Here is a 56714-nt window from a genome sequence, read left to right on the forward strand (position 1 = left end):
CGCTCTGAGCCAGGATCAAACTCTCAGGTTGGTTTGACACTTAAACTCAGTCATTTCTTCAAATCACTGCGTAAGTTTACGTTCATTAACGAGTTCCCACACGACATTCTAACCGAAGTCAAAATGTCGAATGGTTGTCTATTAAAGAGACCGCAAACATCAAGTGTCATAAGTAGGCTATCTCAAGCCTACGCCAGAACACCGCCGCCTGCGTTTCTCTTTCCAATATATACAATGTCAAAGACCGAAATTCGATTTCCGTGAAACCGAACCGTAGAATTTAGTCACCGGAAGCGGCTAGCGCCACCAGTGGAAAACCTTAACCCGTTTTCGTGGGGAGCGGCGCTTATACCGCTTATTTTTTTCGTGTCAAGCAATTCTTTTTAAAAAGTTTTTCGATTTTCTTTTCAAAAGTCTTGCCGTCAGCGAACCGTCTTAACAGGCCCTTGTATTCACTGCTTTTTGCTTCGGTTGGAAGCGGAAGCGGCGAGGCCGTCTCGTCGGGAGACGCGCTTTTAGGCGGGGGCTAAGGGCAAGTCAACAACCCTTTTGCGCTTTTTTCAGATAATTTGGTTATGCCTCGGATTCGGTCTTTTGCGGGGCTCCAAAGCTGTCACCAGGCTTCATTGCGCCTTTACGAACCAGCCAGGCAATACCGCCCCCCAGGATAAGCGTCGTAACAACGCTGCCCTCCGGCCCCCACGGTCCGCCCGTCAGCCACCAGGCCGCACCGGGCTTGTCCATCAGGTCGACCAGCAAGGGTTTGACGCTGAGATGCAGGCCACTGACCTCGAGGCCGAATCCCAGCCCCAGTAGCCAGTTCCACGCCGCATGCCAGCCACAGACTCCCCATAGCGAGCGTTCATTCAGCGCATAGAGGCTGATAAAGACGCCAAACAGGGCGACATTCGCTACGCCGGTGAGATTTCCCCAGGACGGCGGAATCAGAAATAGATTGAACAGGTGCAGTGCCCCGAAGACCACCGAGTTGATTCCCACGGCCCACGCTATGCCGTGGCGCGACGCCACGATCTGCATTAGCCAGCCGCGCATCCATACCTCTTCGCTCGAACCCTGGACGACGAACATCACCATATAGCTGAGAATCGGCAACAGACCGGCGGCGGTTGGCAAGGCCAGGAAGCCCGCCCCTTCGACCTTGTATCCCCCCAAGGCCCAGATGGCGCCAACGACGGCGACCAGAAAGCCACCACCGATCAGATAGCCCCGGGCGAATCGCATCAGCGGCTTGGCGTTAAAGCCAATGGCGTCGGGCCTGCGCCGTTCGAAATACCGTACCCAGACCAGGATGAGGCCTATGGCGAGAACGTAGTTCAGTATATCAGCCACCATGGACGGCGGCGGTGGACCGACCTTGGGTTTAGGCAGATGGTGGGCCGCCGCCTCGGCGAAGGCCTGAAAGACCGTGATCAGATAGGGAATCTGGACGACGATCTGAGCCACCAGGACAAAGACAAAGCCCAGCACGATCACCATGGCCGTCCAGGTCCGCCGGTGCGTCGCTGCGCGCGGCGCGTAGAGTTCAAAGCCCGCCATGATCCTGCCCTCTTCCAATAGGTATCAGGAGGTTTTCACACGTGCGGGGTTTGCGCAAGCAACAGTTACGCAGGCGATTCCCACTGCAGAGTGACGCAGAAGACGGTGTTGGCTGTCGGGCGTCGGTCGCCGTCCTGATCCGCCGCCACCAGCTTGCCATCGAACAGGGCGGAGATCAGCCAGCCGAAACCGAAACCCAGTGGATATTCACGCTGGCGCAGGCAGACATCGACTTCATGGGCGGCATTGATATAGCAGTGGATGGTCGCGGTGCCGTTGACGCCGGGTGCAGGATAATAGTTGGCGAGGGTTTCGCTCGAGAACCAAAGATTGAAGGGTACAGTCCGCGTGCCCTTCTTGTCCGTTATGACTTCCGAAATCAGGCTCCTGCCATTGGCTAATGGGCTGACCCGCTCCAGAGGTTTCTGCGACGGTGGGGCAGCCGCCACCCAGGCCGCGGCATGGGCATTGCCGCGCCTTGCCGCATTGACATAGAGCCAATAGGCCTCATGTGGATCGGCAGGACCACCCTGCCCGGTTTCCGCCATGACGGCCAGATGATCCATGGCATCGACCGAGCCCAGGAAGACAGCGTGACGGAACCATTTGCGCGCCGCCTCCGGCAGGTTGAGGCGCAGGGCATGGCGTCCGAGGGCATCCATGGACTCGCCACTGCCAAGCTTGCCGGCCTCGTAATAGATGGTCGCCGCCATATCCATATCTACCGGGCCGCTAATGCCGTGTTCGAAGTCATAGCCGCCACCGAATAGACCGGCCAGATCCCTGGCACCCAGGGCGTTGCAATAGCCCATGCCCTTGGACACATTGACCGGGCGGTTCTGGCCCAGAAGATACGCGACGCACATCTTCTGGCGGCCGGTACGGTTGGCGCGGTCGGCCAGTTTTTCATATATATCGTAGGCGGCGGGCATATCGATGCCACCATCCATATCGCCCTGCTCAAGGAGTGCAGCGAGATCAAGTTGCGCATCGAGCCTGCCGCGCTCTGCTAACTTGGTCAGTTTTTGCCGATAGGCGGCCTTCTTTGCAAGCTGAGTGTCATACTCCCCCTGATCGAAAGCCTCACCTCCTGGCGCAGGAACATCCTGGCTGCCGGTGCCGTCAAATGGCGGCAGCGCCCCTGTCTGGGCGGTCGCCGGCGATACGGACATACATGTGAGAACGACGTAAGCCGCCGTACACCATAACCACTTCATCCTGATAGCCTCCCCCGCGATCGAAGTGCCATAGAAGCACGCTCACCGCTGTCGAGCAAGTCAATCGGGAGCAGCGCGCTTGGCGAGTTTGGCCAGGACCTTGCCGCGGCCGCGGGTCAGGGCCGTGACCACGCCGCGCCACGTACGGATTTCCTGCTCGGTCATGCGCGCCCGGTTGAGCGTTACGCGCAGATTACGGACCATCGAGTCCTTCTTTTCCGGCGGAAAGAAGAAGCCGGCGTTTTCCAGCTCATCCTCAAGATGGCCATACAGGCCGTGCAGGTGCTTCAGGTCGGCGGGTTCGTCCATATTCTGCGTGAAGGCGGCCTTGGGCGCGTCCATGACCTGTAGGCGCCACTCATACAGTATAATATTGACCGCCTGGGCGAGGTTGAGGCTCTGGAAATAGGAATCGACTGGAATGGTGACGATGGCGTGGCACAGCGCTATGTCCTGGGTTTCCAGCCCGGCGCGTTCGGCGCCGAATAACAGCCCAGTCTTTTCGTGTGTCTGCGCCGCGCCGTAAACCTGGGCCGCTGTCTGGCGCGGGGTGATGACAGGCAGGTGGACTTCGCGGTTGCGCGCGGTCGTGGCATAGACCGTTTTCAGGTCAGCGACCGCGTCAGCCACGGTCTCGAAAACCTTCGCCTGGTCGAGTGGCCAGTTGGCGCCCGACGACATGGCCCAGGCACGTTCCTGCGGCCACCCGTCGCGCGGCGCCACCAGACGGAGTTCCTGCAGGCCGAAATTGGCCATCACCCGCGCCACGGCGCCGACATTTTCAGCCAGTTGCGGCCGGTCGAGAATGACACAGGGCGCGGTCAGACCGGGATCGAGCGGCGGTGCGGGGCGGGCATCTTTCATGGCGGCGCTTATAGACATTGCCGCGCATTCGGCCAAGGCCGTTTCGGTTGGGGCTGCAACTCCAAAGCTTATTTAATTGTTTTGTGACGGTGATGGATTTAAAACGAAAGAAAAACGAAGCTTCAGCTTCAATAAGACAGGGAGTTGGCAATGGCGGAACCCATTGTGCACGAAACGTTCGTCGTGGAGCGCCACTACGACCATCCGATGAATCGCGTCTTCGCGGCCTTTGCGGACCCCAGCCAAAAACGCGCCTGGTATGCCGACAGCCGCGGCCATGATGTCGACGCCTTCGAAAGCGACTTCCGTATTGGCGGCGTCGACCGCTTTGTCTGCCGCCTCAGGGCCACGAGCCCGTTCCCAGGCCTGCAGATCGATACCAATGGACGCTATCTCGATATCGCGACAAACCAGCGCATTGTCATTGCTTCACGCACCAAGTTTGCCGGAGAGACCCGCTCGGCGTCACTTATGACCTTCGAATTCATTCCGGTCCGCGGCGGGGTCGACATGATCTATGGCCACCAGGGCGCCTTTTATGAGGGTTCCGATGGCGCGCAGGCGCGTGAAAAAAGCTGGCGAAAGCTGTTCGACCAATTGAGCGTATCCCTGAACCGCCACGCCGCCTGATAAGGTCTTCACGTCTGACCTGCCGTGCATTTTTCTGGCGGCACGATACTGAAGTTTTTACTTGACTATTTTTCGTCCCGAGCGGATACTGAAGTCATAACTTCACTATCGTAAGGAGGCTGATATGGCCGAGATACCCATTCACAACACCTTTGTCGTTGAACGTCATTATACCAAGCCGGTGGCCCGTGTTTTCGCTGCCTTTGCCGATCCGGCGCTCAAGCGGCGCTGGTACGCCGATGGCCGCGGCCATGAGGTCGACATTTATAATAGTGACTTCCGCATCGGCGGGTCGGAAAAGTTCGTCTGCCGCCTGGGTGAAGCAACGCCGATGCCCGGCCTGGTCATCGAGAATGATGGCCTCTATATCGCGATCGTGCCGGATGCACGCATCGTCATGACCTCAGCCATGAGCTTTGCCGGCAAGCTCGGCTCGGCATCTCTACTGACTTTTGAATTCATCGCGTCAGGCGACGGCACCGACCTGATCTGCACCCATCAGGGCGTGTTTTTCGAAGGTTCCGACGGCCCGCAGATGCGCGAACATGGCTGGCGAACCTTGCTCGAGCGCGTCGAGACCGCACTTTGAACAGTCAGGCGCCCGACATCGCCAGAATCTTCCACGCCCTGGGCGATCCGACGCGACGGACCATGGTCGAGCGTCTTGGCGAAGGCCCCCCGAATGGTGGCCCCATGTCGGTATCGCGCCTGGCTGAACCCTTCGGCATGACCCTGACAGCCGTCTCCCAGCATCTGGCGATTCTGGAGGCGGCCGGCCTGGTGACGACGGAGAAGATCGGGCGGACGCGAACGGTTCAGATCGGCCGGGCGGGATTTGCGGCTATGGAGCTGTGGCTGAAGGAGCGACGTACGCCGTGGGAGCGCAATCTCGATGCTTTGGGCGATCTGCTGGATGAGGATCAGTAACCCGCTGCCCGTCCCTCCAGCAACTGTTCAGGGGTAAAGCCGGTCAAGACGCCAGTGGCAGGATCGCGGACAATCATGACCAGCATGCCGGTGTCGATGTAGCCAGCCTGGGTCAGGGCCAGGCCGCGTGCCTTCATCTCCGCTACCGTCGCCGCGCTGAACCGCTTGTCGATCTGCGTGACGGACAGATCGGCTGTCATCTTGATCAGATCGAGCCCGTAACCGCCGAAGCGCGGCGTCAAGGCGATCTGTTCCGGGCTCCAGCCGAAATCCAACCGGCTGACCGTCAATTCGAAATCGGCCGGCCACAGCGACGCCGAGAATGTACTGGCCGCCAGTTCGAACTGGCCATCGCGGAAAGCCATCGACGCCGACAGTGGCTCGATAATGTAGCTGCCCGGTGGCGTGGTGTAGGCCTGGCCGTCGATGGCGGGATGCAAGGTCGCCGTATTGTTCAGAGGCACTCCGCCGACAAAGATGCCGGTACCGAACGGCAGGGATTCAATTGTGTGGGTTCCGCTGACCACATTGCCATCACTGTCGGCAACCACGACGCTGTAGCTGTGTGACCCTTCGGGCGGCAAAGGTGTCCGATCGATCCGCGCCGTTACGTCCTGCCACAGACCGTCCGACTGAGGGCCGTCGAGCAAGGCCTGTCCAGCGGCCGGGTCATCATAGAAGGTCTGGGCGGCCAGCGGTGTGACTGTATTCACCGCCCGACTGATACGAATCATGGTCTCCAGACCGTCGGCGGACTGGGCGTAGTGGCCGAGTTTTTGAACGTCGGCGTGGCCCAGGGTTTCCAGCGCCAGCAACAGCCGCTCACCACCGCTGTTATGACCATTCAGCGCGTAGATATCGTGGCCGCGGTAGATTGTACGTAAAGGCGTGGTCCATTCGGGACGGTAGACCGACAGGTCGTCCAGGCTGGCGCCGCCGCCCTCCTCTTTTACTGCCGCCACAAAATCGTGCGCCCAGGCGCCCTTATACATATAGTCCGCCCCCTGATCTGCGACATCTTGCAGCGTATCGGCCAAGGCCGGCAGTTTCAGCGTGTCACCATGGGTCAGGGGCGTGCCATCGCTATGGAAGTAGGTGGCGCGGCCATAGCCGGAATGTTTCACGGTCGCCTGAAATCCGGACAGAATGGCGGCATACATGTAGTCGACCGTGAATCCATCACGTGCCAGTCCGACGGCCGGCATGACCAGATCGCGCCACGGCAGCCGGCCATATTTTCCGTGCAGGGCTTCCAGGCCGGCAACAGCGCCGGGGACCAAAACCTGACGGCCAACGGCCGTGTCACCGACGTGATATTGCGCCGCCGCATCCTGCACCGTCTTCAAAGGCGCGGTCAGGCTGTCAAGCTTGTGCGTCCCGGCATCATAGATCAGGACACCCAGCGGTCCCGCCGGGCTGCTGGCGCCCGGAGTCTGGACGTAATCGGCAAAGGTGATGGCGATGAAGGCGTCGGCCGCGCTGCCGCCTTTCCGGAGAATGTCCAATCCGATCGCGACCGAGCGATCATGGCACGCCGCCACCATCGCTTGGGCGGCCTGCCCTTGGGTCCCCACCTTGCCGGCATATTGTTGCGACAGTTGCTGGGCCTCTGCCGTCTCAGTGCCCCAGAAGGTTCCCGAGGTGTTTTGCGCTATGGCCGACCCCGCCAAAAAGCCTGCTGCAAGGCAGGTGAAAAAAGTGTGTGACCTACGCATTGATGGGCTCCGCCTCAAAGTAACCTATGAGTTACATGTAACCTATAGGTATCACGAAGTCGAGTCGAATTTACCGATTTGCGCAGCGCGGCAATTCGTCTATACGGGGCGCGTTCGCGGCGGCTGTGACCCTGTGCGTCCTGCCGGCCAGCGCCCATTTGAAAGGACAATTCCGCAATGGCTAAAATCAAGGTGGCAAATCCCGTCGTCGACATCGACGGCGACGAAATGACCCGCATCATCTGGCAGATGATCAAGGACAAGCTGATCCATCCGTATCTCGACATCGACCTGCAATATTTCGATCTCGGCATGGAACATCGCGACGCCACCGACGACAAGGTCACGATCGATGCCGCCAACGCCATCAAGGCGTGCGGCGTCGGCGTCAAATGCGCCACCATCACGCCGGACGAAGCCCGGGTGAAGGAATTCGGCCTGAAGAAGATGTGGAAATCGCCCAACGGCACGATCCGCAACATCCTGGGCGGCGTCGTGTTCCGCGAACCCATCATCTGCAAGAACGTCCCGCGCCTGGTGCCCGGCTGGACCCAGCCGATCGTCGTCGGCCGTCACGCCTTTGGCGACCAGTACAAGGCGACCGACTTCCTGGTGCCGGGCAAGGGCCGCCTGACGATCAAGTTCGAAGGCGACGACGGCCAGGTCATTGAGCACGAAGTGTTCCAGTTCCCGGGTTCGGGCGTCGCCATGGGCATGTACAACCTGGATGAATCGATCCGCGAATTCGCCCGTGCCTCGCTGGCCTATGGCCTGGCGCGCAACTATCCGGTCTACCTGTCGACCAAGAACACCATCCTGAAGGCCTATGACGGTCGCTTCAAGGACATCTTCGCCGAAATCTATGCCGCCGAGTTCGAAACCGCCTTCAAGGCCGCCGGCCTGGTCTACGAACACCGCCTGATCGACGACCTGGTCGCTTCCGCCCTGAAGTGGAGCGGTGGTTTCGTCTGGGCTTGCAAAAACTACGACGGCGACGTCCAGTCCGACATGGTCGCCCAGGGCTACGGGAGCCTAGGCCTGATGACCTCGGCCCTGGTCACGCCCGACGGCAAGATCATGGAAGCCGAAGCGGCGCACGGCACGGTCACGCGCCATTTCCGCCAGCACCAGAAGGGCGAAGCGACCTCGACCAATTCGATGGCTTCGATCTTTGCCTGGACGCAAGGCCTGAAGCACCGCGCCAAGCTGGATGGCAATGACGAGCTGAAGCGCTTTGCCGAGACCCTGGAAAAGGTCTGTATCGACACGGTCGAAGCCGGCGCCATGACCAAGGACCTGGCCCTTCTGGTCGGCGACAAGCAAGGCTGGTTGACGACGGAAGGTTTCCTCGACAAGATCAGCGAGAACCTCACCAAGGCGTTGGCGGCGTAAGTCAGCTTCGTTTTGAACATAACAAGCCGTTTTCAGGCGTTGAGGGGATGGGAGCAGACCCGATGCGATTGAAAGCGGCTTTTTTATTGGGCGCCCTGTTGGCAGGCCCGGCCACGGCGCAGACCGTGACCGTCAAGCCCCTGTCAGACTCAGCCCCGCCCGCAGCAGCACTTTCCGTCCATGTCGAGGGACGTGGGGCCCTGTCTGAAGACGGCCACAGTGCCGACTACAGCTGGCCATTGAGCGGAGCGGGAGCCTTGTTTTCCGGCGACGAGGTGACGTTTCGTATCGATGATACGCCTGGCCGGCTAAGCATCATCATCGACGACAAACCGGTCGGCGACCTGGCCCATCCCGGTAAGGCCGAGGTGACAGTTCGCGACATTCCACCGGCGCCAGATTGGACTTGGACACCCGGCGGCCACTATATAAAAATTATCAAATACAATGAGAGCCTTGGTGCGACAGGCCACATCATTGGTATCTATGGCAAAACCTATTTCGCGCCGCCCATGGCTTCCAACCTTGACCTGGAAGTCATCGGCGATTCCTGGACGGCCGGCTATGGCAACATCTCTGATTCACATTTCTGCTCGGCCCAAAAGCTCAGCGATACCACCGACGCGCGCCAGACCTGGGGCGCGTTCGTCGCCCGCGACCTGCGCCTCGACCTGTTCATGACGGCCTATTCCGGTATCGGCATCGTTCGCAACTACGATGGCACCGCCCCAGGCCATACCATGCCGGCCATCTACAACGATGCCACCTTTAGCGACAAACGGCCCAATGATGTAAATCGCTGGTTCAGCCCAGCCTTGATCATCATCTCGCTGGGTGGCAACGATTTCGAGACCGCGCTGAGTGAAAACGAAAAGTGGCAAACCAAGGACGCCCTGCGCGCTGATTTCGTCGCCACGTATGAAGCTTTTCTACGTGATCTGCGCCGACAATATCCCAAAGTCGGTCTGGTCTTGATGAACTATGGCGAGGACGAGGTCGTCGCCGCCACGGCGAAGATCATCGCCCAATTGAACAGCGAGGGCGAAAACCATATCGCCACCTATACCGCCGCCGGCCCGTTCGAACAGACGGGCTGCGACTGGCATCTTAATGTCAACGACTACAACAAGATTGCCGCCGGATTGACGGACTGGCTCCGCCAGCATCCCGACCTGTGGCATAGGAGATAATATGCGTAATTGCCTGATAATCAGTACCGCCCTGACCCTGCTGGCCGGCCCTGTTGCTGCCCAGGATCTGGTGCCCCTGCCCATGCATGTCGGCGGCCGCGTCTTTCCGCAGTCACCTCCGTCGCAAGGCTATATCCATCAGTGGCCGGGCACCTATTTCGAGGCGCGTTTCAAGGGCACATCAGTGACCTTGCGCCTAAAGGACACGATCAATATCCTCGATATCTGGATCGACGGTCAGAAGGTCGATACCGAGAATCGGCCCGGCGAAGGCGATATCGAGCTAGGACCACTAAAGGCCGGCGAACATACCGTCCGTGTCGAAAAGCTGACCGAAGTGGCCTGGACCTCGGCAGAGTTCAACGGCTTTTTCGTCCCGTCGGCCGCCAATGTTCTTCCGGCGCCGGCGGACCGGCCGCGGGCCATCGAATTCATCGGTGACTCCTATACCGCCGGCTACGGCAATACCTCACCAAAACACGAATGCCCGGGCGAGGAAATCTGGGCCACGACCAATACCCAGCTGGCCTTCGGGCCGCTGACGGCCAAGCATTACAATGCCGATTACCGCATCAACGCCATTTCCGGCCGCGGCATTATCCGCAACTATAATGGTAGCGACGGCCTGCACCTGCCCCAGGCCTATGCGTTCGATGTCAATCAGGACGGCAAGACCCTGACGCGGAACAATGACAGCTGGGCGCCGCAGATCATTGTCATCGGCCTGGGCACCAATGACTTTTCAACGCCGCTCAATCCCGGCGAAACCTGGAAGACGCGCGACGAAGAGCACGCCGATTACGAGGCGACCTATATCAAATTCGTCCAGAACCTGCGGGCCAAGAATCCTGGCGCCTATTTTATCCTCATGGCGACGGACCAGGTGGATGGGGAGATCCAGTCCGAGGTCAAAAAGGTGATGGCAGGCTTGCAGGCCAAGGGCGAGAGCCGTGTCGCCTTCTTACCCATGAATTCCTTAAGTTTCGGCGGCTGTGACTGGCATCCGACAACGACGGACGACAAGACGGTCAGTAACATACTGGTCACCTTCATCGACTCTCATCCGGAGCTGTGGCAGGGGAAATAGCCCTAACGGCCGTGATGGGGGCTATTGCTCCGTCAACAGATCTTCGGCGGCTCGTAGCGCGACACTATGCATGGATACGCCCTCTCGATCGGCTTCGTCGAACAGGCGTCCGGTCCGCTCGCCGATGGCCCTGAGCCTCTGGTCGATCGGCTCCGGGGGCGGAGGCGCCCGCCCAGGCATGCGGGATATCTCTTCGGCGGCGCCGACAATGCCGCCGGCGCTAACGAGGAAATCAGGCGCCCAGATCACGCCATTCCGCATTAGGCGGTCTGCGAGGCTGGCATCGGTCAATTGATTGTTTGCCGCGCCGATGACCGCCCGCGCCCTGATCTCGTTGACATTGCCGTCGTGGATGACGCCGCCCAGGGCGCATGGCGCCCAGATGTCGAGGTCCTCGGCATGAATCGTTCCGGTCGCCACCGCCTTGGCATCCAATTCGCTGACGGCACGGCCTACCTTTTTATCATCAATGTCGGCGACAACCAGGTCAGCGCCTGCCTCCGCCAGCATGCGCGCCAGACGGCTGCCAACGCCGCCAAGACCCTGGACCGCGACACGTCGACCGGCCAGGCCCATCCCGTCATTCCATAGGCGTGCCGAGATAGCGGAGATCGCGTGAAAGACGCCCTGCGCCGTATGCTCCCCGGGGTCGCCGGCGCCCTCGCTCGACGTACCGGCAACAAAAGGCGTCGTCTCCCTCAGGCGCTCGCAATCCTCGAGGGAGAAACCGACGTCTTCTCCCGTGGCGAAGATGTCGCCGATACGATTCAAGAAGGCGCCATAAGCGGCAAGCAATTCGGGTGATTTCGGCCCGGATCCTGTCGCCCGGATCACCGCCTTGCCGCCGCCCGACGGCAGACCGGCGAGCGCGCATTTATAGGACATGGCCCTTGATAGCCTCATGGCATCGGCCAAGGCGGCGGCGCCGTCGTCGTAGCGCAAGAAGCGCGTACCACCGATCGCCGGCCCCCGCACCGTGCTGTGAATGGCGACATATGCCTCCAGCCCCGTGGCTGGGTGGCGATGGGTGAAGATCGCTTCGTGATCTCCGTTGATGTTGTTTTCAAAAGCCATGTCAACTCCTCCGTGGAGGCGAATATGGCATAGAACCCATGTGCAGAAATTGCGAATTGAACTACAATGTGCTAGGTTTTTAGCATAGTATGCCACTTTGAGGTAAAGTCCCATGGACGCAATTGATCGCCGCATCCTGGCCACGCTGCAGGTCGAAGGCCGGCTTTCGAACCTCGAACTCGCCGATCGCGTCGGTCTGTCGCCGTCGCCGTGCCTCAGACGTGTCCGCCTGCTTGAGGAACGGGGTGTTATCGCCGGTTACGGTGCGCGGATCGATCGCCAGAAGGCAGGACTCGACCTGACCGCGTTCGTTTCGGTCCATCTCGATCGTCATGGAGAAGACAATGCCGAGCGATTTCGCAAACGGATGATGGAGATGCCCGAGGTTATTTCCTGCTACATCGTTTCGGGCGAGAGGGACTTCCTGCTCCAGGTCGTCACCTCCAGTTTCGAAACCTATCGGCGCTTCGTCCTGGACCGTCTGCTGAAGATCGAAGGCGTCAAGGACATCCACAGCAGCTTCGCGCTTGACGTCATCAAGGAAGGCGCCCCGCTCCCTGCGGCCTGATCCGGGTCGATGGCGAGATCAAGGGGTGATGGCCGGTTTGCAGGCGCAGGGGGAGAGCCACATCGCCTTCTTACCCATGAACGCCCTAAGTTTTACGGGCTGCGACTGGCATCCGACGACGACGGACGACAAGATGGTCAGTGAAATTCTCATGACCTTCATCGACTCTCATCCGGAGCTGTGGCAGGGGAAGTAGTTGAGGCCCTGTATGAAACTGTTCCGCTGCGACAATTGCGGCAATCCCATCCATTTCGAGAATCGCGTCTGCGTCAATTGCGGCTTCCGCCTGGGCTTTGTCCCGGAGGCCATGGGCATGTTCACGATCATGCCCCAGCCGGATAGCGGGTTGTGGCGGCGGGTCGATTCGCCGGCACTGGCCTATCGCTATTGCGATAACGCCGCGAAGGACATCTGCAACTGGCTTATTCCGGCCGGCAGCGACGAGCCGTTTTGCCAGGCCTGCCGCTATAACGGCCTGGTGCCGGACGCCGGCACGGATGACGGCCTGCGGCGGTGGCGGGCCATCGCCGAGGCGCAAAGACACCTGTTCTATTCCTTCCTGCGCTGGGACCTGCCGCGGCCTTCGCGCAAGGAGGACCCGCAAGGCGGATTGGTGTTCGACCTGAAGGACGACGAGATTCTGCCCGACGGTTCGTGCAAGCCGGTGCTGATCGGCCATGACGAGGGCCGCATCGTCATCCGTACGGCCGAGGCCGACGATCTGACGCGGGAACAGCAACGCGATGCGATGAAGGAGCCCTATCGCACCCTGCTCGGCCACTTCCGTCATGAGACGGGGCACTTTATCTGGAACCGCATGGTGCGTGACGCCGGCAAATGCGAAGATTTCCGCGTTGTTTTCGGCGACGAGCGCCAGGACTATTGCCAGGCATTGGAACGGCATTATCGCGACGGCGCGCCGCCGGGTTGGGGGGCGAGCTATATCAGCGAGTACGCCACGACCCATCCGTGGGAGGACTTTGCGGAGTGTTTCGCACATGTGCTGCACGTCGTCGATTCGCTGGAGACGGCGCATATCTACGGGATCGCCTTGGCGCCTATGTCGCATGGCGAGTTGTCGGCCTATGCCAATTTCGACCCCTATGCGGTGACCGATTTCGAGCGCATTGCCGAGGTGTGGATTCCGTTGAGCGTGGCCTTGAACGCGATCCACCATTCGATGGGCGAGCGCGATCTGTATCCGTTTATTCTGTCGCCGGCGATCAAGGCGAAGCTGGGTTACGTCCACAAACTGATCACCCGCCAAATCTGACAGCTTTCGGGTCAAGGGAGCTTGCTCCCTTGTCGCCGAAGGCTCTTGGATTGGTTGGATTGACCGTTGGCAGCCCAAGATTAGGTTTTGGGTCCACCGATTACACCGATTACACCGATTACACCGATTTTCGGCGTGTAGCCCGCCGCTGACTGCGCTGCTGGAAAGTCTCCGAGGATCGCTTCGCGATCGATGCCCAGTCCTCGTTAACACTATGAAAAATCTGCGTAATCTGTGTAATCGGTGGATCCCTCCACTTACCTACCGTCCGTCTTGACGAAGACGGCTTGTGTTTTAACGTCGTCGGACGTTAGATCGCGCCAACGATATATAGGGAGCCACCACCGTGAAGACAGCTTTCGCCGTGACCGCTACACTGTTGGCGCTGGCCACATCCGCCTGTGCTGCCGAGACCAAGCTGTATCCCCTGCCCGTCCATGTCGGCGGCAAGGTAGCGATGGATGGTCACGACTACGTCTACCAATGGCCGGGCGTCTATTTCGAGAGCCGCTTTCACGGCACCCAGGCCGCCGTCATGTTCGAAGACGACAAGGCCAATTACAACCTGATCCTCGACGGCAAGCTGATGGCCATCGTGCTGCGGCCCGGCAATAACCCGTGGAACATCACCACGACCGATGGCGACCACACCATCCGCGTCGAAAAGCGCTCCGAGACCCAATATGACACCGGACGCTTCGGTGGATTTTACGTGCCTGACAAGGCCGAAGCGCTGCCCGCCCCAACCTACAAACGCGAGGTCGAATTCATCGGCGATTCCCTGACCGTCGGTTATGGCAATACCTCGCAATATACCCAGTGCAGCAAGGAAGAGATCTTCCAGACCACCGATGCCCAGCAGGGTTTCGGCCCGATCATCGCCAAACACTATAATGCCGATTACCAGATCAACGCCTTTTCCGGCCTCGGCATGGTCCGCAACTACGGCGGCTTCGAACATCCGAAATACCACATGCCGATGCTGTACCCGCGCGCCGTCTTCGACGACGCCGCGCCGGCGCCGCGCACCGACTGGCAGCCCCAGGTTATAGTCATCGGCATCGGCGGCAACGATTTCTCGACGCCCGTAGGTGCGACCGAGCCGTGGAAGGACGAGGCCGCTTTGCAGGCTGACTACGAAAAGACCTACCTCGCCTTCGTCAAAAACATCCGCCAGGCCAACCCCAACGCTTTTATCGTCCTGACCTCACCCGATCGTGGCAATGGCTATACCAACGGCACGACGGCAGTCTATGAGGCGATGAAGGCGTCCGGCGAAAGTCGGATAGCCCGCCTGACCATTCCACCGACGCAAAGCGACGGCTGCAACGGGCATCCCAATACGCGCGACGATGCCAATATCGCCAATATGTTCATCGCCTGGTTCGATGCCCACCCCGAGGTCTGGTCGGGTAAGTAAGACACACCGGCAACCAAATACGCGAGACAGGGCGACAAGCTCACATTCCCGTGTTAAGTCTGGCCCGTGTTAGGCTTGGTTAACGCAAAACGCGGGGATGGTTCCGGTGGCGAGATTTCTAACGATAGTATTTCTGGTAGCCGTGGTCCTGGGCGGAGGCCTGTTCTACGCCGCGCCGATGATTACCTTCTACGATATCCGCAGTTCGGCCGAGTCCGAGGACGTCCAGTCCCTGGCCAAGCTGGTTGATTTCGACGCTGTGCGCACCAGCCTGAAGACGCAGTTGCTGGCCGGCAAGGAAGGCGTCGCCGCCCCTGCCCCTTCGGCCGTCAAGGATCCGATCGCGGCCACCGGCAATGTTCTGAAGGACGTCGCCAAGTCGGTCGGCAAGGCCTGGGACCAGGCGACCAATCCCAACGCGCCGAAAACACCGATCATCCCGTTGGTCGATGTCGACTCCTATCTCAAGCCGAAATCCCTGCTGGCCCTGACCTATGGCGCCGGTATTGACGCGCCGAAATATGATCCCGCGGACCATCCGGGTAAGCCGCCCATGCCGAAGATCGCTTTCTTCAGCCTGGAGCACGCCCGTTTGACGGTCGATGATGGCGAACACGGTGCGACGACCTTTACCTTCGAACGTCACGGCCTGGTCCACTGGCAACTGACCCATATCGGCCTGCCCAAGGCCGGCGACGAAAACGCCGAGTCGTCTCCAGCGGGTTAAGCGATCAACCGCGATGCCGTCGCTTTATCGACGGCGATCCACGCCACGCCATTGCCAAAAATCATCAATCCGTTCGCGGTCTTCGTGCCAGCGACCATTTGCACGGCTTCGCGCCACGTCATACCGGCGAACGGCCTCGCCAGTCTGGGATTGTCTTTCGCCGTAAAAAGGGCAACGGCCTTCCAACCCGGCTTGAGTTCGTATAGGGCGGTCGACATGCCCGCCGCCGGTCCGCCCTCCGGCGTAATGACCGACTTAGTCGTTATGTTGAAAAACACCTCAGTCCCGTCCAGGGCCGCAAAGACACGGGCATAGTCGGCCTCAGCCTTGCTGGCCGCGGCCTGCCCGATCAGTTGGTCCAGTTCCGTCATCTGTTTTCCTCGTCAGGTCTCGTTGAGGCTGCAACCTAGCGGGCAAATGCGCGACAGGAAAGCGCGAACCTTCGACAACGTCCGCACATCGCTGCACGCAACCAGCCACCACTGACCGAATTTTTCGCAACACCGACGCACGGGCTGTTGTATAACGACGGCGTAACCACAAGGGGGGAGAACGCGCGCAATGAAACCCGTGGGGCAGAACACTATCCTGGCCCGCCTGACGCGCATTCACACGTCAGAACTCGATAACCTGCCGTACAGTTAGGCGGATCATGCTCGATACTCTCGCCCGGGTCGTCATTTTCTTTGGCTTCATTGCGGTCGGCGCTTTGCTGGCCCGGCTGGGTCGGCTGTCGCGCGAAGGGCTGGACGGTTTGTCGGCCTATTTTTACTGGCTGGGTTTTCCATGCTGGCTGGCCGTCAGCTTCTCGCAGCTCAGGGGGTTGGATTCCCATCACGCCGTGCTGTTTGCCGGCTATCTCGGCGCGATGATCACCGCCGGTGCCGTGGTTGTTGTGGCAACGCTGCTGATGAAGGCGCCGCGTGATTCGTCGGCTGCCGCCGGCATGGCCGGTTTCATCAATAATTCGGCCTTTCTGGGCGTGCCGATCAGTCTCAGCCTGTTCGGCCATGAAGCCGCACAACTCGGCCCGTTAGTTGTGGCAGCCGATTTCCTGGTCCTGTTCAGCCTGGGTTGCGCCGCCATCGCCAAGGCGTCAGGCCATACTTTCAAGGAAGCCCTGATTCGTACGGCGAAAAACCCGACCGTTATCGGCGCCCTGATCGGCGTCCTGCTGCTCATCACCGGCAATCGCTTTGCGCCACCGATCGAAACTGCGCTCGATTTGATGGGGCGATCCGGGCCGCCGGTCGCCCTCGTGGCACTGGGCGGAATGCTGGGTTTGATGCCATGGCGCAATCTGGCCGGTTTTGATCCGATCAGCCTGACTGCCATCGTGGGCAAGACGCTATTGGCCCCGGCCCTCGTCGCCCTGGTGCTGTGGTTGCTCCAGGCCGATTCCCTGACCTTCAAGGTCTGCGTCTTACTGGCCGCCACACCGACTGCCGTCAGCGTCTTTATCCAGGCCAAGATCTACGATGTCTGGTTCGAAGGCGCCGCCAAGACGGTGGCGCAATCGACCGTGTTCGGCTTGATCACCCTGTCGGTCCTGGCGGTCGTCTTGACGCACCTGCGATAAGGACCTATAGCCAAGCCATCCTTCAGGGGAGTAGCCGCGCTGGTTCACCAGCGGCTGTCGTCAACATACTTGCCGGGCATCGGCATGGCGTCAGCATATTAAGGCAAGACCTGCGGTGTGTTTCGTGCCTTACGATCAGGCGGCGCGATGACATGCCGTATGTTGTCCTTGCCTGATCAGATTGCAGTTTTCCGTTGTTACATCTGTCCTGGGACGCTTTCCTCCATTCGACCCTGCTCGTCGCCATTAGTGAAATTGGCGACAAGACGCAGATTCTGGCCCTGATTCTGGCGGCGCGTTATCGTAAGCCCCTGTCGATCATCGCCGGCATCCTCGTTGCCACACTGGTCAATCATGCCCTGGCGGCGTTCGGCGGGACATTATTGATGCAAACCGGGCTCAAGGCCTGGATGCCGCTGATTCTCTCCATCTCGTTCATTGCCCTGGGCCTGTGGATTCTGATTCCCGATAAGGCCGATGACGATGACGCGCTGAAAAAGGACTATGGCGCCTTTGTCACCACCCTGGTCGCCTTCTTTTTGGCCGAGATGGGCGACAAGACACAGTTCGCCACCATCGCCCTGGCAGCCGAATATAACAGCCTGGTCGCCGTAGTGGCCGGTTCGACGCTCGGTATGATGATCGCCAATGTCCCGGCCGTGCTGTTCGGCGACAAGATCATGGCCTGGATTCCGCTGAAGTGGGTGCGAATCGTGGCCAGCGTGCTGTTTGTCGGCTTCGGCCTGTGGGGACTATATCAGTATCTGACGTAAATGTTCTTGATTTGTTCGCTTACTGTGATAGCTTCTGCCCGACATAAAAGGAGGAAATTGTCATGATCGGTTATGCCACTTTCGGCGCGAAGGATCGCGATGTATCGGTAAAGTTTTTCGAAGCCGTTCTGGCGCCGCTGGGCTACCAGAAGTTCTACGATGACGTCTGGGCGGGTTTCGCGCCGGGCGGTAATCCGGAAGGTCCAGGCTCGATCTGGGTCGGGGCGCCCTATGACGGCAATGAGGCCAAACCGTCGAATGGCGCGATGATAGGTTTTGCCGCCCCTAATCGTGCCGCGGTCCGCGCATTCCACGAAGCGGCCCTGGCCAATGGCGGCACCTGCGAAGGTCCTCCAGGCATCCGCGAAGCCTATGGTCCGAACGCCTATCTGGCCTATGTCCGTGATCCGGTCGGCAACAAGATGTCAGCCACCTGCAACGCACCTGAAGCCTGAAGAATTAGAAACCTGAGAAAAAGGCCTGACTTTCACCAAGTCAGGCCTTTTGTATCTCAGATCAGGGCCTTGACGGCTGCCAGGCCTTCGTCGGCCTTGCTGTCGTCGGGCGCGCCGCCCTGGGCAAAGTCCGGCTTGCCGCCGGCGCCCTGGCCGCCCATGGCAATCACCGCCGCCTTGGCGAGATCCGCCGCGTTGAATCGACCCGTCATATCCGCGGTCACTGTGACCGTGACCGCCGCCTTGCCATCCAGCTTGCCGATCAGGGCAACAATGCCCGAACCGACCTGCTTCTTGAAATCCTCCGCCAGGGGACGCAAATCCTTGCCGCCGACGCCATCCAGGACGCGGGCAATCAGCTTGACGCCGTTGATCTCTTCCGGGCCCGACGCCGCGCCACCACCACTGACCGCCAGGGCGCGCTTGGCCTCGCCCAGTTCCTTTTCGAGCCGCTTGCGCTCGGCGACCAGGGCCTCGACACGCGCTTCGACCTGCGCCACCGGCACCTTGAACTGGTCGGCCAGGGATTGCGCCACGCCGGCCTGATCCAACAGATATTGCCGCGCCGCCTCACCGGTCAGGGCTTCGATACGGCGAATACCGGCCGCAACACCGCCTTCTGAAACGATCTTGAACAGGGCGATATCGCCGGTGCGGCCGACATGGGTGCCGCCGCACAGTTCAACCGAATAGTCGCCATCTCCGTCCAGGGCATGACCCAGGGCCAGGACGCGGACTTCCTCGCCGTATTTTTCACCAAACAATGCCACAGCGCCGGCTTCGATCGCCGCTTCCGGCGACATCAGCTTGGTCGACGCGGCCTCGTTCTGCAGGATAACGGCATTGACCTCGGCCTCGATGCGATTGAGCTCGTCTTGAGTCAAAGGCCCGCCATGGCTGAAGTCGAAACGCATGCGATCTGCATCGACCAATTGCCCCTTCTGCGCCACATGCGGGCCCAGAACGTGTTTCAGGGCAGCGTGCATCAGGTGCGCCGCCGAGTGGTTGGAGCGCGTGGTGCGGCGCTTGTCCGAATCGACGTGCAGTTCGGCCTTGTCGCCGACCTTGACGCGGCCGTCGGTAAGTTCGATGCGGTGAACGATCAGGTCGCCGGCCTGGCGCGTCGTATCGAGCACCCTGCCCTTGCCGTGCAGGAAGTCGACCGTGCCGGTGTCGCCGGCCTGTCCGCCGCCTTCCGGATAGAAGGCGGTCTTTTCAAAGACCACGTCGACCGTATCACCGGCCAGGGCCGTTTCGACGCTTTCGGCGTCCAGCACGATAGCCTGGACATGGGCCTGGGTTGACAGATGATCGTAGCCGGTAAATTCCGAAGCGCCGACGGCTTCCTTGATGGCGAACCATTGTCCGGCCGTCGCTTTTTCACCGGAGCCGGCCCAGTTCTCCTTGCCGGCCGCTTTTTGACGCGCCATGGCGTCCTCATAGCCGGCAACATTGACAGTCAGCCCCTTGGCGCGGACGGCGTCCTGGGTCAGATCGAGCGGGAAGCCATAGGTATCGTACAGCTTGAAGGCGGTTTCGCCGTCGAGCATATCACCGGGCGCGAGGTCGCGTACGGCTTCATCGAGCAGGCTCATGCCGCGGCCAAGGGTACGATGGAAGCGTTCTTCTTCCTGGCGCAGGGTTTCAATTATATTGGCTTCGGCGCGCTTGAGCTCGCCGTAATGTCCGCCCATTTCGGCGATCAAGGTCGGCGCCAGGCGTTGCAGCAGCGGTTCGCTGGCGCCCAGCAGATAGGCGTGGCGCATGGCACGGCGCATGATGCGGCGCAGGACCGAGCCGCGGCCTATGTTCGACGGCGTAACGCCATCGGCGATCAGGAAGCAGGTTGAACGCAGGTGGTCGGCGATGACGCGGTGCGACGGCAGGCTGTCGCCTTCGGCCTTGACGCCGGTGGCGTTTTCGGAGGCGTTGATGAGGGTCTTGAACAGGTCGATATCGTAATTGTTGTGCACGCCTTGCAATACGGCGGCGACTCGTTCCAGCCCCATGCCGGTATCGATCGACGGCTTGGGCAGGTTGAGACGCGTGCCGTCGGCTTGCTGGTCGAACTGCATGAAGACCAGGTTCCAGATTTCGACGAAGCGATCGCCGTCTTCTTCGGGCGTGCCCGGAGGTCCGCCCCAGATATGGTCGCCGTGGTCGTAGAAGATCTCGGTACACGGACCGCACGGACCGGTATCGCCCATCGACCAGAAGTTATCGCTGCCGGCAATGCGGGCAATCTTCGATTCGGGCAGGCCGGCGATCTTCTTCCACAGGTCGAAGGCTTCATCGTCGTCGACATAGACAGTCGCCATCAGGCGATTCTTGTCGAGGCCGTAGTCTTCGGTCATCAGCTTCCAGGCAAATTCGATCGCTTCGGCCTTGAAATAGTCGCCGAACGAGAAGTTGCCGAGCATTTCGAAGAAGGTATGGTGACGCGCCGTATAGCCGACATTGTCGAGGTCGTTGTGCTTGCCGCCGGCGCGCACAACCTTCTGCGAGGTGGTGGCGCGCTTATACGGCCGGGTCTCGGCGCCGGTGAAGACGTTCTTGAACTGCACCATGCCCGCATTGGTGAACATCAGGGTCGGATCGTTCTGCGGCACCAGGGACGACGAGGCGACCGCCTCATGGCCATGACGCGCGAAGTAATCGAGGAATGTCTGACGTATCTGATTGAGCGAAGGCATGGGCGAAAGGAATCCGGTTAATACGGCTGTGAAGACGCGGTATATAGATGGCTCCAGGCTTTCGCGCAAAGACCTTTGCACCATCAGGGGCATCAATTGCGGCAAATAGATACAAAAAAGACGCCCCGTGGTGGAGGGCGTCTTTCATGTTCCGGCCTAAGCGGCAAATTTGGGGCAACCGCGGGGCGGCCGGAGTAATGGCTTACAGCGACTCGTCACCGTCATCCTGAGGTTCCGGCGTGCCAAGCAGCTCTTCCGACAGGACCGAGCTGTTCTTGCGGATGGCCGCTTCGATCTCATTGGCCATTTCCGGATTGGCCTTGAGGAATTCACGGGCATTTTCACGCCCCTGGCCGATGCGGGTGGAGTTATAGGAGAACCACGAACCCGACTTCTCGACGATGCCGGCCTTGACGCCCAGATCGATGATTTCGCCCAACTTCGAGATGCCATAGCCGTACATGATGTCGAACTCGACCTCACGGAACGGCGGCGCGATCTTGTTCTTGACCACCTTGACCTTGACATTGTTGCCGATGACTTCGTCGCGCACCTTGATCGAGCCGGTACGGCGGATGTCGAGACGAACCGAGGCATAGAATTTCAGCGCATTGCCGCCGGTCGTCGTTTCCGGCGAACCGTACATGACGCCGATCTTCATGCGGATCTGGTTGATGAAGATGACCAGGCACTTCGACTTGGAGATCGAGCCCGTCAGCTTGCGCAGGGCCTGCGACATCAGGCGAGCCTGCAGACCGGGCAGGCTGTCGCCCATATCGCCTTCGATTTCCGCCCGCGGCGTCAGGGCAGCCACCGAGTCGATAACGATGATGTCGACGGCGTTGGAACGGACCAGGGTGTCGGTGATTTCGAGCGCCTGTTCACCGGTGTCGGGCTGCGAGACCAGCAGGTCGTCGAGATTGACGCCCAGCTTTTGCGCATAGGTCGGGTCCAGAGCGTGTTCGGCATCGATAAAGGCAGCGGTCCCGCCGGCCTTTTGAATCTCAGCCACAGTGTGCAGGGCCAGGGTCGTCTTGCCGGACGATTCCGGACCGTAGATTTCCACCACGCGGCCCTTGGGCAAACCACCGATACCGAGCGCGATATCCAGCCCCAGCGAACCGGTCGAGATCGACTCGATCTCCATGACCTTGCCGCCGACGCCGAGCTTCATCACCGAGCCCTTGCCGAAGGCGCGATCAATCTGCGCCAGGGCGGCCTCGAGGGCCCGTTGTTTTTCGGATTCGTTTTTTGCCACGAGTTTTAAAGCCGCTTGAGACATATTGGGCCTTTCCTATGTCACGATTCCCCGAAGCGGGGCGATCTGTTCCAAATCAATTGCGTGGATAGTTCGTACTTCATTTGTTCCGTGTTCGCAATATGTTCTCATAAATATTTTCGCGGGATATGGCCACGGGCCGGATGAGCCACGTTTTGGGCACCATGCCAAACATGGTCCTTAATCTATGTCATATCAAAAAATAGACTTAGCAATACGATACGTTGGAGGTTAGCCTTACCAATTTCCGCGATGGCTGTGCAGAGGCAAAGGCAGAGAACATCACCCCGTTGCCAAACGAATGCAATGCAGCGACTTCATACCTTGAGGCATATAAGCAATCACGAACCCGGCTGCGGGACAAGTTTGCCTCTGTCGGCCAGAAATTCAATCCGGTGAAATGAGCCTACACTGCGATGGATTGCGACGGACAAAATCCTGGAGGCAGGCTCTCTTGCGCGAATGAATGTGTTTGGATTTTGCAAATCTGTGTTAACCTTTGCTGTGGCAGACAGGGGTTCACGTGCGCAAGGCGAGTTTCTTTCTAGCAGCTTTGTGTCTGCTACTAACCGTAATGACGGTTTTTTTCACGGCGAATATTACTACCGTACGCGGTCGAAATTTTCTTACCGACCTTGTTGGCTACCGAGCTGACGCCAAAACACCAAAAGCTTTGCACGTAGGTGTTTTCGAAATATCTAATTCCGATAACTGGGATGCCGCAGATTACGCCGTTAACATTGATCTTGGGGATTACGTCAGTGAGTCTAAGAATGATGGGAACATAGAACTTTCAATTAATGCCATGCCAGCAAATAAAAAACAAGTAATAGTTTTAAGTCGCGATTTTCATTGCGGAACTAATTCCAAAATTAAATTGATAAAGGATGATGATTTTGTTATTTATTATGTATTCGATGAAACACTTCCCCAAAGCATTAAATGCAATATAAACATTGATAAATTTTTACAGCGCGAGACATTCACGAAAAAATCACTTTCTATTCATCAATGGGGCGCGCTTTATGTTAAAAATAATTCAGATGCTATTGTGCAAAAATTACAAGTACTTGGTTACGCTGGCGAAAACGATCAACTTTACGCAGCAAGTAATAGATATAATTTCTCCTTGGAAAATATTTCTAATTTTCAAGTCAGTGGTGCCGCAATCGAACAGAAAAAAGAAAACGACATTTCTACAAACCAGACGGATAGTTACACATACAGAGTATTGTTAGATAAGATGAAATTATCGTGGGAGGACGAGCATATGAAGCAATTGCGCGACGTTCTATTAATTGTCATCGGTGGTCTTTTTGGTGTCGTAACAACCTTAATAATCGAAATCGTGAAGGGTCTTCAACTGCCAAATGCTCGCCGTTTGACCAACGATTAAAAGAGTTATGAGCGGATATCTCCTCCGCACTTAACGGGCCTTAGCTGAATAGTTTATGCTAACGCTTCTTCCTGCGGCTCATATTGGCGCAAAGTTAAGTCCTGATACCTGTGTTCTATTCTGGTAAAAAGTCGTCACAGCGAGGGCGGGATGGCTGCTCCGGGCGCTAACGCTGTCAAAGAGCTACCGACCGACTGGTGCCTAAAACGTGGCTCATCCGGCCCATAGCCATATCCAATAAATATTTTCGCGATACCCCGGAACATGGCTAACCAGGCGTTAAGGTAGCGCCGCTAGAGGTAGGAGTTGGTGTAAACTCGATACAGTACCGGTATGCTTACGGCTTCCTCCCTGCCCTATATTGACGCTTCAGATCTTGGCGCCTTGCGTGCACCCGCGCGCGCAAAGCAAACGCCGCGCAGGTCTTGGCGGCCGGTCTTGGTCTCGACGGCGCTTCATATCGCCTTACTGGGCCTCGCCGGTTACAACCTGTCCCACACGCGACCGAAAACCTCGCCGCCGCTGGCCGTCCGGGTCACGCTTGTATCGCCACCGCCGCCACGCGCTGAGCCCGTGCCGGTGCCGGCCCCCGTTCCCGCTCCCAGGGCGGCCCCTGCACCCATACCGGCGCCAAAAGCCGCCCTCGCCTGTCGCCAAGCCCGCGCCGGCAAAGGCCATTGCCAAACCTGTACCGCCGGTCAAGGCACAGCCCAAGCCCGTGCCGTCCGCCGCGGTATCGAAGGCCCCTGAAAAGCATCCGGTAAAGGTCGCATCAACACCTGCACTCCGCCCGGCGCCAGCACCGACCAAGCCTGCGCCGCAACCGGTCGCCAGAGCGGCCGCCAAACCCGCGGCGAAGAACGGCACCGCCAAACCGGCCGTGCCAGCGCCCATTGCGACGCCAACCAAACCGACCAAAGCCTCCGCGTCGCCCGCCGTAGCTCAAAAAGCTACACCGGCAAAAGCCAAGGTCGCCCCCGCCCCGGCCACTCCGTCATCAGCCAAGCCAACGCAGACCAAACCAACGGCGGCCACGGCAGCTCCAACGGTCAAGCCAGCGCCCGCGCCGGAAGCCGCTATCGATCTCGACTCGCTCAGCCATCTGCCTGCGCGGACCACGGCCAAGACCGCCAGACCAGCGGCAAGTCGCAGCACGTCGACAGCCACCGCCGCACCGGCCACGACGTCAAGCCAGTCCGCTGCCCTGGGCGCCCTGACCGGCCAGTTGCAGAGGCTCTGGTCGCCGAACTGTGACATCCCCGGCGGCAGGGATGTGGTGGTAACGATCGGATTTACCATTGGCCGCAATGGTCGCGTAACCCAGGGACCGCAGTGGCGCGATCCGCAGCCGGGCAGCGCTCGCGAAGCCGGCGCCGCACGAGCATTAGCAGCGGTTCACCGGGGTGAAGTCTATTCCGGTCTGCCCGCCGGCATCCTGGACAAGCCGCTTTTGATTACCTTTGACGCCCGCCAGGCCTGCGCGGGTCACTGAGACAGGGTGCAGAGACGCGCTATGCCCTATAACGCTCCAGCAACGCTTTACGATAATTGCGGCTGATCTTGAGCTCGGTGCTGTTATCGAGGCGCACCAGGCCATCACCGTTGTCGAAGGTTTCGAGCGCTGCGATACGCCCCAGCGCCACGACATGACGGCGATGGATGCGGACGAAGCAGGCGGGATCGAGCCTGCTTTCGAAGGCCGACAAGGTGCCGCGTATAAGATGTGTGGCATCACCCGTATGAAAGGCCAGGTAGTTGCCCTGGCTTTCGATCCAGGCGACCATATCCAGGCTTAGCAAAAACTGCCGTCCACGCACCTTGACCATGACGTGGCGAACGAAGGCGGGCAGACTGGGTTGAAGGACGCTTGGCCGCCGAAGGGCGAATTCCAGCCCGCAAAAGGCGAGCAAGGCAAACAGAAGCAGCAATCCATTGCCCGCCAGCATCCCGGCTATGTCATCGATGCCCGGAACCCAGTCGTGTTGAAACATCCAGGCCGCCAGGAAACAGGACACCAGGATCAAGCCGACGCTCAAGGCGCCCATGGCAGCGGTCAGAACCGGCAGGTGCCATGGCAGTTTTGCCGGAAAGAAAGCCCGCGACAGCCTCAAGGCCAAGGGCGTCACGGCCGCGCCCAAACACGACGCCGCGAATATGCGCAGCACTTCATGGTCCAGCGTAAGATCTCGCCCCGCATGATGCGCGCGCATGATATTGCCCGGCTCGAGGACAAGGAGGAACGCGGCCCAATAGGCGAAGCCCGCCAAAAGCTCGACAAGCCGGCGCGGCGGAGGTGACAAGGCGGGCAGACGTGCAATCATGCCTCAAAGTGCCCGAAGGCGAAAACCTTGTAAAGACGAGGTTTGTGACGAAACGCCCGAACCGCGGGACAGGCCGTATGGGAGAGATATGGCACGCATGGCACAAGATCGGATCACTCAGGAGATCTCGATGTTCCGTCCAATGCTCGCTTTATTCTTCCTTCTCCTGGCTACGTCCGCCCACGCTAATCCCGTCGCCATGACCACGGCGGGCCGGATCGAAGGGATACGCGACCACGGCGTCTCCGTCTTTCGCGGCGTGCCTTATGCCGCGCCGCCGGTCGGCAATTTGCGCTGGCGCCGACCAGAGTCCGCTGCGCCCTGGACAGGCACGCGCAACGCCACACGCTTTGCCCCGGCCTGCCTGCAAAAAGGCGTTTCCATGCCCGGCGAGACCCCGCCCGAGGTCAGCGAAGACTGTCTCTATCTCAATATCTGGACCTCAGCTACGACAGGCAAGCGACCGGTCATGGTGTGGATTCACGGCGGGGGCTTCACCAACGGGTCGGCTGCCATGCCGCTCTATTGGGGCGATGCCTTGGCGAAACGCGGCATTGTCGTGGTCACTGTCGCCTACCGGCTCGGCGTTCTGGGCTTCCTGGCGCATCCGGAGCTTCAGGCCGAAGGTGGCGACACGGGCAATTACGGCCTGATGGACCAGGTGGCGGCGCTGAACTGGGTGCATGACAATATCGCGGCCTTCGGCGGCGATCCTGATCGCGTTACCATCGCCGGACAATCGGCAGGCGGTATGTCGGTCAGCCTGTTGATGGCGGCCCCTGAAGCCCGTGGATTGTTTCGCGGCGCCATTGCACAAAGTGGCGGCATGTTCGAACCCCTGAACCTGGCGCCCCGCTACCGGCTTGAGCCTGCCCTGCGAGACGGTGGGTCTTATGCGAAATCTCTCGATGCCGTTTCTATGGGGGAACTGCGAAAATTGCCGGCCGAAGCGCTGATGACGGACAGCGCCAATGCCGTATCGCATCCTGTATTTGGCGGCCTATTCCTGCCGCAAACGCCTTATGACGCCTATGTTTCAAACAATGTGGCCCGCCTGCCCGTACTGATAGGCTGGAACGCCGAGGAAGCCCGATCCCTGACACGGGTCGACACAGTCACGGCCGCAGCCTTCGAAGACGATCTGAAACGCGCCTTCGGGCCTTTGCCCCCCTCCATCTATTCCGCCTATCCGCACGCCACCGATGCCGAAGCGAAGACCGCCCGTCTTGATCTCGAACGTGACCTGCGCTTCGGTTGGGATATGTGGGCCTGGGCGCGGCTACAGGCGCGGCAAGGTGGAGCGGCCTATGTCTACAGCTTCGACCATCGCCCGCCTTTTCCCGCTAACTCGGCCTATTCCGGCTGGGGCGCCAGCCATTTCGCCGAGCTATGGTACATGTTCGGTCACCTGTCACAGTCGGATTTTGACTGGCGACCGCGCGATTACGTTTTGCAGGGTGAAATGACCGCCTACTGGCTGGCCTTTATCAAAACCGGCCGCCCCAATGGACACGGCCGAGGGCTTTGGCGCGAGTTTGGTGCGGATGGCCAGGTTCTGCATTTTGGCGATGAGACGCGCATGGGCCGCGTGTCCGGTTTGACCGGCTTGGAAGCCCTCGATGCAGCCTATACAGGCGTGCGCGGGAAACCCTTTTAATACACTCCCGTGACTTCCGGATTGTTCTTTTACTGTCCTTTGGGCGAGTCTCCACCCTGGGTCTGGGGCGGCGATTCCAACCGCACAAAGGAGACGTCCATGTCCAGCCGACTTCCGCCTGTTCCGCCTGCCAACCGCAGCCATGCCGGTCCAGGTAATCCCCACAGCCACAGGGACCACGATCCGGCCCATCCGGATCTGTCGACCAACCCGAGGCAGAAGGGCCAGAGCGCCAATATCCGTATCAATCGTACACCGCAGATGTCGGTGCAGGACCGTTAGGATATTGCAGGCCCGGCTTTTGAATATCGATTCAGGCTATGGGTGCGGGAGCAAGGCTTCGGCGCCCATAGGCTGTCTGGGTGTCGCCCTGAAAGACGCAGACTGCGTCTGCCTGCCGGAATCTTTTGTGATCAGCTTAAGCATGGCCAGGTTCTGCTGGACGACCTGCCACGGTGACAGCATCCACAGCACCTGGGCCGTCATGGTGAATTCGGCGATCAGGCCGTGCCACAGGCCCAGCTTCCGGGCCTTCGGGACATTGAACACGTCACGCCACTCCACGACAGCGATCGATAGCTTCTCGCGCGTAATCAGACTGTTGATAAACGCTTCGGCGCCCCAGCACGGCAGGGCGGCCATATCGGAAAGCGACGGCCTGATCAGCCAGGCCGGAATGAGGCGTTCTCCCGATACGAAGTCGAGACCGATCAAGCGATAAATGGCCAGGCTGTTGCGGCGCAGGCTGATGCTCACCTCGGCCCGTCTTTGCGCGACAGGGTCGACTAGGGCCTGGATATCTGCCGCGGTTATTCCCGACAGGTCCGCGTCGAGCAGCATGACATAGTCGCCCGTGGCCGCGGCTATGCCCCGGCTCATGGCATAGGATTTTCCACGGTTCGGTTGGTAGGAAATGATCCGGACATCCGGAAAGGCCGAGATGAGCGTGCCCGTGTCATCGGTCGATCCGTCATTGACCACAATGACTTCGCTGACGATCGACAGACTGCGTACGACGCGCAGGACCTCCAGTATCTTGTCGGCCTCATTATAGGCGCAGATGACACAGGAGATGGTCAGCGGCAGATCTTCAGATGGTCGATGTGACCTCAGGCGCGGCGCCCCGGGGGATGCCGCGGTGGTCTCGATACGTGCTGTCTGGAAGGCGGCTGAAGCGCGGATAGACATGGCGTTTTGAGACATTTCATGGAAGCGGTGAGGATCAGAATATGGGAACCCGACGCACTACGGCATGCCGCGCAACCACAATGACGCTTATGAGATATCGGCTAAAAACGTCGTGGAAATCGCGTCGCGCTTTGTAAATTTCGGATAAGGCCTGACCTCGCCGGGATGGAACTACATTATTGCCCCCGCCAACTGACATGATATGGCCGATCATATGACATCTTGTTCTCGGTAACCATAAGAGAGGTTAAATTGAGCGTACTTTATTATTCCCGCAATCCTAACCCTCGTCTGGCCCTCGCGGTTGCCCGTTATTTGGATGCGAAGGTCGCACTTGAGTTCGCTTCGCCATTTTCTGCGGACCAGGCGGAAAAGTTCAAGGCGCTAAACCCCACGCAACGCATTCCCATTCTCGTCGAGAATGGACCGGCCCTGTGGGAGGCGGACGCCATCGCCTGTCGATTGTCGATGATGGTCGGCTCCAATTTTTGGCGACTCGATGCCGACATGCCTGACATGATCCGTTGGATAAGCTGGGGTAAGCCGGGTTTTGTTCATGCCTGCGACATGGTGCATTTTGAACTGGGCACAAAGCAGCGCTATGGTCTTGGCCCGGTAGATCACGGGGAAATCAGGAAGGGGCTCGAGCTATTTCATCAAAGCGCCGCTCAGCTTGATGCCCATCTGGAGGGCCGTGACTTTTTGCTGGACAGCGGGCTGAGTTACGCGGATTTTCGCCTGGCAACCTTTTTGCCGTTTAATGACGTCGCCCAGCTTCCTCTGGAAGCCTATTCGAACATCAGACGCTGGTACGAAAATCTTGAGGCCATACCCGCATGGGCTGACCCTTTCCTGGGGCTGAACGCGCCACCACTTGCGCCCTTGCCCGGCGAAAAGAGTTAAAGGGCTCTGCCTCCGTTTCTGTGGACATAGGCTCCCAATACCGCGGAACGCAACCAGATCTAGCCAAGGCAACCCGCCGCGAGTTCGCGAAAGGCCGCCTCTATGTCGTCTGCCTCCCCTACGGCTCCGCCGTCCAGCCACCAGGTCAGTACGGACAGGTAGGCGCCCACCAGAAACTGTACCGTGAATTCGCGGTTCGGCAAGCGGGCTGGTACCGGGTCAGCGGGCAGTTCTTTGCGGACAATGTCGCAAAGCCCGTGCCTGATGCTGTCGAGCACAATCGGCCCGGCCCGGCTGCGCATCATGGCCAGATAAAGTACCCGCTGATCTTGTAAATGCTGCGTCATGAACCGGGTGAAGCCAAGAACACGGCTGTCACGCGACGTGGCCCCCGCCGCAATAATTCCATGCTGGGCGATCAGTACACTGCGCAGAGTGCCGGCCAGGCTGCGCAGCAGATCATCCTTATCGGTAAAATGACCGTAAAACGTCGAACGACCAACATTGGCGGCGTCAACTATGTCGCTGACTGAAACCGCGTCATAACCTCGCTCGACGACGAGCCGCATGAGGGATTGGTGTAACGCCTGGCGCGTGCGTTCCGACCTGCGATCAATCGTCGTATCCGCGGCGGCGTGTTCAAACGGCGACTTTTCCCGGTCATTTTGCTTCTGATGTTCCGTATCGGACAATTGGACCCGTCCTGTTTCTTGCGTTTCAGACACCTGTCTCTTAGCACACAGGTGTCCAAATGGAAGGAGCTCTCAATTCATGCCCGACACCACCCTAATCCGCCCTTCGGCACAGGTGAGACCGCTTGCCTCGCTGCGCGGCGTCGGCAAGGTCTACAAAACGCCCGCCGGAAATTTCAGCGCGCTCGCTGACGTCAATTTCGACCTGGCCGCTGGCGAGTTCCTGGCCGTCGTCGGCAAATCGGGCAGCGGTAAAACCACGCTCGTCAATCTGATAACCGGCATCGACAGCGCAACAAACGGCGAAGTCCGCGCCGGCGACACAGTCCTGACAGGCAAGTCCGAGGAACAACTTACCGCCTGGCGCGGCCGTAATGTCGGCGTGGTGTTTCAGTTTTTCCAACTTTTACCCACCTTGACGGTCATTGAAAACGTCATGCTCCCCATGGATTTCTGTCGCGTCGGCAAAGCCTCCGGCCGGCGCCCCCGCGCCATGGCCCTGCTCCAGCGTCTCGGCATTGCAGACCAGGCCGACAAGCTTCCTGTCGACCTCTCCGGCGGTCAGCAGCAGCGTGCTGCCATTGCCCGCGCCCTGGCCAATGACCCGCCCCTCGTGGTGGCCGACGAGCCGACCGGCAACCTCGATTCGCGCACCGCGACGGAAGTCATGGATGTGTTCAAAAGCCTGACCCTGGATGGTCGCGCCGTGGTCATGGTCACCCATGAACGCGATCTGGCCAGCTATTTTACACGCACCATTACCCTGGCCGACGGACGGATCATCGCGGACAGCCGGTCGGGAGGTGACGCATGATGATCGCACCACGCTGGCGCAAGCTCATCGGCGACCTCAAGACGGCTCAGGGTCGTATCGCTCTTATGGTCCTGGCCCTGGCCATGGGCCTTTTCGCGCTGACGACGATCGCGGGCGCCTACGCTATCCTCGCGCGTGAAATCTCGCGCAACTATCTTGCGACCCATCCAGCCTCGGCCCTGATAGACGTCGGAACCGTGACACCGGCTGTCCTGGCCGCGATTTCCGCCGATTCCCGCGTGCAAAGCGCCGAAGCAGCTTCGATTATCGAAGCCCAGGCCCAGGACATGGGCGGCATCTGGCATCGTGCCCTGCTTTTCGTCTCGCCCGATCAGGCGTCGGCGAAGATTGGCAAGGTGCTTCCCGGTCGTGGCCAGTTTCCGCCGCCGGACGGCAGTGTCGTTGTGGAGCGGGAAGCGCTGGTTTTTCTCAAACTGAAACTCGGAAATAGTGTCAGGATCAGGCTGCCTGGCCACAAGGCTGTCTCGGTCCCGGTTGTGGGCACGGTACATGATCCAGGCCTGGCCCCCGCCTGGCAGGAGCAGACGGCTTACGCCTATCTTTCACCGCCAACCGTTTCGGCCCTCGGCGGCAGCCCCACGCAAAACCTGGTCAAGGTCGTTGTTCGCAACGCGACATTCGATCAGCGGCGCGTCGATACCGTCATTGGCGACCTGGCCGGCGCCTTGCGGAAGCAGGGCTATACCATCAACCAGGTCCAGATCCCTCCAACCGGTCTACATCCGCATCAAAGTCAGATGATGGCCGTCCTCAGCATGTTCCTGGTGTTTGCCGGCTGCACGCTGATCCTCAGCGCCGTGCTCACGGCAACCATGGTTTCAGGCCTCCTGGCGCAGCAAATCCGACAGATCGCCATTATGAAGGCTATAGGCGGGACGACACGCCAGATCGCCACGCTATACCTTGCCGGCCTCGCCATTGTCGCGACCGTCGCAACGGCAATCGCCCTTCCGCTCGGCCTGTCGGCTGCCGCAGGCTTTGCGGGACTAATCGCTGCACTCCTCAACTTCGATCTCGCCAGCGCAACACTGCCGGCCGAGCTCATCACAGCGCTCGCCCTTGTGGGCGTCCTTCTCCCCCTCGCTTTCATCGCCATACCGGTTCACCGCGCCACCCGCGCCACTGTTCGCGAAGCCCTGGCAGACCAGGGCCTCAGTGTCGGCAAGTCGCCCGTCAATTTAAACCAGGGTCTGCTGGGCCGCATCTTCGGCATCGACCGCACCTTGCTGCTGGCGCTGCGCAATGCTTTCCGTAAGCGCGGCCGCCTGTTCCTCAATCTCGCCCTGCTTGGTGCAGCGGGCGCCACCTTCATCGCCGCCCTTGACGTGGAAGCGGCATGGCGCGGACAACTTGCTCAGGCTGCCGCCTCCCGTGACTATGACATTGAAATCAAACTCGCCAGGCCGGTAGCTGCCGAGGCGGTAAAGCGCGCGCTCTCCACCATAACCGTGATCAGGGAGGTCCGCCCGGCAAACTTCGCGCCGGCAGCGGCTGGCCGGGCCGATGGCCTGATGATCGTTCGCACCTATCCAGATGGTGGCCACGGCAGCCTGTCCCTGCGTCCCGCCGACGAGATCCCTACCCACCCCGTCTATCTCGCGGGCGGCAGCAAGCCTGGCCAGGTCATCCTCAATCAGCAGGCCTGGACGCTGCTCGGTCGGCCAGGGATCGGCAGCCATGTCAGGCTGGCCGTCACTGGGCGCACCGGGACATTTGTCCTGGGCGGCGTAATCCGTGAGATCCTAACGCCGGCATCCGCCTACCTTCCACAGGCGGCATTCAGCGACATGACCGGTCTTCGTGATGAAGCCTCAGCGGTCCGCCTTGTCCTTACCCGTAAAGACAAGGCCACGATCGAAGCTGTTGCCACCCAGGCTCAGGCTGCTTTTGCCCGCGATGGCATCGACGTGGAACAGATCCTCACCGAAGGCACCCTGGTCGCGGCGCAGTCCGGCCACGTCAAGATACTGATTGTCGCCCTGATCGCCATGGCCGTCATCATGGCCGGCGTCGGCACGATCGGGCTGGGTTCGTCGCAGGGTTCCAGCGTCACCGAACGCATACGAGAGTTCGGCATAATGCGGACCATCGGCGCATCGGGCGGCGCCTTGACGCGCAACATCCTCGCCGAGGGTCTGATGATCGCCCTGCTGAGCTATCCGCTTTCAGTGATGGCCGGGCTGCCGCTTGGCTACGGCGTCGGCGTGCTTGTCGGGACCTTGTCATTCGGCATTTCGCTACCTCTGACCATCGCCTGGCCGGCACTTTGGATCTGGCTCGGAATTCTCGTTATCGGCTCATTGGTCGCGAGCTACGCCCCCGCCCGCCGCGCCGCCCGCCTCACCATCCGTCAAACCCTCGCTCACCTTTAGGAATCCCCATGTCCCGTAAACTGGTTATCACCATCGTCGTTGTGCTCGCCCTGCTCGGCGTCGGCTTTCTTGTCCATTCTTTCGACCTGCTTGGTGTCGTCAAGTCGATGCATGGAGGAACAGCCAACTCACCCTGACGTGCAAGGCGGCAACAAGGTCAACAAGGGGGCAGAGTCATTTTCGGATCCGTTCAGCGACGCTTGTCGTGTGCCGATAATGACTCTGGCCCCGTTTCCTCCTTGAGGCGCCTATTCCGTGGTTGCGATGGCAGCGACGATGCTGCGTTTGCCGAACAGCTTCCAGAGTACGAAGGCGATGACCATCATGCCTACGAAGATGCCGAACAGAAGCAGGTTGTAATAGGCCATGGTGATCAGGCAACCCATCGACAGGATCAGGGCAATGGCCGGGACGATGGGGTAGCCCGGAGCCATGAAGCTGCGGTCCAGGGTTGGCTCGCTGACGCGCAGCTTGAACAGGGCGGCCATGGAGATGATGTAGAGGACGATGGCACCGAAGACCGAGATGGTGACGATGTTGGCGGTCAGGCCCAGGCCACCCAGCTTGATCAGGTTGTCGGAGTAAATGGCAGCGATGCCGATCACGCCGCCAGCCAGGATGGCCCAGTGCGGGGTAGCGAATTTGGGATGCACCTTGGCGAGGATCTCTGGCATGTAGCCGGCGCGGCCCAGGGCGAAGATTTGCCGCGAATAGCCAACGATAATGCCGTGGAACGAGGCGATCAGGCCGAACAGGCCGATCCACACCAGCATGTGCAGCCAGCCGGAACCTTCGCCGACGACGATCTTCATAGCCTGGGGCAAGGGGTCGTTGACGCTGGCCAGCTTGCTCCAGTCGCCGACGCCGCCGGTGAAGATCATGGCACCGAAGGCCAGGACCAACAGGGTCAGGATGCCGCCGATATAGGCGATGGGGACAACTTTTTTCGGATTCTTGGTTTCTTCAGCGGCCATGGCTGCGCCTTCGATGGCGAGGAAGAACCAGATGGCGAAGGGAATGGCGGCGAAGATTCCGCCGATGGCGCCCATGCTGAAGTCGGAGTGGCCAGCCCAGCCATTGACGGTGAAGCGCTCCATCGAGAAGCCGGGCGCGACGACTCCCATGAAGATCAACAGCTCACCGATGGCCAGAAGGGTGACGAACAATTCGAACGTCGCGGCAATGGTGACGCCGACGATGTTCAAGGCCATAAAGACAACATAGGCGCCGACGGCGGCCAGTTTCGGATCCAGCCCGGGGAACTGCACATTGAGATATGCACCAATAGCTAGGGCGATCGCCGGCGGTGCAAAGACGAATTCAATCAAGGTCGCAAACCCGCCGATGAAGCCCCCGACCGGGCCAAAGGCGCGCAGCGCATAGGCAAAAGGGCCTCCCGCATGCGGGATTGCCGTCGTCAGTTCTGTGTAGGAAAAGATAAAGGTCGTATACATGACGGCCACCAGAATTGTGGTGACCAGAAAGCCAAGCGTGCCCGCCAGGCCCCAGCCAAAGTTCCAGCCAAAATATTCACCGGAAATAACCAAACCAACGGCTATCCCCCACAGATGCAGCCCTGACAGCTGCTTTTTCAATCCTGTCTCTGTCATAAGATATACCCTTCTACACACAAATCAGTCGGCCTATTCCGTCCTGAGTAACTCTGTTGCGCTTGCGTTCTCCTTCAGACCGATGCCACTCAGGCACAGCCGGTTCGCCTCCCGGATCAACCAGGCAATTTTGTCGCCTGCGGTTTCATAGGAAAGCCCGTCGAGGTGAATATTGGAAACGCAGTTCCGTTCTGAATCCATTCGCCCGACCTTGGGGGCGTAGGTGATATAGGCACCGAGGCTATCGGGGGCCGACAAGCCTGGGCGCTCCCCAATCAGGATGACCACAACTCGGGCTTCAAGCGCCTCGCCGACGGCATCGGCCAGGGCGACCCGCGCCTGCTCCGCCAGAATTACCGGTGCGATGGTGAGACCTCCGAGACGATTGAGGCAGGCTCGCAGCGTTTTTTCCGCATGATGCTCGATGGCGGCGGCCGACAATCCGTCTCCGACGACAAAAGCGACATCGTAGGGACCGCCGCGCAATTGAACCAAGCCGTCTGGATGCGCCTGACGCCCCAGATCCGGACGCGCCAGGTACTGGGTACGATTATCACAGAGGGAGCGCACCCGAATGGTTTCAAGCGGGATCAAACGCTGCGCCATGGCACCGAAATCGACAGCGCCATGCACGGCATCTCTGGCACGGGCATGGGCGAGTTGCAGATCCAGATTGGCGGCCGTCGGGATGCCGTCACCGCTGCGGCCGAGCCCGATCCTTGCGCGTGTGGCGTTACGAAACCGTGCGAAGGGATCAAGCTCGATCATGCTCATGGGACAACACCGTAGTCGAGGAGACGGCGGGCATACGGCTCGGTGGGACTGGCCGGAGCGAGACGCCCGGCCGTGTCGAGCATGCCCATGCGTTTCAGCCAGGCTTCGAATTCCGGAGCCGGCGGTTTGTGGAACATGTGCCGCAGGCTGACGATATCGTGGTAGGACAGGCTCTGATAGTTGAGCATGACGTCGTCGGCGCCGGGAACGGCGATGAGGAAGTTGCAACCGGCCGTCGTCAGCAGGACCATCAGATTGTCCATGTCGTCCTGATCGGCTTCGGCGTGGTTGGTGTAGCAGACGTCGACACCCATCGGCACGCCCAGCAGCTTGCCGCAGAAGTGGTCTTCGAGGCCGGCGCGGATGATCTGCTTGGCGTCGTAGAGATATTCCGGCCCGATGAAGCCGACGACTGTATTGACGATCAGCGGCTTCAGTTCACGACAGACAGCATAGGCGCGCACCTCAAGGGTCTGCTGATCCACGCCATGATGTGCACCGGCCGACAGCGCACTGCCTTGCCCGGTTTCGAGATACACACAATTATCGCCGACTGTACCGCGTTTCAGCGACAAGGCGGCCTCACGCCCTTCACGCAGAATAGACATGTTGACGCCAAACCCGCTATTGGCGGCTTCGGTTCCGGCCACCGACTGGAAGACCAGGTCTAGCGGCGCGCCCCGCTCAATCGCCTGAATCGAATTGGTAATATGGGTCAGGACACAGGATTGGGTCGGGATATCAAAACGTTCACGTAACCGGTCAAGCAAGGTCAGCAGCGTGATACAGGCGTCGACATTATCTGTAGCCGGGTTGATACCAATAACCGCATCGCCAATCCCAAACAGCAAACCATCCAAGGTCGAACCGGCAATGCCCACAGGGTCATCGGTCGGATGATTGGGTTGCAGGCGGCTGGCCAAACGGCCGGGCAGGCCGAGCGTGTTGCGAAAGGCGGTGACGACCTGGATTTTCGATCCGACAGAAATCAGGTCGTGGTTGCGCATGATTTTGGAGACCGCCGCTACCATTTCCGGCGTCAAGCCGCGGGCCAGGGCAGCGAGTTTTTCAGTGGTCGCTTCGTATGAAAGCAGCCAGTCGCGGAACTGGCCCACGGTCATGTGGCTAACCGAGGCAAAAGCTATCGAATCGTGAGTGTCGATGATCAGTCGGGTGACTTCGTCGTCTTCGTATGGGATGACGAGGTCTTCGAGGAAGTCTTTGAGATGAATATCTGCCAGGATATATCGCGCCGCAACAGAGCGTTCGTTGGTGTCCGCCGCGACACCTGCCAGACGATCACCAGACCTTATGGGGCTTGCACAAGCGAGGACCGCTTTCAGGTCGTTGAAAGCGTGTTTTTCGCCGGAAAGAACCACCGAATATTGTGCCATGCAGCATAGTTATGAATGACATATTTATTTTAGCAAGGGAATAAATGTGCCAGCCACGGCACAGGCACAGGTCGACCTGCTTGGCGTCGTCAAGTCGATGCATGGAGGAACAGCCAATTCGCCCTGACGTGCGATCCGGCAGCAATGTCAACAATGGACAGGGTCATTCCGGAGCCGTTCAGGTGAGCTCATCGTGTGCCAATAATGACTGCGCCCCGTTTTTTTCCCCATGGAAAGGGCCTCACCAGCCCTGGCTTCGACCCCTCGGAGTCGTTGACGCAGCAAATCACGCCATGCCCTGGATGGCCTTGACCGCGACGTCGGCCGCCAGCACCAAGCCCGCGGCGACAAAGCCGCCGATTATGGTAAGCCCTAGGCGCGCGGCGTAGCGGTCTCCGCTGGACATGCCGACATAGGTCCACAACAGGCCCAACGAGGCGAGGAACGCCACGATCGCCGTTATCCCGGCGCCCAGCGCGATCGCTGGGATCAGCGTCAGGCCCGCGGCCAGCGCAAAGGCGATCGCCTCGTAAACGACAAAAGAGACAACATGATTGACGATTTGCTTCGGGGCGTCCTGCCGTCCCATGATTGCCGCCGCGATCCCCATCACGAAGACGCCGCCGATGCCCATGAAGACCATCGGCAGGATGGCGATCGTTCCCTGGACCCACCAGATGGCCGCGTGGGGCACCAGGCCGCACGCCAGCGCCCCCATCAGTGCGAACAGGCCATTCGGCAGAGTTAGCAGGATAACGGTCACCCAACTGCCTTCGAAAAAGCCCTCACGCAGCGAGGCCCGCATATTGGCCATGATCCAGACCAGCAACAGGGCAAAGATCGGCCACCAGATCGGGCCCAGACGCAACCTCCAGTGGAATTGATGGCCGATGGAGCGCAATATGGGCTCGACCAGCGGCTTGAGCATCGCCCAGACCACGGTCATGACGTTGTTGTATCCGTCCATCACCATGCGCAGGGGAGTGACGAAGTGGAAGTCGTGATCGACAAAGACCGCCTCCAGGACGCCGATAATCGACAACCCGCCGATGGCGGCCAGCAGCAGCGAATACCAGCCAAGATATTGAAGACTGCGGCCGAGGGTCAGTCTCTCGACATTGGAATCGAACGTCTGAGCCATGATCATCTCCCCCGTTCAGGCCGTATCCGCGAATACGCAAACGGCGATGGAGGTACTCCAACTTCCTGCCGACGGAAAGGGGGCCGGCTATTTTAACTCGGACTGCTGCCAAAATGCCCTTTTGCGTGACGGCAGCAATTCCAAGACATCAGGTTCTGCCCGACAAAGGCACGAAAGCCGATTTCGGGGACGGATTTCGGGGACGCCATGTCACCGTAATCTGGCGCAAAACGAAATAAGCCAAGGGTGGCCGGCTTCAAGTTGGAATACTCCGGCTTCTCAAACCGCGGAGGTTGGGCTAGCTTTACGTCAATGGAGCGTCAGTCGGACGTTCAAATAGGAAATGTCGGCTTAATAAAACAATAAGTCAGGGGATATATGCGGCTTACGTGTGCAATTGCGATATTGACAGTTGTCACGGCGCTGGACGTGCCGGTAACAGCATCTGCTCAAGCGCCCGTCCGGTTCAATTTTAGGGTCAGCTCGGTAAAGTTCGATGGAGCGCAAACGCATAGCGCCAGTAAGGGTGAGCCGCTCGCCGACATCGACATTGCGATGCCGTTTGCCGTGCAACTCGATGGTGACGTTCCTGCGAACATCGAGAAAAAAGTGCATGGTGATCGTAATGCGCCCATGGTCGCCGGTAAAATAATGCTTTCCTCGGGTGGCAGTACGATAACCTATTGCGGACCCGGCAAATTCGGCCTGCTCGGGTCTGCGCCCTGCCTCCTTGACAAGGACAGTGATGGCAAATTCGATATGGCGGCGAAGGCCTTAGACACCCAGGCTCATCCAGTGGGTATTTTGGCAATGGGGCAAACGCTTTTGGGCGTTCAATTGGCAGCTCCGGAATACCTGCCAACGCCCGTTCCGTATCATCGCGTGGAAGGAATCCAGGGGCCACTGTCACGGGGGCAGCTCATATGGGATTCCGATTATAAGTCGGACCGGCCTGGCCCCGTGAGAATAGCTCTTTGCTATAAGGCCATGCGATATGCGGTGGGCAGCGAACTTTACAGCGATGCCAGGGAAGTACTGTTCGATGGAACACCGGTCGATGTCGACCTTGACGGTATTAAAGTCACCATTTTGAATATCGAAGGCGGCAGGTTGAGCTACCGTTTGTTCGGAGGCCTCGATGCCGCACCTCTGGTCATGGCGTATCACGATTATCCGTTTCAATTGACCATCTATTTGCCCTGAGGCGTGCTGAATGATGATACGGTTACACTCCGGCGGCAGTCAGGTGTACGCGGATTTCCAATCCAGTTGCGTTTCTGTCAGAACAGCCCATAATTTCTGCCACGGGAGAAGGCGATGAAACCAGTATTTTTTCTGGCGCCAGTATTTATTCTGGCGACTGCAATTTTTGGTGCCGCCGTTGTTCCATCGTTTGCGCAGGAGGCGAATACGCTCACGCTGGGTGAAGTCGTTGTCAACGCGAACCGGCTCAGCGCCCGCTATGCACAGCAAGACCGCCCCGTGGTGGGACTACGCAGGCAGGCCGATTCCGCGCTGCTGCAAGTCTCGTTTGCGTCTGACTCGCGTGACGAGACGACCCGCCGGCACGAAATTCACGCCATGCTTCTCGCCGCGCTTGAACGCTCGGCTTCGTCCGGCATCGAGCTCGTGACCGGGAATTTTGAGCTGACACCCGTTACCAAACTGAACTACATGGAGTTGCCGCTGTCGTCTGCGGGGCGCGTGGATACGAGCCAGGCGACTGTGATGATCAAGGTGAAGCTTTCCGGATCGGCCAGCGCGGCGGAACAGAAACTCGCTGCGTTTATCAAAGCTATCCCCAGGACAGGGCGTGGCTCGATCGACAAGACGGGCGCTCTGACGCTCACCATCGTCAATCCTGATCAATATCGCGATACCATCGTTGCCTTGGTGGCTGACAATGCTCGCCACTATGCAGCCATGTTCGGCTCTGATTATGCGGTCCAGATTACCGGCATCGACGGCCAGGTATCCTGGTCGCAGGTGAGCGGCACGGACGTGTTCCTGTATGTGCCCTATCACTACACCATCGTGCCCAAATAAGTTTACCTGGCCAAATGAGTTTACCCGGAGAGACGGCATGAAAGCATTTATTCTGGCGGCCATCAGCAGTCTGGTCCTTATCGCCGGTCCGCTGTACGCGCAGGACGATAGCAGTACCGAAGTCGTCGTCACGGGAGTGAGACGGAACAGCCTCTCAGGGTCTCCCCTTTCAAATGTCGCGCCGCCTCCCGTTATAGGGCTCAAGCGACAGGCGGATTCGGCGGTCCGGAACATCGAGATCGTCTCGGATTCGCGTGAGGAGGCGTTGCGCAGGCAGGAAGTCCAAACCATGCTATTGGACGCGATTGACCGCGCGAAACGCAATGGATTTAGCCTTGTTACCGGGCAGTTCGAGCTCGTCGAAGTGACCAGGACGAACTGGAAGGACCAGTTCCCCGGCCTCGCCGGCGACGCTAATTCGCTGGACGATGAGGACGACGACGACCGCGACGACAGCCAACCCCAACCGGCGTTCTACGACGACGGCAGTACCACGATCGTGCGTCTGAAGGTGAAGACAAAGCTGGATGGGTCAATCGGCAACGCGCAGCAAGCGATTGATAAGTTTGTTAAATCTGTCCCCGCGGCCGGGCGCGCACAAATCGAGCAGACGGGTGGCCTGGCGCTGACCATTATCAATCCAGAGCAATATCGCGACGAAATTTACCGCCGTATAGCGGCAGGCGCCACGCACGCGATGAGTTTTTACGGAGCAGAGTATGGCCTCGATGTCACGGGTCTGGATAAAAGCATAGCCTGGAAACAGGTCAGCAACACCGAGGTTTTTCTCTACATTCCGTATGGCTTCTCAATAAAGAAATAGAGGCGGTATTTTCACTGACAGAAGCAGGTGCGCAAAGAGTCGACAACCCCAGGGTAGACAGGATGCCGACGCCGGCCGAACGGGCCTGCCTCACATCCAGAACGGCTTCCACTCCGTCGTCTGGCTCGGTCGCTCGGAATAGTTAGTGTGCTGCTCGCTAAGGTCGTCGAGCGGTTGATCGTTGACGTGAGCGAAAGCGGCTTCCATCGCCTGATCCCTCCCCGCCGTCCAATCGGCGAACCGAAGCGGGACCAATAGGTCGGGCATGGTCCATATCCGCTTGTCGTAGGGGTGGGAGTCGAACCATGGCAGGGTCGACACAAATGCGCTGAACCCGTCGCCCTGGAATGGGCTTGCGTCGCCCTCGTGATTGGGCGCGCCACCGGAGGGTTCGCCCACGAACACGGCCCAGGTCTCCCGCTCGATCCTCGAGGTCAGGTTCTGGGCGGCCGAAAAGGTGTGGGGGCCGATCAGCACATAGAGCCCGCCAGGGCGGTTGAAGCGGGACCGCTCGAGTTGTTTCCTCAGGCCTTCGCCCATGCGGTTGTCGCCGCCGTCGTTGCGGCGCAGGTCGAGTACGACCCGTTCAATAGCGGGGGCCTCCATGGCCGCAAAGGCTTCCCGAACAAAGGCCAGGATCGAGTCCTTGTTGGCGAACAAGCGGTCGAACGCGATGACCAGGGTATGGTCTTTTGTGTGGACGAAGTTGGGCACTGGCCCCGGCCGCCAAGTTTCGACCGGGAAGGGCTTTCGGGGGAGCGGGACGAGAGCCTCGCGTGCGTCCGCGCGCGGGTTCAGCACGGCCTTGACGAGCGAGCCGCCTATCTCGGCCTCGACGGTGACCGGCGCCGAGACGCCGGCGGGCGAGGCCAATCGGGCTCCGCGCAGGACCGCGGGTCTCAGGATCAGATCCGCGTCATGGTGGGCCCGGGTGGGGTTGTTGCCGGGCCACATGGCCGCGAAAGATCTCAGGATCTTCTCAATGGCGACCCCATCCACACGCGTGATCCGTGCGCCAAGCAGAGGCGCGCCTGCTCCCTTGGCCGCGGTGACGTAGAGGCCGTCGAAGAAGGGGGTGGCCGCGATCGGCAGGGTGAGGTCGAAGCCGGGCGCCTTGATCATGCCCGCTGGTCCCACACGTCCATCCACGTACATCGTCGTGTGGCCATCGTGATACCAGGCCAACCGCGCCATCAGGCCCATCAGATAGGCCTCGGGAGTCATCGTGTCCGCCTCAGCGGCGAGGCGATCCCAGCCGTATCGCCAAGCCGGGTCCGCGGCGGCTATCCAGCCACGCGGGTGCGTCGTCTCGGCGTACTTGCGCAGGCGCATGGCTTCCGAGTAGCGGGGTTTGGAGACGGCAGCCGTCGTCGGCACCGCCAAGCTCCCTGACAACAGGATGGAAAAGTCGCGTCGCGTAGGCCCAAATGATCGTGTCATGTTTGATTAGAATCCGTATCAACAGTTTAAAACATGAGCGGCACTTTTTACTCCTAATCATGCTCAAATGAATCTTCGAAAGTTACTCCCGCTGTCTTGCCCTGGACCGCAACCTGTGCGGACAGCGCCTCTCTGGCAAGTGAATTTGCGTTAATGCGTAACGGCGGGCGCGGCGTCCCGCCTGTCGCGGCTCACACCGACGCCCAAAACGCCATCACGGCTCGGAGATGTTTTAATAGTTCAGACGCCAGCGCTGGCCTATGTCGGCATTCAGTAACATGTCACCGTAGTTCACGGACCGTCGTCGTGCTATTTCGACATTCCTTAACCTGTCATCGTATTCAGGTATTTAGTATAGGGTTTACGGCGCGTCTGTATTTTTCGGTGCCGGTAACATGATGACAGTCAACGCCGCCAGCAGGGCCGCGGCCGCCAAGGCAAAGAACGCGACCTGGCTGTCGCCGCCCGATGCGGTTCGGATGCGACCCACCAGGTCAGGGCCGATGTGGCCGCCCAGATTGCCGATCGAGTTGATTACGGCAATTCCACCCACCGCCGCCGTGCCGGACAGGAAAGAGGTCGGCAGCGACCAGAAGGCGCCGTTATACGACATGATGCCGACTGTGATGCACGACAGGCCGATGATCGAGGCTATGGCGGCGTGACCGACCAGGGCCAAGAAGATCAGGCCGGTCATGGCCAGTAACAGGCCCAGGAGAAAAATGGGTCAGACTCGGTTGCCGAACCAGTCAAAGGCCAACGCCAGTCCATAGTGTCACTGCCCCCATTCTCTCGACCCCGGCGATTCAAGGCAAGGAAATGCGATATTGGCGCGGGCCACCATTTTTCAGACCATCAAACAGGACAACAATATCAAGAGCTTTGGCCTGGGCGCCGACAAGGAGGAGCCCTTCAGCCTTGGCTGGAACGCCCTTGTCATCGTTGATCGTCGTTAGCTGGGCCAGAGGTGTCGTCGTGGCGTCGACCGGGTCGAACAAAAACAAACCGTAGGGAATCGCCTGCTCTTCGGTGGGACCGCCCAATACGAGCAGCTTTCCGTCCGGCAGGGCGGTGAGGTCACGGATGCCGATATTCTCCCCAAGTTGAACATTGCATGGCTGGCCGTCGGCGGTCGGAAGCGGTTGCGCGGCCCATAGCTCGGCTTCCGGGATGGCGAAAATGCAGGCTCTGCCAGTATTGGGGGCCCGCAATCCTATATAGAGTTTGCCGTCGGCCCAGGCGAGGCCTTCGATATTCAAGCCCTGTTTGCCCCCCATGAGAGCCGTTGTGAAATATTTGGCGACGGTCTGGTCCCGACTCAGACGTTCCGATACGCGGTAGGTCGTGCTTAGAGTGATATCCCGGTCCGTGGCGCCCGTCATGACTCGGATCAACTGGAAGCTCGAGGGGTTGTAGACGTCTTTTTTGCGGCTGCAGCCGTGCGAACCGATGACGAAGAAGGTACGGGCCGAAGAGACCGCGACGGCCTCTCCGTCAAGATCGCCGAACACGGCGTCGGCGGTCGCGCAATACTCCTGGGGCGGAGGCGCACCGACCACATCGGCGGGCGCCGCATTCGCATACAGGGGGACGTCTTCCCCCGCCGTCAGTTGCAATCCCAGAGGATTTTCGGCCGTCTTCGGCAAGGACGAGTCGAGTGTCGCGAACTGGACCGAGCGGTTTTCATCATTGACAACAAGGCAATGGCGCGAAACGGTGGATCCGCTCTCGACACAGGCAATACCACTCAGATCCTTGGCGGTCTTGCCCGCCTTGCCAGTGAAATCTCCGATAACGGGTACGATATTGCCCTGGAGTTGCGCCGATTCAGCGGCAGGGGCTGCAAGGATAAGTGCAAGCGCGACTAAACGGACCGCAAAACGGCCGGCAGCAGGTACAGGGTTCATGGTCAAGACTCCTTGAAAACCGGTTCAGTTGGGGGGAAGCAGGTTGGCGCGCTTCAGGCGGAGAGCCTCAACCACCTGGTCGTCCCGGACGGGACTTTTCTTTCCGGCTTCATGCCCAAACATGCCGCGCGCGAGGGCGATCATGTTGGCGTCGTCATCGAGCTGAAGCTGTGCGACCGCGTCCAGAGCACCATGCGCGAATGCTTTCCAACCCTTTACATATTCCTGGACTGTGGCGGCGTGAGGGTCGTGGAGCCCGGAATATTTCAATGCGAGATCAATCAGCGAAAACTTGCCGTGATCGCCGTAGCCATAACGGTCCGTCATGAGAAAATGCCAGGCGGCAACACCGTGTTCAGGCGTGACGTAGATCGCCGTCACGTTGCCGGCATGGTCCGGCTGGGTCGTTCCGGCAAAGCCCGGAAACGTCTTTTGCCATTTCGAAATGTTGAGTGCGCCGGGATTGTTGGTCCGGATCGAGCGCGGAACGGACAGGTCATAGGGTGTCGCCGAAAAGAAACCGTTCTTGACCAGAGACCGGAAGTTCGGTGCCGCGAGGACTTCGGAGCCTGTGCCTGAGGCCGATGCCGGCTTGGTCAGCGGTACGCTCCCTTGCGGGATTGGCAGCGCATCGATAAGGGGAGGCACGGGTGCCGTGGCGTACGGCCATGTCACGCCGAGCGCCTGACCCGTGGCGGGACCGACGATTAGATCGACGGAAGACGGACCGAACTGGTCTAGTTGGAACCGGCGAACCGCCTCCAGGGTCGACCATCCAAAATCGCCGTCGGCGCCTGCCGTGCCCAGGTCGTAACCGCGCTTAAGCAGCGCATCTTGAACGACGTGAACGAGGTCGCCGTCCGAGCCGAAGCGCAAGGTCTGGTACCGGTCGGCAGGTGCGACGGACGCGGCGGCCAGAACTTCGCGTCCCGAAAAAAGCGCGTAGTTGAAGCGGGTCTGGCTGCGACCGTAGGCACGAGCAATGAACTGCGCCCACGGGCCGAGTTCCGTGTCCCAGCCGCGCGCCAGGACGCGGGGACGGCCGGCAATCACTTGGCAGCCATTGCTGGAGAAGGACGGCAGCGACGGATTTTGCTGCCAGCCGCAGTGTAGATTGTCGTTGCAGACGCCATAGGTGACCGCATCGTTGCCGTCGTATACGGTATTGTCGGAGGTACGCCACACGGGCAGAGGGGAATCGTTGCGAAATGCGCGGTGGCGGCGTTGCGGATCGGAGAGCTTGTGATCGCCGATGACATAGCGATGACTGCCGCGATAATAGCCGAAGGCCAGTTGATTGGCGCCCTGGCCACCTTCGTCAAGGTGGCCGGCAATGGCGTCGATATAGGGCACGGTGCTGCCGGGAAAGACAGCCAGGCCTTGGCCAGGCACCCATTGCACGAGGGTGCAGCGCATATGCCGGTAGTCGACACCGGCGAATTCGAGCTGCTGGGCGGGAGCCAGGGTCTGGCTGCCGCCTGAGATCGGAATACAGCCCCGAAAGCCGCAAAACACCATTTCGTTGTCTGGAACGGGCAGATTTGCGGCGTGAAAAAGTTCGCTGAGCTGGGTATCGGAAACGGTGAATGGCATAGTAGTCTCCCAGACTGCCCGCGTGGGCACAGTCAATAAGATGAAGCAAACAGCCGGGAACAGATGAGGTAAAGGGGGTTCGGCCGCGCGACGGATACGCGAAACTCAACTCAAATGAGAATTTCGCATTAACACACTATTACGACGTCGTCGACCCCCGTTTTATCCCGTCACAATTTCCTGGGGACGGGAGGCAGACTCAGTTTCTGAACCGTTCAAGCGCCATTGTCAGCTAATAATGGCTCCGCCCCCTGTCTTTCTTCGTCCTTAATCCGCGTCCGGCGAAGTCCTTTTTGCGAGATAGCTATTCTGCTTTCATGAGGACGGGCGTGGATGCCCATCCGATCGAAACTGGAAGACAAAATATGGGGGTATACAGACGCCACGTTGGTCATTGCGGTTCAAGTACTTATCATCCGGCTTTGCCTGGCCGAAATCGAGTTTGGAATAACCTGATTGCCCGTCCACGATAGATCGTCGCTTGTCGTATGACTCTATCGCATTCCCTGCGTTGAGGCCAAGCCCTTCAACGCAAATGTAGTCATCTCGACACGGCGCGGACGCGTTGCAGGCGCGCACGCCGGCGTACGATGTTCTCTGGACAAGGCACTGGTTAATGGTCGCGTCCGAACCGATGCAGTTCGAGAATCCAGTCGTTGCTATCAAACCGCAAGTGCTTTCGTCGGGTAAGTCTTTGCATTCCGACAATCGCAGCGCGCCGCCTGGAAAGCCACCAGTCCCCAGGTTTCGCCTGCCCTGCCTGTCGGCCTGGGTAATATCTCCTGGACGGCGGTGTGCCTCAATGTCTTCAATTTTCTTTTGCTGCTCGAACTCGAGCGTTGTGCCTGTATGGAATTCCTGATGCGCCGCATAAAAAGCATATGGCTCCTGCGAATTGAGGTCATCCACACTGATTAATGTTGATTTGTCGTGCCCGACATCGTGCAGCCTATAGCCGACTTGCAGGCGTTTGTACGTATCGTCGCCAAATCGCTTTGTGGTGACCAAGCCAAACTGCATCGGATCACCGATTTCGGGCCGACCAGGCGGCAGACAGATGCCTATGTCGGGGTCGTTATCTGAAGCGAAGACCTGTTTACAGGCGTAAGCCTGCTGGCACGTCCACGAGCGTCTCGCGCTAGATCGGGCTTGGTGGGTGTCTCGCATAACGCAGAAACCGCCCCATCCGCCAATCAACTGTGTCCCCGCAAGCGCGTCCTTGAACTTGTTTCGCGGGCGGCCGGCAAACGACGTCGCCAAATCATTGTACACAAGTTGGCCGGTCTTACTGGCCGCAATGGCCTCGAGGATGGCGACACGGCGTGGCTGATCCCCATAAAAGTGCGGCGAGCCGGCGAGAAGAACGGAATTTGCCGGCAGTGTGTTTTCACGGTCTGAGCCAGGGAAATGGAAGCCGGCGATTGCCCTCGTTTGATGGCAGGAGGTGCAAGTGCTCTCATTCAGCCGTGTGCGGAAATCCTGAGCCGTGCTGATAAATTGAAACTCGTATCCGTTCGACTTCATTTTCTGAATGATACCGTCGATCTTTGCGTCGGATATGATTTCTTCATCTGAGATCAGCTCGCCCTTTGTGTTCTCGGCATTCCAGAACGGTTGGTTCTGCGATCGCGTAGAACCGCCCGGTGAAATAGACTGCGCTGACCGGGCAAGAATCTGCCTCCCGTGGAACTCACTCGGAATGTTGATCAATCCGAGATCGAGATCCTTGACGTAACGTGGGTTGGTCAGGACCTCGCTCACAAACTGATCGCGGAACGCCTTCTTCGCTGCGCAGGTGCCTGAGCTTTTGTCGGCGGCTGAGCAAACGAACAACGAGCGGTCGATCTGGTTATTCAGAATGTTGCTTTCGAACCTCGCATTCGGCACTTCCCAGGTGAATACCCGGATGACATAGGCGGCCTGGCTGCCAAAGTGTGTAGCGTTATGCTCGGAATCGTCGTCGTCGCCTGCAGTCCGCCTGTATCCCTGCATATTGAGCTCAAGACGCAGGATGTTCTTCCCTTGCAGCGTTGCGAGTGGGCCAGACTTCGGGTCCATCAGAAAGTCGACCATTGCCTGCGGCTTTTTGGGGGCGTTTTTGATAATCCCCTGTTCGGTTGCGTCAGCGTAGGTCTCAGGGCGCGCGATTTTCAGCCAACGGCGCGCCACTTCCTGGCATGTAATCGTTTGGTCATTTAGGACGTCCTTGGCCGGTACGCCGAAAACCAGGTTCAAAGTGACCGGCAAACGCGACTGGCTCTCTTCGGAAATCTTGTACTTAAACCGATAGATGACGCTGATCTCGCCACACTCGCTTCTCTTGTCCGGCGCCAGGAATTGGCGGTCCATCCGATTGACGATGCCGACCAACTCGACCTCGGACTTTGGATCCGTGAAGAAGGCGCGGGGCAACTGTATACACTCGTCGGGCTTCGTTGGATTGGGGCCGCATTGATTCGGATCCCGGCCAAGGGACGTCGCCAGTTTGTCCAGATCGGACGTCACGATCCGTCGCACTTCCGCCATGGAGCGCAGGGTGAAGGCGTTGAGCCCCGTTCCGCGTTGGTCGTCGGGGAGTCTTTCCTGGATTATATTCCCAAAGCTCAACTTGCCATTCAGCTTAGCGCCGCCATCGAGAAGCGTGACGACGCCTGGATCCGAGACATACGGTCCGCGCAGCGCGTCGGGTATGGCGCTTGAGTAGCGTGCTTCGACGGGTTTGGGGCGCAGTTCTTCCTGGGCGAACAAGCCACCACCTATCAAAGCCAACACGCCTGAAACGGCCAAAAACGTCCGAAGCATTCTCATGGCGTCTGCCCCTTGCGCCAAATGGTGAATGGTTCAGTAACGATGACAAACAATTTAAATTTGTCCAGACAATACTTAACCTATGGGCGTAGGAAGCGGCGCTACGCGCAAACAGTATTGGGACGCCCGTGCTGCTCGCAAACGGGAGCTGATATCGTACTTTCGCACGCACCGGAGCTCCGGGCGTCGAAAGCATAGGAATCAATTCCCGACCGCACGTGCGGTTTTTAGGCGGCCCGTGTTTTACCCTTGCTGCCGCACAAGTGCCATCTTGAAAAAGGGGACAAAAATGAGGTTCAGAGTATCCGGTATGAAAGGATTGCGTGACAGTTAAGTTGGGGCGCTTGTCCTGGCGGCCAGCCGGTTTGCTGCTCCTTTGGCTCACACCAACACGCGCCAAATTCAGTTCAATATTGCTGCAGAAATCACTGCTAAGGCGCTTAGGCAGCGTCGATAATTTCTGAGTCGAAAAAATTGGTTTTGGTGGATTCCCTTTTGCTGCGTTGCTTTGTAGACAGGGAGTGTGATCGATACCGTCGCCATAAAACTCCGGTACGAGGCGCTTAGTCCTGTTCTAGGATAAGCGGGTCCGTCTGCGCTTTGTGGCTGCGGAAGCGCTTGCTGCAGATGGCCTCAGACCAGGAGCCGATCGTATGCTCGCGTTGACGCATGTGAGCGGTTAGCCTTCCGCTAGTCAGACGGCGTCGGCGCTCCGTAAGATGCGTTTTCGCGGCTCAATGGCTGGCCTATGCGTTCCCCTCCCGACGCATTCGCCCGCAGCCTTATGGCCGGCTGCGCACGGCTCGGGCCGATGTGGGTCGCTAATCCTTCATCGTAATGGACTTGCACCATCTACGCCTTGCCGGTCTCCCGGCGCACCTAACTCCATTTTTCCATAAGCGCCGCCTTGACCACGCCTATTCGTTGTGGTCATAAGTAAAGTTGCACCTATTAGGGTAAGTCATGAGCATAGCACTTGCGGCGCTTTCGTTTTGGGCCGCTGGCGTCGCTGCCGCGGACCGGAATGCAATCGATCGCCCCGGGAAGGGCGACTGGTGTTATGCGCCGACGCGCACTCTCAGCCGAGTGGAAAAAGCTTCCTATATCGATGAACTCGAGCCCGCGGCGTCTTCAGCTGAAGCGAAGTGGCACGTGCCCGCGCCGGTCGTGCTGGCTATGGCTATCCAGGAATCCGGCTACGGAACGACTCGCTTGGCGATCAAGTCGAACAACGTGTTTGCATTTAAATGGCCCGGGGCCGCAGTGGCAAACGGAGCGTCTAGATTCGTTCTTTGGTGTCAGCCCGATTGGGATGTCGGCAACAGCTATATCGCTTTCGGATCGCGCGCTGAGGCCCTCGATTTCGTGGCAAGCCGCCTCAGAAAAAGTGCACATTACGCTGCCGCGACAAAGACTTATTGGAGCGACATCCAGTCTGGAAAAGACAGAAAGGCCTCCGCTATCGCGTGGCTTGCGTCTATTGCGGTCTCATATAATTACAAGCCTAAGGCTTATGTCAAGGCCATCGTCCGCCTAGCCAACGACCCTCTTGGTGACAAGACCCAGAGCCTTTGGGATATCGCGCCAGCAGCCCCCGGATCCAGTTCACCAGTATCTCATTAATCGCAGGAGTCGATCCATGCTTTTCAGAATGACCGCATCCGTCGTCGTAGCCTTGGCCATCAGCGCCATTTTCGTCGCCCCCGCGAGCGCAAAGACTAAACCCAAGCCCAAGCCGATGACGGCGGCAGGTTACATAGCGCGCGATGGTCTGGATAAGGGGGTACGCAACTATGTCACGGCTAAATTAAAGTACCGGCCCTATTTTATGGGCAGTTCCGAGAAGGCGTGCACAGCAGTCTCGCCGGTGCCAGCAGGATACGAAGGCATACCGGTTGTCGACTGTACTTATTCGGACTCGGGCCTTGACGGTTGGGTACGCCTCGCCGTTCCCGATACAAACCTCATGTCGGACTGGATTTTAAAGGCAGCCAGCCTGTGCACGAATCCGAATCGCTGCGCAGCCAAGTTGGCAACGGACGCGTGGGGTTCAAATCAATATTCGTTCCCAATCGCCGGCAACATTATCGAACCGGCCAGTTCCGCAGGCGGCTCGGGCTCGGCAGGCACCAATCTGATTTTTATCAATGGGGTGACCGTAGTCAGACCGTCGCTGCTTGACGGACTTGATCCCGCGGGTAAAAACGCAAAAGGCACAATCAACATCGCAATCGAGATTCAAAAACAATGTTCGTTGGCTTTGTTAGCAACGGTCAACGGGGAAGCGGCAGCGTCCGTCCCTGGTGATGTTACCGGCTCGTGCACCTCGCTTACGTCGACGCAAGTCTCCCGTCCCGCAGCCATCCGCCAGGACATTTATGTTTCCTATGGCGATCCAAGCAAAACTGAAAAGCAGCGCCTTGCAGAGGTTGGCACCTCATGCCCACCGTCAGCGCGCAAGGTTGCGTGGCTGACCGTTTCGAAGTCCGCTTTCATCACCGGGCTGCAAACACGCGATCATCCACTATTTGATACAGCGGCCCGCGCGATAAATGCCGGCCAGTCGGAATTAGCCCGGCTGCAGTGTCCAAAAGCAGGTTAGGCGAAAAATAGCATCGAAAGTTTTCTGGGTACCTTTTTTGGTCCGCGAGCCTTCAGGCGCGGAATTACAGGAAGACTATTGCACAATTACTTGACGTTAATTCTTTCGCAGTGGGATGATGGAAGTAGGGGATAGGAGTAATATTCCGGTCTCTTCCAGGCATGCTAACTCAGGATTGGCCCGCGCAGCGTCAGCCAAAATTGGCAATATTACTCCTGTCTCCCTAATCCCAATAGTCCCAATAATTCTAACGCGATGGCTCAGCGTGGCTCCAGCGAAGCCAGTTTACGGATATTCGTCAAAGCGCCTTGATCGCCGCGAGTTGGCCCGCCGTTACTTTGTCTGTGTCGGTATAGACGTGCAGACGGCTTTCGCCCCGCTTTACGAGTTCGGCGCCGAACTCGGCGATCTCGGCGGGCGAAACCACGTCCAGCTCGCCGATCATGGGCACAAGGGTCTTTCCGTGCCCGACGCCGGCCCAGGACGTATCGCCGACGGCGATGGACTTGGCGGGCGTGCCGCCATTGATATCCTGCACCTTGCCTTTCGAGTTGGTCCACCGCCAATAGGTCTGGGGCAAAAGGAAGTCGCTCGCATCAACGAAGACTTTCCAAGGGATCTTCTTGTTGTTGACCGGCTGCGGTGCGCCGGACGTCAAGGCGATAACGAAGCCTTGCGGCGCGCCGTTCCTCAGGATGTCGCAGAATTGCTTCGCGACGACGCTGTTGTCGCCGTCGTTCCAATCATTGGCGCCGCCGTCATTGTCGGATTCGATGTCGGCGAAGTACCCCGCGAGGCCGGCCGAAATCAGGGTGTCGACCACAAAATTCGCCTGGTCTGGTGCGAAGTAGTTGGCGGGACTGGTGACGGCCCTGCGCGCGGGCCAACGCCACCCGTAAACCTTGATGCCTTCCGCGCCGAAGCGACCGATCGCCCCCTTCAGCCGCGCATTCGAGGTCCGAATCGCCACACCGGTCGCCCCTGCTGCCTTGGCATGGGTCAACAGCTGGATCTCGGAAGCCTGCGTGGTCATCGATACGTCCCAAAGGACTTTTTCCGAAATTAACGTCGTCATGGTGCCCTCACTTGCCAAAGCGCGGCGAGGCCGATCATTCGCCAACGACGACTGAAACGCTCAAATGCCCGACCAAGGGTCTCCATCGCATTGCCTCCCGCCCGAAATGTGCAGGCAAACCTATCTCTTTCCGCGCGAATTGCAATCAAAGCTGCAAGATCCTGCAACTAAATGACCATTACGGTGGCATGGTGAAATTGCGGAATTAAGGTTGAACGCTGCTTTTGGCGCCCAGCATCAATGTTGCGCATTCGCCACACTCATGTGACATATCGGTGGACTATCTTGCGTATCGTTGCAAAATTAACTATAGCCCTCACCGTGCCGCAAAATGCGCGGCCACATGGAGAGTATGGATTGTTGGGATCGCAAAACAGCCGGGGCCTTAAGCCCGCCGCGATCCTGCCCTTCGTCTAAGCGTCCATTCGACGCCGCGGCGGGGCAGGAAAGCCCTAACCGCACCCTCGCCGGGTCGCACCGGTTCTCAGAACCGCCAAATAACCGAATGGACCATCGTGAGATGCGCGTCATCGCGCGTCCACGAACAGACACGATAAAGACAAGACCATGAACGAGCATTCTATCGTTCGGAGCCTGGTGCTCCGGATCGGGCGCGATATCGTGCCCGACTCCCTTGCCGCCCGAGCGCTGATGACCTGGGCCGGGTCCAACGCCGCGTGGCTTTTGGGCGACGCCTGGACCGCACCCAAGAAGCCCGATTGGGCGCATTTTATGGCGGCGCTCGGAGGCGCGCCGGAACCCGATGAGCCACGTCCGCAGGTCCTCGACCTCGCCGACGAACTGGCGCAACTGCTGCACCTGGCGCCCTTCGACGCCCGGCTTCTCACCTTGATGATCGCTTGCGACCGCCTGCCGCGCCTGGCCGATGCCCTGGGCTGCCTGATCGAGCCCGTCCGGGATTTCCCGGCCATGCTGGGCGAACTGGCCGGTGCCGACCGGCTCGATGCTGCAGCGCGCGTTCGGCGCAGCGATGTCCTGAACCTGGGCCTGATCGAATTCGGCATGCGCCTGAGACAGGACAGCTTCATCGACATTCGCTGGCCCCTGTGCCGCGTTCTCGATCGCGCGCCGGCGCCCGAAGCGCTGGCGGAGGCCCTGGCCGGTCGACGTCAGACCTCTCCCCTCGATCTGGCGGATTTTGCCCATGTCGGCGACGCGCAGTTTCTGGTGCGCTTGCTGGAAGGGGTAGCGCGTGAAAAGGCGCACGGCGTCAATATCCTGATCCACGGTCCGGCCGGCAGCGGAAAGTCCGAGCTGGCGCGCGTCCTGGCCGCGGCGGCGGGCTGTCCCTTGCATGGTATCGGTGAGGCCGATGACGATGGCGAAGAGCCGTCGCGTAACGACCGCGTCGTGGCGTTACTCCTGGCGCAGCGCGTGCTGGGCGATCGCAGCGGCGCCGTCATGCTGTTCGACGAGATGGAGGACCTGATCGGCGGCGCCCAGCGCTCGGGCGGCGATTGGTTCTCGAAGCGCGAAGGCAGCAAGGTCTTCGTCAACCGGATACTGGAAACCAACGCGGCGCCGGTCATTTGGGTCACCAATGCCATTGGCAATATCGACGACGCCATCCTGCGGCGCATGAGCTTTATCCTCAAGCTGGACCTGCCGCCGCGCAAGGCCGCGCACCGTATTCTCGGGCGTATCGTCGACGACGAAGGCGGCCAGCCCGGCGACGCCATAGGCAAGCTGATCGACCAGGCGCCGGAAACCTCCAGCGTGCTGCGCGTGTCTGTGCGGGCGGCGCGGCTGGCCGGAGAGACCGACTGCGGTGCGCGGGCGGCAACGTCGCTGGTGCGTGCGCTGCGCGGTGGTGAATTGCCGCCGGAAGGGCCAGGCGCGCTCGATCTCGCGCTTTATGAAACCGATCGGCCGCTCGATATCCTGTTCGAGTCTATCTGCGGTCTGGGCGCCCTGGACGTATCTTTGCTGCTGACCGGACCGCCGGGGACCGGCAAGACCGTGCTGGCGCACCATCTGGCGCGTAGTCTCGACCGGCCGCTCCTGGTCCGCCGGGCGTCCGACCTGCTGTCGAAATGGGTTGGCGGGACCGAAAAAAACATCGCGCGGGCCTTCGAGGAAGCGCGGCGCGAGGAAAGCGTGCTGTTGTTCGACGAGGCGGATTCGTTGCTGTTCGACCGCACGCGGGCGCGGACCTCGTGGGAGGTCGGCCAGGTGAATGAGATGCTGACCTGGCTGGATCGGCACCCGCTGCCGGTGGTGGCCGCGACCAACCATCCTGGGCAGCTCGATCCGGCCACCCTGCGGCGGTTCGTGTTCAAGCTGGACTTGCGGCCTTTGGGGCCTGAACGGCTGCGGGCTGCCTTTGAACGGTTCTTCGCAATGAAGGCGCCGGCGGGGCTGATGGCCTTGCATAACCTGACGCCGGGCGATTTCGCCGTGGTGGCGCGCCAGTTGCGACATGCGCCGGCACGGGACGCGGAGGCTATTCTCGAGCGCTTGCGCGACGAGAGCCGGGTCAAGCCGGATACTGGGGTGCGGATCGGGTTTTGATGTTGGACTATCCGCCTCTCCCCGCAGGCGGCTATCCGATGCACATTTTCTTTCAATAATTTGAAAATAAAGAATTTTCCCCACAGATTTTCACAGATTAACACAGATTTTTAGTATCAAGGCTGCGCGATCGCATACGGGTCCTTATCTGCTGGAAAGCCGCTGATGAAGCCAAGTAAGCCATTGAAAATCTGTGCTAATCTGTGAAAATCTGTGGGCAAACCTGTCGAAAAGTCAAAGTAGGCAAGCTGTCCGGGTTCGTTCTCGAATTCCGATCCACGTATTTCATCTTGAGATGTGTGAATACGGTAGCCGCAGGCGGGAAGAGGCGGTAGAAAGTCAGAGTCCCAGAATACGCTGCAGGATCAGGACAAAGCCAAGGCCGAATATCCCCACCAGGGTTTCCATCACCGACCACGAGCGGAAGGTGTCCTTGAGCGACAGGTTGAAATACTCCTTGAACAGCCAGAAGCCCGAGTCGTTGACGTGCGAGAACATCAGACTGCCGGCGCCGATGCTCAGCACCATCAGGTTCGGGTCAACGCCCGTGGCCTGGACCAGCGGCGCGCAGATACCCGCCGCCGTAATGCCCGCGACGGTCGCCGAACCCAGGCAAACCCGGATCACCGTGGCGATCAGCCAGCCCAGGATCAGCGGCGGCACCGGCAGCTTGGCCAGTTCGGTCCCCAGCTCCGTGCTGACGCCGGAATCGATAAACACCTGCTTCAAGGCCCCTGCCCCGGCGATGATCAGCAGGATCGGCGCCACGTCACGCAGGGCCTGTTCGGCGACCTTCATCACCTTGGGCAGGGAGGTGCCACGCGACAGGCCCAGCAGATAGACCGCCGCCGCCAGGGCCAGCAGCAGGACAAAGGTTGGATCGGCAAGGAATCCCAAAATCGGCTTCAACGCCGGATCGGCGCCGAAGGTCATGTTCAGCGCGGTCGCCGCGGCCAGCAGCACCACCGGCAGCAGGGCGGTAAAGAAGCTGACAAAGGTGCCCGGCAATTCGCTGTCCGGTCGGGGTGCAACGGCAAAGACCGCCGCCGGCTCGCTGACGATCTTCTTCAGGCTCATGGCAAAGATCGGCCCGGCTATGATCAGGGTCGGAATGGCGACCGCCATGCCATAAATCAGGGTCAGGCCCAGATCGGCGTGAAACTGGCTGACCAGAGCCGTCGGCGA

Annotated in this window: 51 protein-coding genes and 1 riboswitch (1 of these 52 running past the window's edge); of the genes, 28 read left to right on the forward strand and 23 right to left on the reverse strand. The window is 59.5% G+C overall.

The genetic code is table 11. The features are described from left to right. Nucleotides 1-573: 573 nt before the first annotated feature. The 3 genes from AC1DXO_RS23235 to AC1DXO_RS23245 all read right to left on the reverse strand — a co-directional run bounded on the left by AC1DXO_RS23235 (nt 574) and on the right by AC1DXO_RS23245 (nt 3638). Nucleotides 574-1557: a CPBP family intramembrane glutamic endopeptidase gene (locus AC1DXO_RS23235; protein ID WP_476980587.1), complete on the reverse strand. Its 984-nt coding sequence runs from the start codon at nt 1555-1557 to the stop codon at nt 574-576. A 65-nt stretch (nt 1558-1622) separates the two neighbouring features. Further along, the gene (locus AC1DXO_RS23240) at nt 1623-2774 is read right to left on the reverse strand and encodes a tetratricopeptide repeat protein (protein ID WP_476980588.1); all 1152 of its coding nucleotides are present in this window, start codon (nt 2772-2774) and stop codon (nt 1623-1625) included. A gap of 60 nt (nt 2775-2834) precedes the next feature. Then, nucleotides 2835-3638: an RNA methyltransferase gene (locus AC1DXO_RS23245; protein WP_476980589.1), complete on the reverse strand. Its 804-nt coding sequence runs from the start codon at nt 3636-3638 to the stop codon at nt 2835-2837. 150 nt (nt 3639-3788) lie between these two features. Here AC1DXO_RS23245 and AC1DXO_RS23250 point away from each other — a divergent pair, with 150 nt between their 5' ends. From AC1DXO_RS23250 to AC1DXO_RS23260, 3 genes are all read left to right on the forward strand, one after another. Further along, the gene (locus AC1DXO_RS23250) at nt 3789-4268 is read left to right on the forward strand and encodes an SRPBCC domain-containing protein (RefSeq protein WP_476980590.1); all 480 of its coding nucleotides are present in this window, start codon (nt 3789-3791) and stop codon (nt 4266-4268) included. A gap of 124 nt (nt 4269-4392) precedes the next feature. After that, on the forward strand, nt 4393-4857 hold the full coding sequence (locus tag AC1DXO_RS23255) for an SRPBCC family protein (protein ID WP_476980591.1): 465 nt from the start codon (nt 4393-4395) through the stop codon (nt 4855-4857). Further along, entirely contained in the window at nt 4854-5195 is a 342-nt protein-coding gene (locus AC1DXO_RS23260) for an ArsR/SmtB family transcription factor (protein WP_476980592.1), read from the forward strand. The genes AC1DXO_RS23255 and AC1DXO_RS23260 overlap by 4 nt, the downstream gene beginning before the upstream one ends. On the opposite strand, the gene AC1DXO_RS23265 is transcribed toward AC1DXO_RS23260, so the two are convergent. Then, on the reverse strand, nt 5189-6910 hold the full coding sequence (locus AC1DXO_RS23265) for a gamma-glutamyltransferase (RefSeq protein WP_476980593.1): 1722 nt from the start codon (nt 6908-6910) through the stop codon (nt 5189-5191). The genes AC1DXO_RS23260 and AC1DXO_RS23265 overlap by 7 nt on opposite strands. Nucleotides 6911-7087: 177 nt before the next feature. Here AC1DXO_RS23265 and AC1DXO_RS23270 point away from each other — a divergent pair, with 177 nt between their 5' ends. The 3 genes from AC1DXO_RS23270 (at nt 7088) to AC1DXO_RS23280 (ending at nt 10579) form a co-directional block, all read left to right on the forward strand. Next, nucleotides 7088-8302 (forward strand): NADP-dependent isocitrate dehydrogenase, encoded by a 1215-nt coding sequence (locus AC1DXO_RS23270; RefSeq protein ID WP_476980594.1) that lies wholly within the window; start codon nt 7088-7090, stop codon nt 8300-8302. 62 nt (nt 8303-8364) lie between these two features. After that, nucleotides 8365-9492, forward strand: coding sequence for an SGNH/GDSL hydrolase family protein (locus AC1DXO_RS23275; protein WP_476980595.1), 1128 nt, complete (start codon nt 8365-8367; stop codon nt 9490-9492). 1 nt (nt 9493) lies between these two features. Continuing rightward, nucleotides 9494-10579 carry an SGNH/GDSL hydrolase family protein gene (locus AC1DXO_RS23280; protein WP_476980596.1) on the forward strand — a complete coding sequence of 362 codons (1086 nt, stop codon included), beginning with the start codon at nt 9494-9496 and terminating at the stop codon, nt 10577-10579. Nucleotides 10580-10600: 21 nt separating this feature from the next. Here the strand turns inward: AC1DXO_RS23280 and AC1DXO_RS23285 are convergent, their stop codons facing one another. Beyond that, nucleotides 10601-11653, reverse strand: a complete 1053-nt coding sequence (locus AC1DXO_RS23285) for a Glu/Leu/Phe/Val dehydrogenase dimerization domain-containing protein (protein WP_476980597.1) — start codon at nt 11651-11653, stop codon at nt 10601-10603. 112 nt (nt 11654-11765) lie between these two features. Between AC1DXO_RS23285 and AC1DXO_RS23290 the strand changes: the two genes are divergently transcribed. The 5 genes from AC1DXO_RS23290 (at nt 11766) to AC1DXO_RS23310 (ending at nt 15641) form a co-directional block, all read left to right on the forward strand. Continuing rightward, nucleotides 11766-12221: an Lrp/AsnC family transcriptional regulator gene (locus AC1DXO_RS23290; protein ID WP_476980598.1), complete on the forward strand. Its 456-nt coding sequence runs from the start codon at nt 11766-11768 to the stop codon at nt 12219-12221. Between the two features lie 28 nt (nt 12222-12249). Beyond that, nucleotides 12250-12417: a hypothetical protein gene (locus tag AC1DXO_RS23295; RefSeq protein WP_476980599.1), complete on the forward strand. Its 168-nt coding sequence runs from the start codon at nt 12250-12252 to the stop codon at nt 12415-12417. Between the two features lie 12 nt (nt 12418-12429). Further along, on the forward strand, nt 12430-13494 hold the full coding sequence (locus tag AC1DXO_RS23300; protein ID WP_476980600.1) for a zinc-binding metallopeptidase family protein: 1065 nt from the start codon (nt 12430-12432) through the stop codon (nt 13492-13494). A 346-nt stretch (nt 13495-13840) separates the two neighbouring features. Then, the gene (locus AC1DXO_RS23305; protein WP_476980601.1) at nt 13841-14914 is read left to right on the forward strand and encodes an SGNH/GDSL hydrolase family protein; all 1074 of its coding nucleotides are present in this window, start codon (nt 13841-13843) and stop codon (nt 14912-14914) included. A gap of 106 nt (nt 14915-15020) precedes the next feature. Beyond that, the gene (locus AC1DXO_RS23310; protein WP_476980602.1) at nt 15021-15641 is read left to right on the forward strand and encodes a DUF2939 domain-containing protein; all 621 of its coding nucleotides are present in this window, start codon (nt 15021-15023) and stop codon (nt 15639-15641) included. Here the strand turns inward: AC1DXO_RS23310 and AC1DXO_RS23315 are convergent. After that, nucleotides 15638-16012, reverse strand: a complete 375-nt coding sequence (locus AC1DXO_RS23315; RefSeq protein WP_476980603.1) for a hypothetical protein — start codon at nt 16010-16012, stop codon at nt 15638-15640. The two genes, AC1DXO_RS23310 and AC1DXO_RS23315, sit on opposite strands and share 4 nt — an antisense overlap. Nucleotides 16013-16293: 281 nt before the next feature. Here AC1DXO_RS23315 and AC1DXO_RS23320 point away from each other — a divergent pair, with 281 nt between their 5' ends. From AC1DXO_RS23320 to AC1DXO_RS23330, 3 genes are all read left to right on the forward strand, one after another. Next, the gene (locus AC1DXO_RS23320) at nt 16294-17220 is read left to right on the forward strand and encodes an AEC family transporter (RefSeq protein WP_476980604.1); all 927 of its coding nucleotides are present in this window, start codon (nt 16294-16296) and stop codon (nt 17218-17220) included. Between the two features lie 19 nt (nt 17221-17239). Further along, a riboswitch (yybP-ykoY riboswitch) is annotated at nt 17240-17403 on the forward strand. A gap of 11 nt (nt 17404-17414) precedes the next feature. Then, nucleotides 17415-17993, forward strand: a complete 579-nt coding sequence (locus AC1DXO_RS23325; protein ID WP_476980605.1) for a TMEM165/GDT1 family protein — start codon at nt 17415-17417, stop codon at nt 17991-17993. A 62-nt stretch (nt 17994-18055) separates the two neighbouring features. Then, entirely contained in the window at nt 18056-18448 is a 393-nt protein-coding gene (locus AC1DXO_RS23330; RefSeq protein ID WP_476980606.1) for a VOC family protein, read from the forward strand. A gap of 56 nt (nt 18449-18504) precedes the next feature. Here AC1DXO_RS23330 and alaS read toward each other — a convergent pair whose 3' ends face one another. Together alaS and recA are read right to left on the reverse strand one after the other, a co-directional pair. Continuing rightward, nucleotides 18505-21141, reverse strand: a complete 2637-nt coding sequence (alaS, locus tag AC1DXO_RS23335; RefSeq protein ID WP_476980607.1) for an alanine--tRNA ligase — start codon at nt 21139-21141, stop codon at nt 18505-18507. 202 nt (nt 21142-21343) lie between these two features. Beyond that, nucleotides 21344-22423: a recombinase RecA gene (gene recA / locus AC1DXO_RS23340; RefSeq protein WP_476980608.1), complete on the reverse strand. Its 1080-nt coding sequence runs from the start codon at nt 22421-22423 to the stop codon at nt 21344-21346. A gap of 520 nt (nt 22424-22943) precedes the next feature. Between recA and AC1DXO_RS23345 the strand changes: the two genes are divergently transcribed. Further along, nucleotides 22944-23816, forward strand: coding sequence for a hypothetical protein (locus tag AC1DXO_RS23345; protein WP_476980609.1), 873 nt, complete (start codon nt 22944-22946; stop codon nt 23814-23816). A gap of 482 nt (nt 23817-24298) precedes the next feature. On the opposite strand, the gene AC1DXO_RS23350 is transcribed toward AC1DXO_RS23345, so the two are convergent. Continuing rightward, nucleotides 24299-24439 (reverse strand): hypothetical protein, encoded by a 141-nt coding sequence (locus tag AC1DXO_RS23350; protein WP_476980610.1) that lies wholly within the window; start codon nt 24437-24439, stop codon nt 24299-24301. Nucleotides 24440-24534: 95 nt separating this feature from the next. Between AC1DXO_RS23350 and AC1DXO_RS23355 the strand changes: the two genes are divergently transcribed. Beyond that, nucleotides 24535-25308, forward strand: coding sequence for a hypothetical protein (locus AC1DXO_RS23355; protein ID WP_476980611.1), 774 nt, complete (start codon nt 24535-24537; stop codon nt 25306-25308). 19 nt (nt 25309-25327) lie between these two features. On the opposite strand, the gene AC1DXO_RS23360 is transcribed toward AC1DXO_RS23355, so the two are convergent. After that, nucleotides 25328-26137, reverse strand: coding sequence for a LytTR family DNA-binding domain-containing protein (locus AC1DXO_RS23360; RefSeq protein WP_476980612.1), 810 nt, complete (start codon nt 26135-26137; stop codon nt 25328-25330). A 130-nt stretch (nt 26138-26267) separates the two neighbouring features. Here AC1DXO_RS23360 and AC1DXO_RS23365 point away from each other — a divergent pair, with 130 nt between their 5' ends. Together AC1DXO_RS23365 and AC1DXO_RS23370 are read left to right on the forward strand one after the other, a co-directional pair. After that, on the forward strand, nt 26268-27794 hold the full coding sequence (locus AC1DXO_RS23365) for a carboxylesterase/lipase family protein (protein ID WP_476980613.1): 1527 nt from the start codon (nt 26268-26270) through the stop codon (nt 27792-27794). A 99-nt stretch (nt 27795-27893) separates the two neighbouring features. Continuing rightward, nucleotides 27894-28076, forward strand: coding sequence for a hypothetical protein (locus AC1DXO_RS23370; RefSeq protein WP_476980614.1), 183 nt, complete (start codon nt 27894-27896; stop codon nt 28074-28076). A 36-nt stretch (nt 28077-28112) separates the two neighbouring features. On the opposite strand, the gene AC1DXO_RS23375 is transcribed toward AC1DXO_RS23370, so the two are convergent. Then, nucleotides 28113-28982, reverse strand: coding sequence for a glycosyltransferase family 2 protein (locus AC1DXO_RS23375; protein WP_476980615.1), 870 nt, complete (start codon nt 28980-28982; stop codon nt 28113-28115). Between the two features lie 252 nt (nt 28983-29234). Between AC1DXO_RS23375 and AC1DXO_RS23380 the strand changes: the two genes are divergently transcribed. Next, nucleotides 29235-29885 (forward strand): glutathione S-transferase family protein, encoded by a 651-nt coding sequence (locus AC1DXO_RS23380; RefSeq protein ID WP_476980616.1) that lies wholly within the window; start codon nt 29235-29237, stop codon nt 29883-29885. 59 nt (nt 29886-29944) lie between these two features. Here the strand turns inward: AC1DXO_RS23380 and AC1DXO_RS23385 are convergent, their stop codons facing one another. Beyond that, nucleotides 29945-30577, reverse strand: coding sequence for a TetR/AcrR family transcriptional regulator (locus AC1DXO_RS23385; protein WP_476980617.1), 633 nt, complete (start codon nt 30575-30577; stop codon nt 29945-29947). A gap of 79 nt (nt 30578-30656) precedes the next feature. Between AC1DXO_RS23385 and AC1DXO_RS23390 the strand changes: the two genes are divergently transcribed. Genes AC1DXO_RS23390 through AC1DXO_RS23400 form a run of 3 tightly spaced genes read left to right on the forward strand, consistent with a single transcriptional unit; the run spans nt 30657 to nt 33921 of the window. Beyond that, nucleotides 30657-31391, forward strand: coding sequence for an ABC transporter ATP-binding protein (locus AC1DXO_RS23390; RefSeq protein ID WP_476980618.1), 735 nt, complete (start codon nt 30657-30659; stop codon nt 31389-31391). Continuing rightward, nucleotides 31388-33784 (forward strand): FtsX-like permease family protein, encoded by a 2397-nt coding sequence (locus AC1DXO_RS23395; RefSeq protein WP_476980619.1) that lies wholly within the window; start codon nt 31388-31390, stop codon nt 33782-33784. Before AC1DXO_RS23390 ends, AC1DXO_RS23395 begins: the two co-directional genes overlap by 4 nt. 8 nt (nt 33785-33792) lie before the next feature. Further along, nucleotides 33793-33921, forward strand: a complete 129-nt coding sequence (locus tag AC1DXO_RS23400; RefSeq protein WP_476980620.1) for a hypothetical protein — start codon at nt 33793-33795, stop codon at nt 33919-33921. Nucleotides 33922-34032: 111 nt separating this feature from the next. Here AC1DXO_RS23400 and eat read toward each other — a convergent pair whose 3' ends face one another. The 4 genes from eat to AC1DXO_RS23420 form a co-directional block, all read right to left on the reverse strand. Beyond that, complete coding sequence (gene eat, locus AC1DXO_RS23405) at nt 34033-35394, reverse strand: ethanolamine permease (protein WP_476980621.1); 1362 nt, start codon at nt 35392-35394, stop codon at nt 34033-34035. Between the two features lie 33 nt (nt 35395-35427). Then, nucleotides 35428-36168: an ethanolamine ammonia-lyase subunit EutC gene (gene eutC, locus AC1DXO_RS23410; RefSeq protein ID WP_476980622.1), complete on the reverse strand. Its 741-nt coding sequence runs from the start codon at nt 36166-36168 to the stop codon at nt 35428-35430. Then, a complete protein-coding gene (locus AC1DXO_RS23415) occupies nt 36165-37562 on the reverse strand; it encodes an ethanolamine ammonia-lyase subunit EutB (RefSeq protein WP_476980623.1) in 1398 nt (465 codons plus the stop codon). Before AC1DXO_RS23415 ends, eutC begins: the two co-directional genes overlap by 4 nt. 286 nt (nt 37563-37848) lie before the next feature. After that, nucleotides 37849-38703, reverse strand: a complete 855-nt coding sequence (locus AC1DXO_RS23420; RefSeq protein ID WP_476980624.1) for a hypothetical protein — start codon at nt 38701-38703, stop codon at nt 37849-37851. Between the two features lie 405 nt (nt 38704-39108). Here AC1DXO_RS23420 and AC1DXO_RS23425 point away from each other — a divergent pair, with 405 nt between their 5' ends. The 3 genes from AC1DXO_RS23425 to AC1DXO_RS23435 all read left to right on the forward strand — a co-directional run bounded on the left by AC1DXO_RS23425 (nt 39109) and on the right by AC1DXO_RS23435 (nt 41572). After that, entirely contained in the window at nt 39109-39906 is a 798-nt protein-coding gene (locus AC1DXO_RS23425; RefSeq protein WP_476980625.1) for a hypothetical protein, read from the forward strand. 114 nt (nt 39907-40020) lie between these two features. Next, the gene (locus AC1DXO_RS23430; protein WP_476980626.1) at nt 40021-40749 is read left to right on the forward strand and encodes a hypothetical protein; all 729 of its coding nucleotides are present in this window, start codon (nt 40021-40023) and stop codon (nt 40747-40749) included. A gap of 37 nt (nt 40750-40786) precedes the next feature. Beyond that, nucleotides 40787-41572 (forward strand): hypothetical protein, encoded by a 786-nt coding sequence (locus AC1DXO_RS23435; protein ID WP_476980627.1) that lies wholly within the window; start codon nt 40787-40789, stop codon nt 41570-41572. Between the two features lie 90 nt (nt 41573-41662). On the opposite strand, the gene AC1DXO_RS23440 is transcribed toward AC1DXO_RS23435, so the two are convergent. From AC1DXO_RS23440 to AC1DXO_RS23460, 5 genes are all read right to left on the reverse strand, one after another. Then, the gene (locus AC1DXO_RS23440) at nt 41663-42949 is read right to left on the reverse strand and encodes a S41 family peptidase (RefSeq protein WP_476980628.1); all 1287 of its coding nucleotides are present in this window, start codon (nt 42947-42949) and stop codon (nt 41663-41665) included. 424 nt (nt 42950-43373) lie between these two features. Beyond that, on the reverse strand, nt 43374-43709 hold the full coding sequence (locus AC1DXO_RS23445; RefSeq protein WP_476980629.1) for a hypothetical protein: 336 nt from the start codon (nt 43707-43709) through the stop codon (nt 43374-43376). 109 nt (nt 43710-43818) lie between these two features. Next, nucleotides 43819-44919: a DUF3616 domain-containing protein gene (locus tag AC1DXO_RS23450; protein WP_476980630.1), complete on the reverse strand. Its 1101-nt coding sequence runs from the start codon at nt 44917-44919 to the stop codon at nt 43819-43821. A 24-nt stretch (nt 44920-44943) separates the two neighbouring features. Next, nucleotides 44944-46512 (reverse strand): peptidoglycan-binding protein, encoded by a 1569-nt coding sequence (locus AC1DXO_RS23455; protein ID WP_476980631.1) that lies wholly within the window; start codon nt 46510-46512, stop codon nt 44944-44946. Between the two features lie 315 nt (nt 46513-46827). Further along, complete coding sequence (locus AC1DXO_RS23460; protein ID WP_476980632.1) at nt 46828-49320, reverse strand: hypothetical protein; 2493 nt, start codon at nt 49318-49320, stop codon at nt 46828-46830. A gap of 963 nt (nt 49321-50283) precedes the next feature. On the opposite strand from AC1DXO_RS23460, the gene AC1DXO_RS23465 reads away from it, so the two are divergent. Together AC1DXO_RS23465 and AC1DXO_RS23470 are read left to right on the forward strand one after the other, a co-directional pair. After that, on the forward strand, nt 50284-50943 hold the full coding sequence (locus tag AC1DXO_RS23465) for a glucosaminidase domain-containing protein (protein ID WP_476980633.1): 660 nt from the start codon (nt 50284-50286) through the stop codon (nt 50941-50943). Between the two features lie 16 nt (nt 50944-50959). Then, nucleotides 50960-51922 carry a hypothetical protein gene (locus AC1DXO_RS23470; protein WP_476980634.1) on the forward strand — a complete coding sequence of 321 codons (963 nt, stop codon included), beginning with the start codon at nt 50960-50962 and terminating at the stop codon, nt 51920-51922. A gap of 298 nt (nt 51923-52220) precedes the next feature. Here the strand turns inward: AC1DXO_RS23470 and AC1DXO_RS23475 are convergent, their stop codons facing one another. Next, complete coding sequence (locus AC1DXO_RS23475; RefSeq protein WP_476980635.1) at nt 52221-52997, reverse strand: hypothetical protein; 777 nt, start codon at nt 52995-52997, stop codon at nt 52221-52223. 567 nt (nt 52998-53564) lie between these two features. On the opposite strand from AC1DXO_RS23475, the gene AC1DXO_RS23480 reads away from it, so the two are divergent. Beyond that, on the forward strand, nt 53565-55529 hold the full coding sequence (locus tag AC1DXO_RS23480; protein WP_476980636.1) for an AAA family ATPase: 1965 nt from the start codon (nt 53565-53567) through the stop codon (nt 55527-55529). 339 nt (nt 55530-55868) lie between these two features. Here the strand turns inward: AC1DXO_RS23480 and AC1DXO_RS23485 are convergent, their stop codons facing one another. Continuing rightward, a protein-coding gene (locus tag AC1DXO_RS23485) for a GntT/GntP/DsdX family permease (RefSeq protein ID WP_476980637.1) crosses the window boundary here: on the reverse strand, nt 55869-56714 show its 3' portion. It continues 519 nt past the right edge of the window; 846 of the gene's 1365 nt are visible here — the last part of the coding sequence; its start codon lies off the right edge, out of view; it ends in the stop codon at nt 55869-55871.

It is taken from the genome of Asticcacaulis sp. P2_C5 (genome assembly GCF_056404555.1).

What these genes read in the sequence shown, in the direction of transcription:
- AC1DXO_RS23235 (WP_476980587.1), bottom strand. Translation starts at nt 1,557, where the DNA reads ATGGCGGGCTTTGAACTCTACGCGCCGCGCGCAGCGACGCACCGGCGG.
- AC1DXO_RS23240 (WP_476980588.1), bottom strand. Translation starts at nt 2,774, where the DNA reads ATGAAGTGGTTATGGTGTACGGCGGCTTACGTCGTTCTCACATGTATG.
- AC1DXO_RS23245 (WP_476980589.1), bottom strand. Translation starts at nt 3,638, where the DNA reads ATGAAAGATGCCCGCCCCGCACCGCCGCTCGATCCCGGTCTGACCGCG.
- AC1DXO_RS23250 (WP_476980590.1), top strand. Translation starts at nt 3,789, where the DNA reads ATGGCGGAACCCATTGTGCACGAAACGTTCGTCGTGGAGCGCCACTAC.
- AC1DXO_RS23255 (WP_476980591.1), top strand. Translation starts at nt 4,393, where the DNA reads ATGGCCGAGATACCCATTCACAACACCTTTGTCGTTGAACGTCATTAT.
- AC1DXO_RS23265 (WP_476980593.1), bottom strand. Translation starts at nt 6,910, where the DNA reads ATGCGTAGGTCACACACTTTTTTCACCTGCCTTGCAGCAGGCTTTTTG.
- AC1DXO_RS23270 (WP_476980594.1), top strand. Translation starts at nt 7,088, where the DNA reads ATGGCTAAAATCAAGGTGGCAAATCCCGTCGTCGACATCGACGGCGAC.
- AC1DXO_RS23275 (WP_476980595.1), top strand. Translation starts at nt 8,365, where the DNA reads ATGCGATTGAAAGCGGCTTTTTTATTGGGCGCCCTGTTGGCAGGCCCG.
- AC1DXO_RS23280 (WP_476980596.1), top strand. Translation starts at nt 9,494, where the DNA reads ATGCGTAATTGCCTGATAATCAGTACCGCCCTGACCCTGCTGGCCGGC.
- AC1DXO_RS23285 (WP_476980597.1), bottom strand. Translation starts at nt 11,653, where the DNA reads ATGGCTTTTGAAAACAACATCAACGGAGATCACGAAGCGATCTTCACC.
- AC1DXO_RS23290 (WP_476980598.1), top strand. Translation starts at nt 11,766, where the DNA reads ATGGACGCAATTGATCGCCGCATCCTGGCCACGCTGCAGGTCGAAGGC.
- AC1DXO_RS23295 (WP_476980599.1), top strand. Translation starts at nt 12,250, where the DNA reads ATGGCCGGTTTGCAGGCGCAGGGGGAGAGCCACATCGCCTTCTTACCC.
- AC1DXO_RS23300 (WP_476980600.1), top strand. Translation starts at nt 12,430, where the DNA reads ATGAAACTGTTCCGCTGCGACAATTGCGGCAATCCCATCCATTTCGAG.
- AC1DXO_RS23315 (WP_476980603.1), bottom strand. Translation starts at nt 16,012, where the DNA reads ATGACGGAACTGGACCAACTGATCGGGCAGGCCGCGGCCAGCAAGGCT.
- AC1DXO_RS23320 (WP_476980604.1), top strand. Translation starts at nt 16,294, where the DNA reads ATGCTCGATACTCTCGCCCGGGTCGTCATTTTCTTTGGCTTCATTGCG.
- AC1DXO_RS23330 (WP_476980606.1), top strand. Translation starts at nt 18,056, where the DNA reads ATGATCGGTTATGCCACTTTCGGCGCGAAGGATCGCGATGTATCGGTA.
- alaS (WP_476980607.1), bottom strand. Translation starts at nt 21,141, where the DNA reads ATGCCTTCGCTCAATCAGATACGTCAGACATTCCTCGATTACTTCGCG.
- recA (WP_476980608.1), bottom strand. Translation starts at nt 22,423, where the DNA reads ATGTCTCAAGCGGCTTTAAAACTCGTGGCAAAAAACGAATCCGAAAAA.
- AC1DXO_RS23350 (WP_476980610.1), bottom strand. Translation starts at nt 24,439, where the DNA reads ATGGGTGCAGGGGCCGCCCTGGGAGCGGGAACGGGGGCCGGCACCGGC.
- AC1DXO_RS23360 (WP_476980612.1), bottom strand. Translation starts at nt 26,137, where the DNA reads ATGATTGCACGTCTGCCCGCCTTGTCACCTCCGCCGCGCCGGCTTGTC.
- AC1DXO_RS23365 (WP_476980613.1), top strand. Translation starts at nt 26,268, where the DNA reads ATGTTCCGTCCAATGCTCGCTTTATTCTTCCTTCTCCTGGCTACGTCC.
- AC1DXO_RS23370 (WP_476980614.1), top strand. Translation starts at nt 27,894, where the DNA reads ATGTCCAGCCGACTTCCGCCTGTTCCGCCTGCCAACCGCAGCCATGCC.
- AC1DXO_RS23375 (WP_476980615.1), bottom strand. Translation starts at nt 28,982, where the DNA reads ATGTCTATCCGCGCTTCAGCCGCCTTCCAGACAGCACGTATCGAGACC.
- AC1DXO_RS23390 (WP_476980618.1), top strand. Translation starts at nt 30,657, where the DNA reads ATGCCCGACACCACCCTAATCCGCCCTTCGGCACAGGTGAGACCGCTT.
- AC1DXO_RS23395 (WP_476980619.1), top strand. Translation starts at nt 31,388, where the DNA reads ATGATGATCGCACCACGCTGGCGCAAGCTCATCGGCGACCTCAAGACG.
- AC1DXO_RS23400 (WP_476980620.1), top strand. Translation starts at nt 33,793, where the DNA reads ATGTCCCGTAAACTGGTTATCACCATCGTCGTTGTGCTCGCCCTGCTC.
- eat (WP_476980621.1), bottom strand. Translation starts at nt 35,394, where the DNA reads ATGACAGAGACAGGATTGAAAAAGCAGCTGTCAGGGCTGCATCTGTGG.
- eutC (WP_476980622.1), bottom strand. Translation starts at nt 36,168, where the DNA reads ATGAGCATGATCGAGCTTGATCCCTTCGCACGGTTTCGTAACGCCACA.
- AC1DXO_RS23415 (WP_476980623.1), bottom strand. Translation starts at nt 37,562, where the DNA reads ATGGCACAATATTCGGTGGTTCTTTCCGGCGAAAAACACGCTTTCAAC.
- AC1DXO_RS23420 (WP_476980624.1), bottom strand. Translation starts at nt 38,703, where the DNA reads ATGGCTCAGACGTTCGATTCCAATGTCGAGAGACTGACCCTCGGCCGC.
- AC1DXO_RS23430 (WP_476980626.1), top strand. Translation starts at nt 40,021, where the DNA reads ATGAAACCAGTATTTTTTCTGGCGCCAGTATTTATTCTGGCGACTGCA.
- AC1DXO_RS23435 (WP_476980627.1), top strand. Translation starts at nt 40,787, where the DNA reads ATGAAAGCATTTATTCTGGCGGCCATCAGCAGTCTGGTCCTTATCGCC.
- AC1DXO_RS23445 (WP_476980629.1), bottom strand. Translation starts at nt 43,709, where the DNA reads ATGACCGGCCTGATCTTCTTGGCCCTGGTCGGTCACGCCGCCATAGCC.
- AC1DXO_RS23450 (WP_476980630.1), bottom strand. Translation starts at nt 44,919, where the DNA reads ATGAACCCTGTACCTGCTGCCGGCCGTTTTGCGGTCCGTTTAGTCGCG.
- AC1DXO_RS23455 (WP_476980631.1), bottom strand. Translation starts at nt 46,512, where the DNA reads ATGCCATTCACCGTTTCCGATACCCAGCTCAGCGAACTTTTTCACGCC.
- AC1DXO_RS23460 (WP_476980632.1), bottom strand. Translation starts at nt 49,320, where the DNA reads ATGAGAATGCTTCGGACGTTTTTGGCCGTTTCAGGCGTGTTGGCTTTG.
- AC1DXO_RS23465 (WP_476980633.1), top strand. Translation starts at nt 50,284, where the DNA reads ATGAGCATAGCACTTGCGGCGCTTTCGTTTTGGGCCGCTGGCGTCGCT.
- AC1DXO_RS23470 (WP_476980634.1), top strand. Translation starts at nt 50,960, where the DNA reads ATGCTTTTCAGAATGACCGCATCCGTCGTCGTAGCCTTGGCCATCAGC.
- AC1DXO_RS23475 (WP_476980635.1), bottom strand. Translation starts at nt 52,997, where the DNA reads ATGACGACGTTAATTTCGGAAAAAGTCCTTTGGGACGTATCGATGACC.
- AC1DXO_RS23480 (WP_476980636.1), top strand. Translation starts at nt 53,565, where the DNA reads ATGAACGAGCATTCTATCGTTCGGAGCCTGGTGCTCCGGATCGGGCGC.